Source organism: Bradyrhizobium sp. S3.3.6 (assembly GCF_040546905.1).
GTDB lineage: Bacteria > Pseudomonadota > Alphaproteobacteria > Rhizobiales > Xanthobacteraceae > Bradyrhizobium > Bradyrhizobium cytisi.
This window is the reverse complement of record NZ_JBEPOT010000015.1, coordinates 1-56,864: the sequence shown is the minus strand read 5'-3', so window position 1 is coordinate 56,864 and position 56,864 is coordinate 1. Positions and strand designations below refer to the sequence as shown.

General features: G+C 63.2%; 49 protein-coding genes, 1 tRNA gene and 2 pseudogenes (1 of these 52 running past the window's edge). 26 read left to right on the top strand and 26 right to left on the bottom strand.

The genetic code is table 11. From position 1 onward, the window contains the following. Both ABID59_RS32045 and ABID59_RS32040 read right to left on the bottom strand, forming a co-directional pair. Positions 1-781 carry the 5' portion of an ABC transporter substrate-binding protein gene (locus tag ABID59_RS32045; protein ID WP_354086017.1) on the bottom strand. Its footprint begins 224 nt before the window's first position, so only the first 781 of its 1,005 coding nucleotides appear in the window; its start codon is at positions 779-781; its stop codon lies off the left edge, out of view. Positions 782-814: 33 nt separating this feature from the next. Next, positions 815-2,179, bottom strand: coding sequence for an FAD-dependent oxidoreductase (locus ABID59_RS32040; RefSeq protein WP_148751885.1), 1,365 nt, complete (start codon positions 2,177-2,179; stop codon positions 815-817). A gap of 112 nt (positions 2,180-2,291) precedes the next feature. Here ABID59_RS32040 and ABID59_RS32035 point away from each other — a divergent pair, with 112 nt between their 5' ends. Then, on the top strand, positions 2,292-3,176 hold the full coding sequence (locus ABID59_RS32035; RefSeq protein ID WP_354086016.1) for a LysR family transcriptional regulator: 885 nt from the start codon (positions 2,292-2,294) through the stop codon (positions 3,174-3,176). A gap of 17 nt (positions 3,177-3,193) precedes the next feature. Here ABID59_RS32035 and ABID59_RS32030 read toward each other — a convergent pair whose 3' ends face one another. Continuing rightward, entirely contained in the window at positions 3,194-3,997 is an 804-nt protein-coding gene (locus ABID59_RS32030) for an enoyl-CoA hydratase-related protein (RefSeq protein ID WP_354086015.1), read from the bottom strand. Between the two features lie 171 nt (positions 3,998-4,168). On the opposite strand from ABID59_RS32030, the gene ABID59_RS32025 reads away from it, so the two are divergent. Beyond that, entirely contained in the window at positions 4,169-5,143 is a 975-nt protein-coding gene (locus ABID59_RS32025; RefSeq protein ID WP_148751888.1) for a ketopantoate reductase family protein, read from the top strand. Positions 5,144-5,146: 3 nt separating this feature from the next. Here ABID59_RS32025 and ABID59_RS32020 read toward each other — a convergent pair whose 3' ends face one another. After that, positions 5,147-5,824: an alpha/beta hydrolase family protein gene (locus tag ABID59_RS32020; RefSeq protein ID WP_354086014.1), complete on the bottom strand. Its 678-nt coding sequence runs from the start codon at positions 5,822-5,824 to the stop codon at positions 5,147-5,149. Positions 5,825-5,849: 25 nt separating this feature from the next. Further along, entirely contained in the window at positions 5,850-6,506 is a 657-nt protein-coding gene (locus ABID59_RS32015; protein ID WP_354086013.1) for a TetR/AcrR family transcriptional regulator, read from the bottom strand. A 74-nt stretch (positions 6,507-6,580) separates the two neighbouring features. Between ABID59_RS32015 and ABID59_RS32010 the strand changes: the two genes are divergently transcribed. Together ABID59_RS32010 and ABID59_RS32005 are read left to right on the top strand one after the other, a co-directional pair. Beyond that, on the top strand, positions 6,581-7,525 hold the full coding sequence (locus tag ABID59_RS32010; protein WP_354086012.1) for an SDR family NAD(P)-dependent oxidoreductase: 945 nt from the start codon (positions 6,581-6,583) through the stop codon (positions 7,523-7,525). Between the two features lie 134 nt (positions 7,526-7,659). After that, positions 7,660-8,805, top strand: a complete 1,146-nt coding sequence (locus ABID59_RS32005; RefSeq protein WP_354086011.1) for an acyl-CoA dehydrogenase family protein — start codon at positions 7,660-7,662, stop codon at positions 8,803-8,805. A gap of 121 nt (positions 8,806-8,926) precedes the next feature. Here the strand turns inward: ABID59_RS32005 and ABID59_RS32000 are convergent, their stop codons facing one another. After that, entirely contained in the window at positions 8,927-9,817 is an 891-nt protein-coding gene (locus ABID59_RS32000) for an alpha/beta hydrolase (protein ID WP_354086010.1), read from the bottom strand. Positions 9,818-10,052: 235 nt separating this feature from the next. Between ABID59_RS32000 and ABID59_RS31995 the strand changes: the two genes are divergently transcribed. The 3 genes and pseudogenes from ABID59_RS31995 (at position 10,053) to ABID59_RS31990 (ending at position 13,479) form a co-directional block, all read left to right on the top strand. After that, complete coding sequence (locus ABID59_RS31995) at positions 10,053-11,012, top strand: LysR family transcriptional regulator (protein ID WP_354086110.1); 960 nt, start codon at positions 10,053-10,055, stop codon at positions 11,010-11,012. 521 nt (positions 11,013-11,533) lie between these two features. Next, positions 11,534-11,674, top strand: a pseudogene (locus ABID59_RS37490) (alpha/beta hydrolase); the annotation flags it as partial. Positions 11,675-11,868: 194 nt separating this feature from the next. Beyond that, positions 11,869-13,479, top strand: coding sequence for an ABC transporter substrate-binding protein (locus tag ABID59_RS31990; RefSeq protein ID WP_354086009.1), 1,611 nt, complete (start codon positions 11,869-11,871; stop codon positions 13,477-13,479). Positions 13,480-13,515: 36 nt separating this feature from the next. Here ABID59_RS31990 and ABID59_RS31985 read toward each other — a convergent pair whose 3' ends face one another. Beyond that, positions 13,516-14,655, bottom strand: a complete 1,140-nt coding sequence (locus ABID59_RS31985; RefSeq protein ID WP_354086008.1) for an amidohydrolase/deacetylase family metallohydrolase — start codon at positions 14,653-14,655, stop codon at positions 13,516-13,518. A 345-nt stretch (positions 14,656-15,000) separates the two neighbouring features. Here ABID59_RS31985 and ABID59_RS31980 point away from each other — a divergent pair, with 345 nt between their 5' ends. Together ABID59_RS31980 and ABID59_RS31975 are read left to right on the top strand one after the other, a co-directional pair. Continuing rightward, positions 15,001-16,023 (top strand): alpha/beta fold hydrolase, encoded by a 1,023-nt coding sequence (locus tag ABID59_RS31980; RefSeq protein ID WP_354086007.1) that lies wholly within the window; start codon positions 15,001-15,003, stop codon positions 16,021-16,023. A gap of 16 nt (positions 16,024-16,039) precedes the next feature. Continuing rightward, positions 16,040-17,545, top strand: a complete 1,506-nt coding sequence (locus tag ABID59_RS31975; RefSeq protein WP_354086006.1) for a GMC family oxidoreductase — start codon at positions 16,040-16,042, stop codon at positions 17,543-17,545. A gap of 88 nt (positions 17,546-17,633) precedes the next feature. Here ABID59_RS31975 and ABID59_RS31970 read toward each other — a convergent pair. Continuing rightward, positions 17,634-17,710 (bottom strand) — tRNA-Arg (locus tag ABID59_RS31970). A 161-nt stretch (positions 17,711-17,871) separates the two neighbouring features. Between ABID59_RS31970 and ABID59_RS31965 the strand changes: the two genes are divergently transcribed. Then, a complete protein-coding gene (locus tag ABID59_RS31965; RefSeq protein ID WP_354036409.1) occupies positions 17,872-18,222 on the top strand; it encodes a VOC family protein in 351 nt (116 codons plus the stop codon). 127 nt (positions 18,223-18,349) lie between these two features. Here the strand turns inward: ABID59_RS31965 and ABID59_RS31960 are convergent, their stop codons facing one another. Together ABID59_RS31960 and ABID59_RS31955 are read right to left on the bottom strand one after the other, a co-directional pair. Then, positions 18,350-19,876, bottom strand: coding sequence for an AMP-binding protein (locus ABID59_RS31960; RefSeq protein ID WP_354086005.1), 1,527 nt, complete (start codon positions 19,874-19,876; stop codon positions 18,350-18,352). A gap of 126 nt (positions 19,877-20,002) precedes the next feature. Then, positions 20,003-21,031 carry an alpha/beta hydrolase gene (locus ABID59_RS31955; RefSeq protein ID WP_354086109.1) on the bottom strand — a complete coding sequence of 343 codons (1,029 nt, stop codon included), beginning with the start codon at positions 21,029-21,031 and terminating at the stop codon, positions 20,003-20,005. 209 nt (positions 21,032-21,240) lie between these two features. Here ABID59_RS31955 and ABID59_RS31950 point away from each other — a divergent pair, with 209 nt between their 5' ends. Beyond that, entirely contained in the window at positions 21,241-21,849 is a 609-nt protein-coding gene (locus ABID59_RS31950; RefSeq protein ID WP_187434923.1) for a hypothetical protein, read from the top strand. Between the two features lie 152 nt (positions 21,850-22,001). Here ABID59_RS31950 and ABID59_RS31945 read toward each other — a convergent pair whose 3' ends face one another. Both ABID59_RS31945 and ABID59_RS31940 read right to left on the bottom strand, forming a co-directional pair. Beyond that, entirely contained in the window at positions 22,002-22,217 is a 216-nt protein-coding gene (locus ABID59_RS31945; RefSeq protein ID WP_354086004.1) for a hypothetical protein, read from the bottom strand. A gap of 12 nt (positions 22,218-22,229) precedes the next feature. Continuing rightward, the gene (locus ABID59_RS31940; RefSeq protein ID WP_354086003.1) at positions 22,230-23,234 is read right to left on the bottom strand and encodes a 2-dehydropantoate 2-reductase; all 1,005 of its coding nucleotides are present in this window, start codon (positions 23,232-23,234) and stop codon (positions 22,230-22,232) included. A 143-nt stretch (positions 23,235-23,377) separates the two neighbouring features. On the opposite strand from ABID59_RS31940, the gene ABID59_RS31935 reads away from it, so the two are divergent. Further along, positions 23,378-23,986 (top strand): YidB family protein, encoded by a 609-nt coding sequence (locus tag ABID59_RS31935; RefSeq protein WP_148751906.1) that lies wholly within the window; start codon positions 23,378-23,380, stop codon positions 23,984-23,986. Positions 23,987-24,014: 28 nt separating this feature from the next. After that, a complete protein-coding gene (locus tag ABID59_RS31930) occupies positions 24,015-24,287 on the top strand; it encodes a GlsB/YeaQ/YmgE family stress response membrane protein (protein ID WP_187434924.1) in 273 nt (90 codons plus the stop codon). 131 nt (positions 24,288-24,418) lie between these two features. On the opposite strand, the gene ABID59_RS31925 is transcribed toward ABID59_RS31930, so the two are convergent. Then, entirely contained in the window at positions 24,419-25,204 is a 786-nt protein-coding gene (locus ABID59_RS31925; protein ID WP_354086002.1) for an SDR family NAD(P)-dependent oxidoreductase, read from the bottom strand. A 248-nt stretch (positions 25,205-25,452) separates the two neighbouring features. On the opposite strand from ABID59_RS31925, the gene ABID59_RS31920 reads away from it, so the two are divergent. Genes ABID59_RS31920 through ABID59_RS31910 form a run of 3 tightly spaced genes read left to right on the top strand, consistent with a single transcriptional unit; the run spans position 25,453 to position 28,530 of the window. Beyond that, a complete protein-coding gene (locus ABID59_RS31920; protein WP_354086001.1) occupies positions 25,453-26,517 on the top strand; it encodes an acyl-CoA dehydrogenase family protein in 1,065 nt (354 codons plus the stop codon). A gap of 16 nt (positions 26,518-26,533) precedes the next feature. Further along, on the top strand, positions 26,534-27,694 hold the full coding sequence (locus tag ABID59_RS31915; protein WP_354086000.1) for an acyl-CoA dehydrogenase family protein: 1,161 nt from the start codon (positions 26,534-26,536) through the stop codon (positions 27,692-27,694). 17 nt (positions 27,695-27,711) lie between these two features. Next, positions 27,712-28,530, top strand: coding sequence for an enoyl-CoA hydratase/isomerase family protein (locus ABID59_RS31910; protein WP_148751910.1), 819 nt, complete (start codon positions 27,712-27,714; stop codon positions 28,528-28,530). A 57-nt stretch (positions 28,531-28,587) separates the two neighbouring features. On the opposite strand, the gene ABID59_RS31905 is transcribed toward ABID59_RS31910, so the two are convergent. The 3 genes from ABID59_RS31905 to ABID59_RS31895 all read right to left on the bottom strand — a co-directional run bounded on the left by ABID59_RS31905 (position 28,588) and on the right by ABID59_RS31895 (position 31,472). Then, positions 28,588-29,334: a VOC family protein gene (locus ABID59_RS31905; protein ID WP_354085999.1), complete on the bottom strand. Its 747-nt coding sequence runs from the start codon at positions 29,332-29,334 to the stop codon at positions 28,588-28,590. A 2-nt stretch (positions 29,335-29,336) separates the two neighbouring features. Then, positions 29,337-30,125 (bottom strand): enoyl-CoA hydratase, encoded by a 789-nt coding sequence (locus tag ABID59_RS31900; protein ID WP_354085998.1) that lies wholly within the window; start codon positions 30,123-30,125, stop codon positions 29,337-29,339. Between the two features lie 141 nt (positions 30,126-30,266). Continuing rightward, positions 30,267-31,472: an ABC transporter substrate-binding protein gene (locus tag ABID59_RS31895; protein WP_354085997.1), complete on the bottom strand. Its 1,206-nt coding sequence runs from the start codon at positions 31,470-31,472 to the stop codon at positions 30,267-30,269. A gap of 259 nt (positions 31,473-31,731) precedes the next feature. On the opposite strand from ABID59_RS31895, the gene ABID59_RS31890 reads away from it, so the two are divergent. Both ABID59_RS31890 and ABID59_RS31885 read left to right on the top strand, forming a co-directional pair. After that, positions 31,732-32,583, top strand: a complete 852-nt coding sequence (locus ABID59_RS31890) for a thermonuclease family protein (protein WP_354086108.1) — start codon at positions 31,732-31,734, stop codon at positions 32,581-32,583. 135 nt (positions 32,584-32,718) lie between these two features. After that, positions 32,719-34,110, top strand: coding sequence for a M48 family metalloprotease (locus ABID59_RS31885; protein ID WP_354085996.1), 1,392 nt, complete (start codon positions 32,719-32,721; stop codon positions 34,108-34,110). A 133-nt stretch (positions 34,111-34,243) separates the two neighbouring features. Here the strand turns inward: ABID59_RS31885 and ABID59_RS31880 are convergent, their stop codons facing one another. Next, complete coding sequence (locus ABID59_RS31880) at positions 34,244-35,572, bottom strand: MFS transporter (protein WP_148751914.1); 1,329 nt, start codon at positions 35,570-35,572, stop codon at positions 34,244-34,246. A 181-nt stretch (positions 35,573-35,753) separates the two neighbouring features. On the opposite strand from ABID59_RS31880, the gene cyoA reads away from it, so the two are divergent. From cyoA to ABID59_RS31845, 7 genes are read left to right on the top strand one after another with little or no spacing between them, the layout of a single operon-like run. Continuing rightward, complete coding sequence (gene cyoA / locus ABID59_RS31875) at positions 35,754-36,914, top strand: ubiquinol oxidase subunit II (protein WP_354085995.1); 1,161 nt, start codon at positions 35,754-35,756, stop codon at positions 36,912-36,914. A 25-nt stretch (positions 36,915-36,939) separates the two neighbouring features. Then, entirely contained in the window at positions 36,940-38,937 is a 1,998-nt protein-coding gene (gene cyoB / locus ABID59_RS31870) for a cytochrome o ubiquinol oxidase subunit I (RefSeq protein ID WP_354085994.1), read from the top strand. Continuing rightward, positions 38,938-39,567 (top strand): cytochrome o ubiquinol oxidase subunit III, encoded by a 630-nt coding sequence (gene cyoC / locus ABID59_RS31865; RefSeq protein ID WP_354085993.1) that lies wholly within the window; start codon positions 38,938-38,940, stop codon positions 39,565-39,567. It begins immediately after the preceding gene. Then, positions 39,564-39,944 (top strand): cytochrome o ubiquinol oxidase subunit IV, encoded by a 381-nt coding sequence (cyoD, locus tag ABID59_RS31860; protein ID WP_148751918.1) that lies wholly within the window; start codon positions 39,564-39,566, stop codon positions 39,942-39,944. Before cyoC ends, cyoD begins: the two co-directional genes overlap by 4 nt. Positions 39,945-39,952: 8 nt before the next feature. Further along, a complete protein-coding gene (locus ABID59_RS31855) occupies positions 39,953-40,789 on the top strand; it encodes an SURF1 family protein (RefSeq protein ID WP_354085992.1) in 837 nt (278 codons plus the stop codon). Then, positions 40,761-42,146 (top strand): ATP-binding protein, encoded by a 1,386-nt coding sequence (locus tag ABID59_RS31850; RefSeq protein ID WP_354085991.1) that lies wholly within the window; start codon positions 40,761-40,763, stop codon positions 42,144-42,146. The genes ABID59_RS31855 and ABID59_RS31850 overlap by 29 nt, the downstream gene beginning before the upstream one ends. After that, positions 42,136-42,669 carry a response regulator transcription factor gene (locus tag ABID59_RS31845; protein ID WP_354085990.1) on the top strand — a complete coding sequence of 178 codons (534 nt, stop codon included), beginning with the start codon at positions 42,136-42,138 and terminating at the stop codon, positions 42,667-42,669. Before ABID59_RS31850 ends, ABID59_RS31845 begins: the two co-directional genes overlap by 11 nt. 119 nt (positions 42,670-42,788) lie before the next feature. Here ABID59_RS31845 and ABID59_RS31840 read toward each other — a convergent pair whose 3' ends face one another. The 5 genes and pseudogenes from ABID59_RS31840 to ABID59_RS31820 all read right to left on the bottom strand — a co-directional run bounded on the left by ABID59_RS31840 (position 42,789) and on the right by ABID59_RS31820 (position 49,532). Next, a complete protein-coding gene (locus ABID59_RS31840; protein ID WP_354037494.1) occupies positions 42,789-43,625 on the bottom strand; it encodes a CarD family transcriptional regulator in 837 nt (278 codons plus the stop codon). A 350-nt stretch (positions 43,626-43,975) separates the two neighbouring features. Then, complete coding sequence (fdxA, locus tag ABID59_RS31835) at positions 43,976-44,314, bottom strand: ferredoxin FdxA (protein ID WP_148751923.1); 339 nt, start codon at positions 44,312-44,314, stop codon at positions 43,976-43,978. A 136-nt stretch (positions 44,315-44,450) separates the two neighbouring features. Continuing rightward, a pseudogene (locus ABID59_RS31830) lies at positions 44,451-44,717 on the bottom strand (RNA-binding S4 domain-containing protein); the annotation flags it as partial. 10 nt (positions 44,718-44,727) lie between these two features. Next, positions 44,728-48,138, bottom strand: a complete 3,411-nt coding sequence (locus ABID59_RS31825; protein ID WP_354085989.1) for a helicase-related protein — start codon at positions 48,136-48,138, stop codon at positions 44,728-44,730. 584 nt (positions 48,139-48,722) lie between these two features. Continuing rightward, positions 48,723-49,532: a DUF3108 domain-containing protein gene (locus ABID59_RS31820; protein ID WP_354086107.1), complete on the bottom strand. Its 810-nt coding sequence runs from the start codon at positions 49,530-49,532 to the stop codon at positions 48,723-48,725. Between the two features lie 580 nt (positions 49,533-50,112). On the opposite strand from ABID59_RS31820, the gene rpmB reads away from it, so the two are divergent. Further along, positions 50,113-50,418 (top strand): 50S ribosomal protein L28, encoded by a 306-nt coding sequence (gene rpmB, locus ABID59_RS31815; protein ID WP_148751926.1) that lies wholly within the window; start codon positions 50,113-50,115, stop codon positions 50,416-50,418. 107 nt (positions 50,419-50,525) lie between these two features. Here the strand turns inward: rpmB and ABID59_RS31810 are convergent, their stop codons facing one another. Genes ABID59_RS31810 through ABID59_RS31795 form a run of 4 tightly spaced genes read right to left on the bottom strand, consistent with a single transcriptional unit; the run spans position 50,526 to position 56,768 of the window. Then, a complete protein-coding gene (locus tag ABID59_RS31810; RefSeq protein WP_354085988.1) occupies positions 50,526-53,828 on the bottom strand; it encodes an SNF2-related protein in 3,303 nt (1,100 codons plus the stop codon). Between the two features lie 17 nt (positions 53,829-53,845). Continuing rightward, positions 53,846-55,177 (bottom strand): EH signature domain-containing protein, encoded by a 1,332-nt coding sequence (locus ABID59_RS31805; RefSeq protein WP_354085987.1) that lies wholly within the window; start codon positions 55,175-55,177, stop codon positions 53,846-53,848. A 44-nt stretch (positions 55,178-55,221) separates the two neighbouring features. After that, entirely contained in the window at positions 55,222-56,229 is a 1,008-nt protein-coding gene (locus tag ABID59_RS31800; RefSeq protein WP_354085986.1) for an OmpA/MotB family protein, read from the bottom strand. 8 nt (positions 56,230-56,237) lie between these two features. Further along, positions 56,238-56,768 carry a hypothetical protein gene (locus ABID59_RS31795; protein ID WP_354085985.1) on the bottom strand — a complete coding sequence of 177 codons (531 nt, stop codon included), beginning with the start codon at positions 56,766-56,768 and terminating at the stop codon, positions 56,238-56,240. Between the last annotated feature and the right edge of the window lie 96 nt (positions 56,769-56,864).

Below are 56,864 nucleotides of genomic sequence, written 5' to 3'. Positions count from 1 at the left end.
CAACACCGTCCTTCATCGCGGCGAGGATCACGTCGTGATATTCGCGATCGGCCTTGGCGAGCACACCGAGAAATTTTGTCACCAGCACCTTGTTGGTCAGCGTCTTCGGCGAGGCGAACACCGCGCCCAATTGCCAGGGCGTCTCGTCGCCGACCCATCCCAGGAATTTTGCACCGCCTTCGTCCATCAGCTTTCGCGCAGTCGAGATCGGCAGCAGCGCCGCATCGACGGTCTCGCCCTTCAGCGCGGCGGCTGCGTTCGACAATGACTGTAGCGGCACGATCTTCACCTCGGCGAGCTTGAAGCCGTATTTGTCGGCGAGCAGGCCGAGCGAATAGTGGAAGGATGATCCGACCTGCGTGACCGCAATGCGCTTGCCCGCGAGATCCTTCGGCGTCTTCAGGCCGCTCGCATAGGCGTTGTTGCTGGCGAAATAGCCGATCAGGGGATAGCCGGCCTTTTCGCGGCTCATGCCGCCGATCACCTTCAGCACGCCCTTGCCGGCGAGATTGTAGAGGCCGGCGGTGAAAGCCGTGACGCCGAAATCGACGTCGCCCGAGGTGGTGGCGACCGCGATCGGCTGTGCCGCATCGAAGAATTTCAGCTCGACATCGAGGCCGGCCTCGCGGAAATAGCCCTTGTCCTGCGCGATGAAGACCGGCGCGGAGGACGACAGGCGGAGCACGCCGATCCTGGCCTTCAGTGCGTCTTCGGCCCGGGCCGTGCCCATCGCCATCATCGCCAAAAGGCCAGCTGCCGCGAGCCGCGCAATCCCGATCATCCCGCTTCCTCCAATGGTTCTTCTTGCAGTCCGTTACAGGCCCTCGGGCACCGGCTGGTCCCGCCCGATGAAGGCGCCCTGTTGTTTCAACGTTTCCTGCAATATTTCAACCGGGATTTCTCGTGGAATCCGGTTTCCGGACAGCGCCAGGGCGGCTGCGGAACCGGCTGCCTCCCCCATCACGAAGCAGGCCCCGGAAACCCGTGCCGCCGACTGCCCCTCATGGGTCATCGAGGCGCAGCGGCCGGCGACCAGGAGGTTATCGACGCCCTCCGGCACCAGCATCCGGTACGGCAGCTCGTTATAGCCGCGCGATTCCGGGATCGGCGGGAAGGTGAAGACGACGTCCCCGGGGACATGGGCCTCGATCGGCCAGCCATTGACGCCGATGGAATCCTCGAACGAGGCGCAGCCGAGCACGTCCTCGCCGCTGAGCTGGTAGCCGCCCTTGATGCGGCGGGTCTCGCGGATGCCGAGTTGCGGCGGCAGATCGACGATGTAGGATTTTTCAAACCCCGGCACAGTGCGCAGGAATTCAAAGGCTGCGAGCGCCTGCTTGCGGCCCTCGATCTCGCCGCGGGTGAGATCGTCGGGCTCGACGCCGTTGATGGCGTGGCCGTCCTCGCGCGCGATCTGGGTGAAATTCACCCGCCATTCGATGCCGGATTTTTGCGGCCGCACGATCGCACTCTTGCGTGGGAATTTGTGCGTGCCGGCGGCGGTGGCCTGTTCCATCAATTGCGGGATGGTCCGCCAGGCATCGCCGGCCTTTGCGGGGTCAATGCCGTTGAGACGAAGCATCATCGATGGGTACATCGGATGGCCGTGCTCATCGCCAATGTCGAACGGCGCGCCGGCCCAGACTGCGAGATCCCCGTCGCCGGAGCAATCGATGAAGATCTCTGAGCGCACCGCCTGCCGGCCCGCCTTGGTCTCGACCATCAGCGCGTCGATACGGCGGTCATCGCCCATCACAACACCCGCGCCGAGTGCGTGGAAGAGGATGTGGACCTTGTGGCTCACAAGCAGCTCGTCGGCTGCGATCTTGTAGGCCGCGGTGTCATAGGCCTGGGCAAACACCTTGCCGAGGATCAGATGTGGCGTGTTGAGGCCGTTCAGATGATCGATCCGCGCCAGCAGGTCAGACGCCATGCCCTGCACCAGCCGGTGGGCCTGGCCAAAGACATTGCCATGCAGACCGCAGAAATTGGTGACGCCTGCCGCGGTGCCCATGCCGCCGAGAAAGCCATAGCGCTCGATCAGCAGCGTCTTTCGTCCGGCGCGCGCTGCGGATGCCGCCGCCACAATGCCGGCCGGGCCGCCGCCGAGCACGACGACTTCGTATTCGCCGTAAAGCGGCACCTGGCGCGCTGGTTCTTCGATCGTCGTGGCCCGCATGGCGCGTCCTATCCCTGAAAATCTCTTGCTTGGCCCGACTATGAATTAACGCGAGACAGGCTACAATCCACCAATATACGCGATCAGCTTTCTCGAATCGAGAAAGGTCGACATGGATATCCTGGTAAACCTCCAAGCGTTCCTCGCCACGGCAGATGCAGCCGGATTCTCCGCGGCCGCCCGAAAACTCGGTGTCTCGACCTCTGTGGTGGCCAAGCGCGTCACGCAGCTGGAAGCGCGGATCGGCACGCCGCTGTTTCAGCGCTCGACCCGGCAAATGCGGCTGACCGACGCCGGTCAACGCTATGTGCATCGCGCGCGCGGCGTGGTCACCGACGCCACCGATTTGCTCTCGCGCATGGGCGAGAAGGGCCACGATCTCGTCGATCATCTCCGTATCAAGGCACCGACCTCGCTGACGGTGGCGCGGCTTGCGGACGCGTTCAGCGCTTTCCAGACCCAGAACCCGCGATTAAAGCTCGAGATCGTGCTGATCGATCGTCCGGTCGATCCCGTCACCGAAGGCTTTGACATCGCGATCGGCGCCTTTCCGCATTCCTTCGGCGGTGTCGTCGACGAGCCGCTGTGCGCGCTGAAGCGGCTGCTCTGCGCCTCACCGGCCTATTTGAAGAAGCACGGCACGCCAAAGCATCCGCGCGACCTCGTCGAGCATCGCTGCCTCAGCTTCCTGCCGACCGGTCCGGAATGGATCTTTGACGGACCGCGCGGCCGCATCAGCATCCAGGTCAGCCCGCTGCTTTCGTCCAACGAAGGACATGTGCTGGCGCGCAGCGCGATCGCCGGGAACGGCATCACGCTGATATCGCACTATCTCGTCGCGGATGCGTTGCGTGACGGTACGCTCAAGCCCGTGCTGCGCGACTTTCCGATTCCCGAGTTGTGGGTGAAGGCCGCCATCCCCGAGCGGCGGCGCAATGCGGCGGCCGTGCAGGCGCTGCTGGCGCTGCTCAAGACGTCGCTCGCAAGTTCGCTGTGAGGCTCACCGCGCAACCGTCACGTCTTCCCGCCGCCCCAGTTCGCCGCCCGCTTCTCGGCGAACGAAGCCAGCCCCTCCGCCGCCTCCGGGCTCTGGCGCTTGAGCGAATGCAGTTGCACGAGCCGCGCGTACGCCGCATCGTCCACGGCCTTTCCGCCGAACGAGCTCTCCAGCGCCAGCCGCTTGGTCTCGGCCACGGCCTCCGGTCCGTTGGCGAGCAGCTGCTCGACCACCTTGGCGCCGGCGGTTTCGAGATCGGCGAGCGGCACGACGTCATGGACGAGGCCGATGCGGCGGGCGTCTTCGGCGCCAAAGCGTTCGCCGGTCAACGCGTAACGGCGGACTTGCCGTACACTCACGGCATCGCAGAGCTGGGGGATGATGATCGCGGCGGTCAGACCCCAGCGCACCTCCGTGATGGAGAACAGGGCGTTGTCGGCGGCGATCACGACATCGCAGGCCGAAATCACGCCGGTGCCGCCACCAAAGCAGCCGCCCTGCACCAACGCGACGGTCGGGATCGGCAGCGTGTTGAGCCGCTGCACGGCCTCGAACGTCGCCCGGGACGCCGCCTCGTTCGCATCAGGCGATTGCGGCCGCACGCCATTGATCCATTTGAGGTCGGCGCCGGCCTGAAAGTGCTTGCCGTTGCCCCGGAGCACGACAACACGGAGGTTGGGCTTTTTGCCGAGATCGTCCATGGCCCCGAGCACACCGGCGATCAGGGCGCCGTCATAGGCGTTGTTGACCTCCGGGCGATTGAGCGTGACGGTCGCAACCCCGCGCTCGTCGAGGGTCCACAGGACAGGGCTGGCAGTCATCGGCGATCCTCCGGTCTTATTGGTTGCCGCGCACTATGGACGAGGCTGTAGACCCCGATCCATATCTTTCCGGCGTGGGGCGGCCGCGCCCATCGCATGGCGGCTTGTGTCATGCTGCGGCCGGGCGACGACCGAGAGACCAGGCAAAGCGATCAGGGACGGGACATATACATGCGCATCTGCATTTTCGGCTCGGGTGCCGTCGGAAGCCATCTCGCGGTCAGGCTCGCGCGCGCCGGCCACGAAGTCTCATGCGTGATGCGCGGCGCGCATCTCGAGGCGGTGCGCGCCAATGGCCTGAAGTTGCGCGTCGGCGATTCCGAGGTCTCGGCCAAGGTGAACGCCTCGGGCGATCCGGCCCAGCTCGGCCCGCAGGATGTGGTGATCTCGACGCTCAAGGCCACGGCGCTGACCGGACTGGTCTCCAGCATCAAGCCGCTGCTCCAGGACGACACCGCCATCGTATTCGCCCAGAACGGCATTCCCTGGTGGTACGGTATCGGCCTGCCGCCGCGACACCCGACGCCGCCGGACATTTCCTTCCTCGATCCAGGTGGACGTCTGCGCGCCTGCATCCCGAAGGAGCGGATCATCGGTGGGGTGGTGTTCTCCTCCAACGAGGTGACCGCGCCCGGCGTCGTGCAGAACCTGACGCCGGACCGCAACCGCCTCCTGATCGGCGAATGCGACGACCGCAATTGCGAACGCATCACGAAACTCCGCGGCGTCTTCAATGACGCCCGGCTGGAATCGCCGCCGGTGGCCGAAATCCGCGAGGCGATCTGGTCAAAGCTGCTGACCAACATGTCGCTGTCGGTGCTGTGCCTGCTGACCGGACAGACCGCGCGCGGCGTGCGCGACGACCCCGCCTTCGCCGAGGTCATTCCGCGCATGCTGAACGAGGCGAACGACATCGCGCAGCACTTCATCCCCGAGGTCAAGCGCGTCACACGCAGCGGCCCCGCCCCCAATCACAAGCCATCGCTGCTGCAGGATTACGAGCTCGGCCGCGCCATGGAGATCGACGTGTTGGTGAAGGCGCCCGCCGCCTTCGCGCGCACCGCGGGCCTGTCGACCCCGACGCTCGACCTGATCGCTGCACTCGCAATCCAGAAGGCGCGCGACAAGGGGCTTTATTCGGCCTGAGCCTCAGGCGAGTTGGTGGATCCAGGCCGTGAGCGTGTCGAGCACCTCTGTGAGCGCCTCATCGTTGGTGCGGCCGGACTTCTTCAGCACCGCGAAGGAGTGGTCGCCGCCTTCGACCTCATGCAGCGTCGCCTTCGCGCCGAGCGCCGCGACGACGGGCCTGAGAAGGCCGAGATCGGCGAGCCCGTCGCGCGTGCCTTGCAGGAACAGCATAGGAATCTCAACCTGGACGAGGTGCTCGGCCCGTTCCGTCGAGGGCTTCTTGTCGGCATGCAGAGGAAAGCCGAGGAAGGCGAGCCCTTTCACGCCGGGCAACGGCGTCTTCGCTTGCGCCTGCGACGTCATGCGTCCGCCGAACGATTTTCCGCCGGCAACGAGCGTCACGCCGGGGCACAGCCGCGCCGCCTCCTCGACCGCCGCGCGGATGGTGGCGTGCGCGACCGCCGGCTGGTCGGGACGGCCCTGCTTGTTTTCCATGTAGAGAAAATTGAAGCGGAACGTGGCGATGCCACGGTCCGCGAGCCCCGCCGCGACCTTCTCCATGAAGGAATGCCGCATGTCGGCGCCCGCGCCGTGTGCCAGGACGTAACAGGCGCGCGCATTGGCTGGCTGCATCAATGTCGCCGAGACCGTCCCGATCCGTTCGATGTCGAGCTTGAGCTCTGTCGCCTTGGCCGTCATGATGCGTTCACCCCTCGATCTGCATCTAGCGGCGTGCGTCGCCCGCCGGCCAGAGATAGTTCAGGACGTGATTGAGCGTCGTCATGATCTCGCGGTATCCGGTCTCGCTGCTCAGCGAGCCGAATTTCTCCTCCAGCGCAAGCTTGGCAAAACCGTGGACGGTTGACCAGGCCGCCGCGGCCGCGGTCTTCGCCTCTTTCGGCGTCCCGCCGACGAGTTCGGCGATGATGGTTTCGAACTCGCGGCCGGCCGTCCTGCTCGCCTGCCTGAGGCGCGAATCGTCCGCGACAAGGCGTTTGTTGGCAAACATCATCTGGAAACGACCGGGATGCTTCAGCGCGAATTCAACATAGGCGAGGCCCTGGGCCTGGAGCTTTTCGCGCGCGCCCTGCTTGCGAGACGCAGCATCCCGCAGCGCGCCGGCAAGCGCGTCATAGCCGCGGATCGCCACCTCCGTCAGCAGGCCCTGCGCATTGCCGAAATGATGTGACGGTGCGGCCGGAGACACGCCGGCGCGGCGGGCGGCCTCGCGAAGCGTAAAGCCTTCGGCGCCGTGCTCGGCAAGAATGGCCTCGCTCGCCGCAATCAGGGCCTCCTGAAGCTCGCCATGATGATAGCCGGCCTCAAGCTTCGGAACCCTGGGGCTCGGCTTGGCGCGCGCGGGCGCATTCGGTTTTGTCATGCCTAACTTGACACTGTTCAGATTGCGGGCTATCCATCTTAACACTGTTTAGATGGAGCGGCCGGGAGTTCGAAATGACCGAAATGCAGCATAGCACCGCAACCTCCCGCGTAAAGCGGCGTCATCTGGTCGGCGGTGCCGCACTCGGCATGCTGGCGAGTGCCATCGGCGGCCTTGCCGGCGGCATGGCGCTTGGCCAGGGCGCGACGCTGCCGCAGCAGAAGCCAAGCGGCAAGCGCCGCTTCGCCGACAAGACCATCATCGTGACCGGCGGCACCTCGGGCATCGGCCGCGCCGCTGCGTTGATGTTCGCCGCCGAAGGCGGCAGGGTCGTGTTCTGCGGACGCAATGTCGAACGCGGGGCCCGGGTCGAGGAGGAGATCAAGGCGGGCGGTGGCAATGCGTCGTTCGTCCGGGCCGACGTCCGCAACGAGGCCGAGGTCAAGGCCCTGGTCGACAAGACGATCGATCTTCATGGCCGCCTCGACGTCGCTTTCAACAATGCGGGCATCTCCATCGAAAAGCCCCTGCATCAGTACAGCGCTGCCGAGTTCGATGACGTGATCAATACCGACCTGCGCGGCGTTTTCCTGTCCATGAAGTACCAGATTCCGCACATGCTGCAGAACGGCGGATCGATCGTGGTCACCTCGTCGTCCAACGCCATCGCCACGACGGCGAACCGCTCCGCCTATTCCGCGGCCAAGCGCGGGCTTGTCGGCATGGTGCAGGCCGCTGCACTCGAATATGCCCAATACGGCATCCGCATCAACACCCTGATCCCCGGCACCACGGATACCCCGTTCATCCGCCGGCTCGCCGGCATGGAAAATCTTCCCGATGCTGCCTGGCACGTGGCCATCGCGCAATGGGCCAAAAGCCATGTTCCGGGAATGCAGCGCGTGGCGAGCGCGGAGGAGGTCGCGGCGTTCGCACTCATGCTCGCCTCGGACGATCATCCCTACGCGACCGGCGGCCAATTCATCATCGACGGCGGCAAAACCGCGCAGGCAGGATAGGCCAACGGCCGGCGCAGCCTCAAGACACAATCATGGGCGGCCGCCGCTGGCGTAGCAACGCGGCGGGCTTGCGCCCGCCGCTGGCCTTGTGGCACGGCTGGGCGAGCGCATCGCCATCAACGACCGAGGCCGCCATGTCCTACCGCTCCTCCTGGATGACCGAAGAGCTCGACGTCTTCCGCGACCAGTTCCGGAGATATCTCGCCAAGGATCTGGCGCCGCATGCCGGGAAATGGCGCGAGCAGAAGATGGTCGATCGCTTCGCCTGGCGCGGGCTTGGTGAAATGGGCGCGCTGCTGGCGAGCGTCCCGGAGGAATATGGCGGCCTGGGCGCGACCTTCGCCTATGACGCAGCCGTGCTGGACGACCTCGAAAGCACCGTGCCGGAGCTGACCACCGGCGTCTCCGTGCACAGCGCCATCGTCGCTCATTACATCCTCAACTACGGCTCGGAGGAGCAGAAGAAGCGCTGGCTGCCGAAGATGGCCTCGGGCGAGATGGTCGGCGCCGTCGCCATGACCGAGCCCGGCACCGGCTCGGACCTTCAGGCCGTCAAGACCACAGCGAAGAAGCAGGGCAATTCCTACGTCATCAACGGCCAGAAGACTTTCATCACCAACGGCCAGGCCGCCGATCTCGTCATCGTGGTCGCCCGCACCGGCGAGCTGGGTGCCAAGGGCATTTCGCTGCTCGTGGTCGAGACCGCGGGCGCGGACGGCTACAAGCGCGGGCGCAACCTCGACAAGATCGGCCTGCACGCCTCCGATACGTCGGAACTGTTCTTCGACAATGTGCAGGTAGCCCCGGAAAACCTGCTCGGCAAGGAAGAAGGCCAGGGTTTTGCGCAGCTGATGCAGCAGCTGCCGCAGGAGCGCCTTGCGCTCGCGGTCGGCGCCGTCGCCTCGATGGAGCGCGCCGTCAAGCTCACCACCGAATACACCAAGGAACGGAAGGCGTTCGGCAAGCCGTTGATGGATTTCCAGAACACCGCCTTCACGCTCGCCGAACGCAAGACGGAGGCGATGATCGCGCGCGTCTTCGTCGACTGGTGCATCGAGCGCCTGGTCGCCGGGGATCTCGACACCGTCACCGCGTCGATGGCGAAATACTGGTGCTCGGACAAGCAGGTCCAGACCGCCGACGAGTGCCTCCAGCTGTTCGGCGGCTATGGCTACATGCAGGAATACCCGATCTCGCGTATCTTCATCGATTCCCGCATCCAGAAGATCTATGGCGGCACCAACGAGATCATGAAGCTGCTCATTGCAAGGTCGCTGTAGCTCCGGGAGACGTGTAGGAAGGCGTGAGGCCGCGGGCGACCAACCGATTCATCGTGCAACCGACGTCACGCAGCGCGGGGACTTGCAGGCGCAGGCGAGCATCATGCGCACGGCGGCTACATCACTGCCGTTCGGCACGGTCAGCCCCGCCGGAGAAGAAGCGGGCAACGTGAGGCACCACCTGGTCGATGGTGATCGGGTCCTCGTAGAACTGGAGCTGGTTCTGTGACCCGAGCCAAACGAGCTTCTTGCGCGCTGCCGGTATCATCTCGAAGAGGTCTCGCGGGATCTGCGGCCCCGAGGCCGCGCGGTCGGCATGGACCATGAGGGTCGGCGTGGCGAGGCCCGCTATCACCGCGCGCACGTCGTGGCTCCAGATCGCCCCTTCGGACATAGCAGCAATCCGGTTCTCCCACAGGCCGTGGAAGTTCCAGAACGGGCCACGGTCAGCCCAGCGGATGTAGAACTGGTGAATCGGAGGCGCAGTCAGCAGCGCCGTCGGATCGGGTGGCGTCGGCTGGGCGGAGACGACGGGAATGTAGGAGACCTCGCCCGTTGCCTTGAACCGAGCCTCGGCCTCGCCCGAGCGGCGTATGCGCGCCTCGGCGGTATCGCCCACATACATCCTCGTAACATCGGGCGTCAGGTAGTGACCGGCAACGATGGCGAGTGCCTTCACGCGTGCGTCGAGGGTGGCAGCCTCGATGCCCCAGTTCACGCCTTGGCAGATAGCGAGGATGAAGATGCGATCCGAGTCCACGTCCTCGCGGGCGACCAGGAAGTCGATCGAGGCGCGCAGGTCCTCAACTTTCGCCGCCCCGCTCTCGTGCCGACGCGGCTTGCCACCGCTCTCGCCATGATGGCGTGGGTCGAACACGAGGGTGGCGTAGCCTTCGCGCACGAGGCGCGAAGCATACTGCACCGGGGACTGCTCCTTCACGAAGGCGACTGGGCCGATGATGACGACAGCCGGCTTTCGTCCGGGAATGGCTGGCGTGAACAGGTTGCCCACCACCTCCGTCCCCCCACTAGGGTATGTGACGCGCTCGACCGTGTACCGGGGATTCTCAATCCGCCCGTGCGGCCCCCAAGGTTGCGTCTCGAACGGACCAGCATTGGTGGCGGTGGCGCCTGGGCCGCCTGCGGCCGGTCCGCCTGTCTGAGCAAGAGCGGACCCACTCGCGAGTGTGGTGGCGGCGAGAGTGAGGGCGAGCAACGTAGTGTTCATAGGCGGCTCCGGATTGATTGTGGCCACCTTACCCGTGCGCTTGTATTCGGAAAATGCCGCAACTAGCATGCTGAACATGCGCGAACCGAATACACGATTCGACCAGATTGATTTGAAAACCCTGCGCATGCTCTCTGCGCTCCTCGACACCGCGAGCGTCACACGGTCCGGAGAGGTGCTGGGCTTGAGTCAGCCCGCCGCGAGCCGTGCCGTCGAGCGCCTCCGGCGAGCGCTGGACGATCCGTTGCTCGTTCGCACCAGCAAGGGATATTCACTGACCGCCCGAGCCGAAGCGCTCAAACCGCTCGTAGCCGATGCTCTCGCTGCGCTCGAGCGGATGTTCGAGAGGGACGGCTTCGATCCTGCGGCGGCGCGGCGAACCTTTCGCATCGGCGCAACAGACTATGGCTCAGTAACGGTATTGAGCAGGCTTGCCGCGCAGGTCGCGCGCGAGGCCCCGGGCGTGTGCCTCGACGTGGTGCCGTTCGGACCGAATACGTTCTCGGATCTCGAGAGCGGCGCCCTCGACTGCGCACTCGATGCCGATGCGGATCTCCCGCCAGACTTCCACTATCGCGAGTTGTTCCAGGATGACTACGCCTGCCTTGTTCGTCGAGAACATCCGTGCCTCTCGATGCAAGGAGACATTCTGGAGCGCATCGCCGTGTGGCCTCAGGCGATTATGATGTACCCCGAAGGCGGTCGCATGCTCCCCGATGAGGTTCTACGGGAGTTAGGGGTCGTGTCGGCCGGGACGACTTTGCGCACGCCCTACTTCATGTCGATGCCTTGGATAATCGCCGAGACCGATCTCGTCATATGCGTTCCTCGGCGCGTGGCCGAGAGGCTCGCAAATGTAGCGGGACTAGAAGTTCTGCTGCTGCCGAACAGCCCAAGCTTTTCTTACCGCCTGATTTGGCACGAGCGGGTACACCGAGACCCCGGTATGCGGTGGATCAGGAACCTCAGCAACATCTAACGCAGTTCGCGCAGATGTGGCCGCAAGCGTGTCGCGTTCTCCGGCGCGCGACGGACGCGGTCTGGCAGGAGGCTGCCAAGCTCGGAACGCGTCCCAGCAAAGGGAACGAAGGTGGCAGCGCGAAGGAATGGCGATCCCGGGAAGACTCGAACCGCCGGCGGCGCTGGCCAAACTGTTCGCCACTGCGCCGAGGGCCTGCGATGCCTGCCAGAGATCGACCGGCACAGCGGAACGAGTCTGCGACGTCTTGAACACTGCGGCATGGGTGAACAGGTCCGCGCAGGCCCCAATGAGCAGAACGTCGTTCAGCGACGAACGCCTTTCGGGCCAAGGCGTTAGACGAGGTGCATGATCGCCGCCGAGGGCGGCAAGGTCGTGTACGGCGGACGCAATGTCGAACGCGGGACGCGGGTCGAGGACGAGATCAAGGCGGGCGGTGGCAGTGCGTCGTTCGTCCGGGCCGACGTCCGCAACGAGGCCGATGTCAGGGCCCTGGTCGACAGGACGATCGATCTTTATGGCCGCACAGCTATGGCTGGCATCCGCGGCTCTCGGAGAAGCTCGGCCTGTTCCGCCTGGTGCAGGTGGCGGGAAGCCATGAACTGTGCTTCTCCGATCCAGCACGCCTTGCCAAGGCGATCATGGAAGCAGGACGCGACTGACGCGCGCCAGTCCAAGGCAAGACGACTTTTGGCGATTGCTGCATCGCAGGCTTCGGCGGCACAGCCCTTGCTCGGTCTACCAACGATTTTCAGATTGGTGGGAGCAAGCCTGCTTGTCGCGCCTCGCTCCCCGCCATACGCTGCCCGTCATCGGCAGCCGCCATCTGATCTCGTTTGCATCGGGAGAATTGCGAATGGTTCACGTCTCGCGACGGAAACTGCTTCAGCTTGCGGCCGTTGCCCCATCGGCACTTCCCCTGGCCTGGTCGTCGGCTGCATCGGCCGCGAGCGGAAAGAAAGTCCTGACTGCGGTGATGCAATCGGACCTTCGCATCACCGACCCCGGCTTCACGACGGCCATCATCACCCGCGACCATGGCTACATGGTCTACGATACGCTGCTCGGCATCGATTCCAGCTTCAAGGTGCAGCCGCAGATGGCCGACTGGACGGTGTCCGCGGACAGGCTGACCTACACCTTCATTCTGCGCGACGGCCTGAAGTGGCATGATGGCGCCCCGGTGACGGCGGAGGATTGCGTCGCCTCGCTGAAGCGCTGGTGCACGAGCGTCGACGGCATGGCGCGCAAGCTGGTGGACTTCACCGCGGGCATCGAAGCCGCGGACGGCAAGACGATCGTCCTCAAGCTGAAGGAGCCCTATGGCCTCGTGCTGGAGACGATCGCCAAGCCGTCGGCCGTTGTCGCCTTCATGATGCCGAAGCGGTTGGCGGAGACCCCGATCACCAAGCAGATTCCGGAGCAGATCGGCTCCGGCCCATTCAAGTTCGTCGCGAGCGAATTCCAGCCCGGCGTGAAAGCCGTTTACGAAAAGAACACCGACTATGTGCCGCGCAAGGAGCCGGCGGAATGGACATCGGGCGGCAAGGTGGTGAAGGTCGACCGCGTCGAGTGGCTGACGATGCCGGACGCACAGACCGCGCTCAACGCGCTGCAATCAGGCGATGTCGATTTCGTTGAAACGCCACCGTTCGACATGCTGCCCGCGCTCGAATCCAATCCGGACATCAACGTGTCGATCCTGAACAAGTTCGGATTCCAGTCGTTCGGCCGGATGAACTTCCTGCATCCGCCGTTCGACAATGTGAAGATCCGCCGCGCCGCGATGCTTGCGATCAACCAGAAGGACGTGCTCGACGCGCAGATCGGCAATCCCAAATACTACAAGTTCTGCGGCGCATTCTTCATCTGCGACACGCCGCTCGCCAGCGACGCCGGCGGCGAGACCCTGGTCAAGGGCAACGGCATGGCGGACGCCAAGAAGGCGTTGGCCGAGGCCGGTTATGACGGCACGCCCGTGGTGATCCTGGCGCCGACCGACCAGATCCTGCTGAAAGCGCAGCCGGTCGTGGTCGCACAGCTCCTGCGCGAGGCCGGCTTCAAGGTCGATCTTCAGGCGATGGACTGGCAGACCGTGGTCACCCGTCGCGCCAACCAGAAGTCGCCGAAGGAAGGCGGCTGGAACATGTTCTTCACCTACCAGGGCGCGGCCGACTCCTTGAACCCGCTGGTCAACGTCCCAATGGGCGGCAAGGGCACGAGTGGCGGCTGGTACGGCTGGTCCGAGGACCCCAAGCTCGAGGAGCTGCGCGACGCCTTTGCCCGCGCCATCTCACCGGAAGAGCAAAAGAAGATCGCCTTCGACATACAGAAGGAGGCCTACGATCAGGTGATCTACGTTCCGCTCGGCCAGTTCCAGGCGCCGAGTGCATGGCGCAAATCGCTCACCGGCGTGATCGACGGCCCGGCGACGCCGATGTTCTGGAATGTGGACAAGAACGAGTAGTTTCCTCTCCCCGTTCTCACGGGAAGAGGCAAAGCCCTAATTCGGATGCCACCAGCGACCGCCGATGACGACGCCTTCGGAGACGATCCTGCGATCGCCGATCAGGTGCTCGCCGACCACGTCCTCATAGTCGAACTGACCCTGCTTGACCGAGATCAGCGTGGCATCGCCGACGCTGCCCGGCTTGAGGCTGCCGAGCTCGGGCCGCCGCAACGCCATTGCGGCGTTCTCGGTCGAGGCCGCGATCACGTCCGACAGTGACATGCCCATGCAGAGGAATTTCGACATCGTCGTCACCTGGTCGAAGGCGGGGCCGTCGATGCAGAGCTGATGGATGTCGGATGAGATGGTGTCCGGATAGAAGCCGTTGGCGAGCATGGCGCGCGCGGTCTTGAACGCAAACGAGCCCTTGCCGTGGCCGATATCGAACAAGACGCCGCGCTCGCGCGCGTCCAGCACCGCCTTCTTCACCGTGCCTTGCGCGGTCGCCGGCGTGTTCGGGAACGGGCGGAATGCATGGGTCAGCACGTCGCCGGGGCGCAGGCGGGCCAGCACCTCTTCATAGGTCGGGGGCGGATGATCGATATGCGCCATCAAGGGCATGCCGACCTCGTTGGCGACCTCTAGCGCGATGTCGAGCGGCACGGTCCCCGATGTGCCCGAGGAGTGCAGTCCGACGCGCACCTTGATGCCGACGATGAGATCGCGGTTGGCATCCGCGACCTTGGCCGCATCGATCGGATTCATCAGCCGCAATTCCTCGCTCTCCCCGACCATGATCCGGTGCGAGAAGCCAAAAATGCCGGCATGGGAGACGTGGAGATAAGCGAGGATGCGGACCTGGCTCGGCTCGATCACATGCTTGCGGAAGCCCGCGAAATTACCGGGGCCGGCGCTGCCGGTGTCGACCGAGGTGGTGACGCCGGAGGCGCGGCAGAATTCCTCGGCATCGATGCCGAGCGAGGTGCCGCCCCAATAGACGTGGGTGTGGAGATCGATCAGGCCCGGCGTCACGATGAGCTGCGAGACGTCGCGGACCTCAGTCGCCGGATCCGCCTTGAGCCCGCTGCCGACGGCGGCGACCTTGCCACCCGAAAATGCGACATCCGTCACGGCATCGAGCTTCTGGGACGGGTCGACCACACGGCCGCCGCGCAGGATCAAGTCGAAAGGCATTGTCGTCTCCGGATGGGCAGTGAGGCGTGGCGGGACGTGCCGGGCCAGGCCAGGAAGGAAGCCGTTCGCTTCTAGCAATTTTTGCGCCGACGAGCCCAGCAAACCGCGACGATAGCCCATGCAAAACGCACCGTCTCGGGACCTCTTGCGGACTGCCGCTCCGACGGTTCACCGGCGAAGAACGTCAGGAGCTAAACAGCGTTTCAAGACATCGTCGATCTGGTCTGAACCGAGGAAGCTTGAGATTAGAAAGTTCATTGTTCCAACAAGCCTTGTTCCAACGCATCGGTTTGCCAGCAGCCACAAAGGCACGATCGAATGGTGATCTAGTTCATCGATCAAGCCATGCGTGAATTTGCCAACTTCCATGACGGCTCCAAGCGACCATCTCTCGGTTATCTCAGGCAGCTCGCAAGGAGAATTTCGATGGAGCCACAGACCATTCAGCGGACAACGCCGAGCGCACCTTCCGATAGGATCGGGCACCGGAAGGCAAAAGCGAACGGGCTCGATCTTCACTATCTCATCGCGGGCGAAGGGCCCGCTATTCTTCTGCTACATGGGTTCCCGCAGCATTCGCTGATGTGGCGGCGGGTGCTGGCGACGCTTGCGTCCGACCATAAGGTCATCGCGCCGGACCTTCGCGGCACCGGAGGAACGACCATCACGCCTGCAGGTTACGACAAGCGGACCATGGCCGCCGACGTGCAGCAGCTTCTAAGTCAGCTCGACCTCCAGCATATCGATGTCGTCGGCTACGACCATGGCGCCGGGGTCGCCTACCAACTCGCGGCACGCTATCCGGGTCTCGTGCAGCGGCTTTGCGTCATCGAATATGCGCTGCCAGGTTTCGGCTATGAGCAGGAAATGGCGCCGAGGCCGGATCGAAACGCGGGCAGCGCCTGGCAGCTTGGCTTCTTCACGATTCCCGAGGTGGCCGAGCACTTCATCCGAGGCCGCGAGCTGGACCTGCTGACATGGTTTTTCTGGCACGCTGCCTGCAACCCGTCCGCGGTAACTCCGGAAGACTTTGAGGAGTATGTGCGCCAGATCTCGAAGCCTGGGGCATTGCGTGCGGGCATCAACTACTACGCTGCCGTCTGGCAGGACATGGAGGACCACAAGGAAGCCTCGCGCACAAGGTTAAACATCCCCATTCTCGCGCTGGGCGGCGAGTGCAGCTATGGTGAGCATGTCTTCGACGCCTGGGAACCGCTTGCCCACGATGTGCGAGGCGGCCTCATAAGGGACGCTGGCCACTGGCCTGCGGACGAAAATCCGGCAGAGGTCGCTCGTCTAGTTCTGGATTTTTTCCAGCGTAGGGACGAACCGCCGAATCCAGAGCGAGCCCCTGGTTCGCGCCACTAAACACACGAGGAACGCGATGCGTTATGACATCGTCATCATCGGCGGCGGATCAGCAGGCTGCGTCCTTGCCAACCGGCTCAGCGAAGCTTCGGCGCGCACCGTCCTGCTTCTCGAAGCGGGCGACGCGCCGCGCGCGACCGATTATCCGCCCGCGCTGGCCGATGCGGACAGGCTGGGCGGCGGCGCAGATTACGACTGGGGCTACCGCAGCGAGCCCGGCCGTCTCGGTTGCACGATCGCCGCCCAGGCAGCACGAGTTCTCGGAGGCGGATCGGCGATCAATGCCGCGGTCGCAAAGCGGGCGCTGCCCGCGGACTTCGCCAGATGGCGGAAGCATGGTCTCCGAGACTGGGACTTCGCACAGGTCCTTGAATGCTATCGGGCGCTGGAGAATACGCCGACCGGCGCAGATGAATGGCATGGACGCTGCGGCCCATTTCCGATCCGTCAGCCCTCGCCCGCGGACGTCGCAACACCACTCCGCGCTTTCGTCGAGGCCGGCAGGGAGGCAGGCTTCTACGCCATCGACGACTTCAACGGACCAGTGCAGCATGGCGTCGGCATCGATCCGATGAACGTCGTCGATGGCGTCCGCCAGAATACGGGCATCGTCTATCTGCCAGATAACGTGCGATCCCGCGCCAACTTGACGATACGCGGCGGCGTGATGGCTGATCGCATCGAGTTTGATGGCTCGCGTGCAACCCGCCTCCGCCTCGCTGGCGGAGAAGCGGTCGAAGCCGATGTCTTCATTCTCTGCGCGGGCGTGTATGGCAGTCCGGCCATTCTCATGCGCTCCGGCATCGGCCCAGCGGGCGACCTCGAGAGACTTGGAATCGATGTGGTCGCGGACCTTCCTGTCGGGAGGAGGCTGCTCGACCATCCCTTTTACTACAATCGATATGCCCTGAAAGCCGAGGCTGGGAAGATGCATCTTGCCCGCGCCGCGACCATTTGGACGCGGTCCGCTGAGGCTGCTGACGGCGCGCTTGATCTCCAGGTCACGGCGTCAAACTTTGAGGGCCCCGAGAGTCCGACGAGTCGCGGGCTTACGCTCGCTGTGGCCGTGACGGAACCGAAATCGGCCGGCACCCTCATGCTGAGAAGCCGCGACCCGCTCACGCCGCCGGTCATCGATTACAATCTCCTGGCTGATCCGAGCGACCGTCGCCGCATTGTCGAAGGATTTGGATTAGCCCGAAGAATCGCTGGCTCAGCGCCGCTTGCCGAATTGATCGACCACGAACTTGTTCCTGGTGCCGAGATCATCGACGGTGCCGCAGCGTTACAGGCGATTGAGCGGGAGCTCGACACTTTTCATCATGGCTGCGGCACAGTAGCGATGGGGGGCAATCGCAATCCGAATGCCGTAGTCGACGGCGCAGGCCGCGTACGTCAGGTTGAGAGGCTTGGAGTGATCGATGCATCGATCTTCCCGGAGATTCCTTCGACGCCCACCAATCTCACGGTCATCATGCTGGCCGAACGTCTCGCGGCTGCCGCCGGCGATCTACTCCGATAGTGACGCGCCTTTGCCAGTCCGATGCCTCATTCAGTCGCTCGAAGCTCTCGCTCTGGGGGTTGAGGCTCGGCATCAACAAGCGACAAAATGGCGATCCCGGGAAGACTCGAACTTCCGACCTACGGTTTAGGAAACCGTCGCTCTATCCGGCTGAGCTACGGGACCGCGGAACCCGCTCGGCGGGTTCGGCCCCCTCATAGCAGAGCAGGATGCAGTTCGCCAGCCGCAAGGCGGGACCGGCAATCTGGCGCTCGGCTCATCGTAAACCTGCACTTGGCGGCTGTACAATCGGCTCCAAGCCCAAACTCTGGTTAGGAGCCGCCATCATGATCGAGGGCATCAGCGCCATCACTCTCGCCATCCACGACATGCACCGTGCTGTGCAGTTCTACCGCTCGCTCGGATTCGAGATCCTGCACGGCGGTGAGGCTGCACCATTCACGAGCTTTCGCGCCGGCACGGGGTATCTCAATCTGACTGTGCAGCCGGACAAGCGCTGGTCCTGGTGGGGGCGCGTCATCTTCTACGTCGCCGACGTCGACGCGCTCTACGAGCGAGCGCTGGCAGCGGGATGGCAGCCGAGCACCACGCCACGCGATGCCGAATGGGGCGAGCGCTACTTTCATCTCACTGACCTCGATGGTCACGAGCTCAGTTTTGCCCGGCCGTTGTCCTGACCGGATGAGGCTGCCGCAATGTCGCTCAGCCTTAGTCTCAGCGCACTCGGCAATGTCCGCACCGAAACGCTGCGCGCGTTTTCGGCAGCAGATATGACAAAAGATCATCGGCAGGATGCTCTGACGCTCAAGCCCGCGCGAGCGCACCGGCCGGCGCCTTCGCAGGCATGATACGGAAGGCACGACCCTCCTTCATCCACGTCGCGCGCTCGTCGCGCAGCAACGTGCGGCGAACCTTTCCGGAATCGTCGCGCGGCGGCGTGCTGACGATCTCGAAACTCTCGGGATGCTTGTAGCGGCTGAGCCTGTCTTTCAGGAAGTCCGCCATGCCATCCGCAATCGCCTGACCGTCCGCGTTCGCCTCCGGCTCGATGATGGCGTGCACACGCTGGCCCAATTCCGGATCTGGCAAGCCCACCACCACGCAGGACCGCACGCCGGGACATTCGGAAACGGCGGCCTCGACCTCGGCGGGATAGATGTTGGCGCCACCGCGCAGCACCATGTCGGCCAAGCGGTCGCCGAGATAGAGATAGCCTTCGGCATCCAGCCTGCCGATATCGCCGAGCGATTCCCAGCCGTCGGCGCGACGCTTCGGCTCCGCGCCGAGATAGTGGTAGGTGGCGTCCTTGCCGTCATTGTTGAGGAAGTAGATCTCGCCGGTCTCCCCCGGCGCGACGTCGTTGCCGTCCTCGCCGATGATGCGGAGCTTCGCCGTCTCGCCGATCCTGCCGACCGAGCCCTTGTGCGCCAGCCACTCCGTGCCGGAGATGATGCAGGCGCCCTGCCGCTCGGTGCCGCCATAGAGCTCCCACACCCGCTCGGGCCCGAGCCAGGCGATCCAGTTCTCCTTGAGCCAGGGCGGCATCGGCGCCGCCATGTGGAACACGGTCTGCAGGCTCGACACATCGTAAGAATTGCGGACGTTCTCCGGCAGCGCCCAGATCCGATGCATCATGGTCGGAACGAAATTGACCCACTGCACGCGCTCGCGCTCGATCTGCCGCAGCGTCTCCTCGGCGTCGAACTTGACGAGGCCGGTGAGCTTGCCGCCGCCGAACAGCGCGTGGTGCGACACGATGAACGGCGCATTGTGGTAGAGCGGGCCCGGATTGAGCAGCGAGGCGCCGAAAGGCATGTTGAGCGGCGGCGGTGTAACCGTGTCGACGACCGCGGGATTGTGGTCGAGGATCACCTTGGGACGGCCGGTCGAGCCGCCGCTGGTCATGGCCTTCCAGTAGCGCGCCACCGGCGGGTCGATCTGCTCGTCGGAAAAACCTTCCGGCACGAAATCCGCAGGCAGCCGGTTCGGCGCATTCCAGTCGACCTCGCCGCCGACCACCAGCGCGGGCTTGAGAATCTCAAGCACGGCCGCGGCTTCGCCGCGTGGCAGCCGCCATGACAGCGAGGTCGGCGTCGCGCCGCATTTCCAGACCGCGAACGTGGTCTCGAAGAACGCATTGCCGTTGGGCAATCCGATCGCGACGAAATCGCCGGGCTTGACGCCCTTTGCCGCAAATGCCCGCGCGCGCCGGTTGGCGCCACGCTCGAGCTGGTCCCAGGTCAGCCGATCCTGCCCATGCTGAACGGCGACGGTGCCTTCGGGTTTGCGTTGAGCGTACCAGCGCGGCACATCGGACAGGGGCAGCAGCATCAGGCGTTTCCACTTCGTCTTCTTGGCGTCGCCTCAGGATGAGGTGCCCGCGCGACGAAGTGTAACAGCAGCAGCTGGACCTTCAAGGCGCAAGCCTTCAAAGCACAAGCATTCAAAGCGCTCGCATCAGCGCTCCGCGCCACAGCCTGGAATATCGAACAGCGCCGCAAGCCCGCATTTCGAGGTCAGCATCTTGTCGCCGTCATGGCCGACGCCGGCGACATCCCACACGCGATGATTGGGCGTGCCGTGATCGCGCTTGGCTATCGCGTCCACATAGGCGTGGCCGCGGGCGTAGCGATAGGGACCCTGCGCCTTGGCCATGCAGCTCTTGTCCAGCGCAGGATGCTCCGGATTGGTGTCCAGGGTGCCGAGCAGGTAGATCACCTCACGGTCGACATAGCGCTGCTCAAGCGCGGCCGGCGTCGCATCGGCAAGGTAGGGCGGACGCTCGTCCATGCCGTATTTCCAATTATTGTAGCCCGAGCAGGATGCGGCGATGGCAGGCACCGGCCGCTCCGCGCTGAAATACGCATAGGACGAGGGGTTGGCGACGACGTAGCGGACGTCGATGTGCTGACGCGACAGCATCGCCTCGCCCTTGCCGGCAATGGCATAACGCTGCGCGACCTGGCCGCCGCCGGAATGACCGGCGACCACGACCTGCTTCAGGTTCGGGAAGATGCGCCGGTCGGAGAGCTTTGCCAGGATCGCGTCGAGCACCTCGAAGGAGGACACCGGGTTCGGAGCAAGCGCGCCATCGCCGCCTTCCCAACCTTCCAATGACCAGCGCAGCGTATCCGCGGGCAGCTTGTGCGCCTCGATATCGATCTCAGCCAAAAACTGCGGGACGATCATCAGCGCGCTCTTGCCATCGTCCCCTGCCGCGACCTGCGCGGTATGCGCTGACATATAATATTCGTCGGCATTACGCAGGCGTCCGTGCAGCACGATGATTGCGCGCGAGATCGCCGGCAGCGGTATCGACCAGTCGCTGGAGAGATAGAGCGGTAACATCCCCTGGCCGCCGACCGCCAGCCGCGCATCGGCAACAACCTTCACGGGCTTGCGGTTCGGTGCATCCTCGTCGGCGGCGAGCGCGCGGCCACAAGCCAGCGACAATGCGATTGCGGCGAAACAGCTCAGCGCTCTCATGATGAACATTTCCCTTCCAGCTCGAACCGATAAAACTCTAAGCGCATCATGTGCCGCTCGGCTGTGACTCCCGCGCCACGTCAAGCAAAAAATGTCAGCAACCCAGCCGTGAATTTCCCGGGTTCCACGGGTGACAAGGCGGCGATAATGGAGCAAAAATCAGGCCCGACTCAGTTTGGGTTGAGTTTTACAGGGAACGCTCTCGTAGAATGTCGGACCTAGTTGCATCGCGTCGTGCGGCGCTGTTTGTCGTTGCCGCAGCAGGATTTTTCCTGCTGATCGCGTCGCATGCCCACGCGCAATGGTGGAAGCGCGCGCCGGTTGACTTCGAGGAATGCGCCGACGCTGCCGAAAAATCCGCGACCAAGGCCGAGAAGACCGCAGCGCTTGCCGACTGCAACGCAAAATTCGCCGGCCGGCGCAAGGCGGGCGGCGGCTACACCTATTACGACTTCCTCCAGGACCGCACCTTCGACATCGCCGGGCCGAACCCGACGCCGGAGGAGCAGAAGAAGATCGACGAATCCTACACCGCCTATCTCGCCAATCAGCGCCGCAGCAATGAAGCGGCCCAGGCCACGGCACGGCAGCAGCGCGAGCAGCAGGAACAACAGGTGCAGCAGCTTCAGCAGGTCGCACTGCGAACCGAGGCCGAGCGCGTGCCCGTGCCCGTGGAACGGCCGAAGGTGCTGCGACAGAAGGGCGCGCCCTGCACCAAGGGATCGTTCTCCTGCGAATGGCCGCGGCTGTCGGAAAGCCTGAGCGATCTGAAGAGGCTGTTCAGCCCGACGCCGAGCAAGCCGGCGAAGAAGGGCTGAGGCACAGCCGTCATTGCGAGCGGAGCGAAGCAATCCAGAGTCTTTCCGCGGAGGCAGCCTGGATTGCTTCGCTGCGCTCGCAACGACGACGTTGATACAGTCGCGAGCTATCCTGGCACCGTTATCCCGGTTAAGGCTGAGGATGCCGTTCCTTAATTCGTATGCTTCTTCCTGCTATGCTTGGGTGACGTAACCGGAGGAATCCCCGGAGCCTGTACTGTCGGCGGATTGTCCAACGCCGACCGGCTCTCCTTCAAGCGCGCGTCATAGCCCGGGGAATTCGTGACGGTCGGCGGCCGGGCCTCAGCAAATGTGACGGCACCGCATAGCGCGATCAGCGCGAGCCCCAACATCAGCACATACTTCATCGCGCTCCTCCATCAACCGGCACGTATCTGCTGCGGTGAGAGTCCCGGCGGGCCCTTGCCGGCGGTTTCGGCCTGCTTGATCAGCGCAACAATGCGGCGCATCAGCGGCGTATCGACATTATTCTGCTCGGCCAGGGCAATGACCGCCCCCTGGAGATAGTCAATCTCGGTCTTGCGGCCCTGCTTCAGATCCTGCCACATCGAGGAGCGCGCCTCGGGATCGATCTTCATTGTCCGCCCCAGGATCGCGTTGAAGACCATGTCGGGCAATCTCAGCAAGCTCGGCGTCCAGTTCGGCGGGATTGGCGTTGCCGAGGCCGGCGTGATGCCGGCGGCCTTTAGCGCGGCCAGACCTTCCGCCATCTGGTCGGCGAACAATCTTCGCCAGTCGCGGTTCGCCAATTGCGCAGCGAGCGGCATGTCGGACAGGGCGCTAAGCGCGTTGTTCAAGTTGATGATCAGCTTGCCCCATTGCACGCCGGCGATGTCGCGGCTTGGGCGCAAATTAAGCCCCGGCACAGACATCGCCGCCGCCGTGTTGTCCGCATCTTCACCGACATGGATGTCGCCGGAGCTCGAGCGATGGAAACGTCCTTCCCCCATTGCCACCACATTGAACGGCACCATGCCGGCAAGCACGCGCCGGCCACCGAGCCGCTCTTGCAGCACGGCGACATTGCCGACACCGTTCTGCAACGACACGATGACGGCATCCTGAGGCGCGTGCTGCGCGATCTGGTCCGCGACCTCTGCCGTGTCGGCGCTCTTGACCGTGACCAGCACGATGCCGGCGCTGTGGAAGATTGCGGGATCTTCCGACAGCGCGAGCCGGCCCGCATCCAGCTTCTTCTCAGCACCGTCGAAATCCGTCAGCCGCAGGCCGAACCGCTCGATCTCGGTCTTCACCCGCGGCCGCACCAGCATTGCGACCCGACGGTCGGCAGCCGCCAGCTGGCCTCCGACAAAACAGCCGATGGCGCCCGCCCCGGCCACCACGATCGATCGATCCGTAACCACCTGGCCTGCTCCCTGAATGACCGGCCCTCGATAGCAGAGCTGACGCCGGCTGCCCATCGCCCGGTTGCGGCGCAATCGCCTTGTAACCGTCATGAGAGCCTCATATGTTTTGGAAAGGGGCTTGTTACCGGCAGGAGAACGCCATGGGTTTACTCGACGTCCTCAACGGCATGCAGAATGGCCCGCGCGGCCCAAGCGCGCCGAGTTCACAATCCTCATCCAGCGGCGGCATGTCGCCCATGACCATGGCGATCCTTGGTCTGCTCGCCTGGAAGACTTTCAAGCATTTGACGGCGGGCCAGCCAGGCGCAGCGCCGCAGACGGCGCCGGCCTCTATGCCACCGGTGAATGCGGGCCCGGGCGGAGGCCTGGGTGGCGCGCTTGGTGGTGCTCTTGGCGGAGGCGGCGGCCTCGGTGACGTGCTCAAGGGTGGCCTCGGCGGCCTGCTCGCGGGCGGCGCGGCCGGCAGCGTGCTGAGCGGCGGGCTTGGCGATCTCCTCAACCAGCTCCAGCAGGGCGGCCACGGCGAGACCGCGAACACCTGGGTCGGCAAGGGCGAGAACAAGCCGATTGCACCCGGCGATCTCGCCAACGCACTCGGCGCCGACCAGATCCAAAGCCTCTCCGCCCAAAGCGGCCTGTCGCGCGACGAGCTGCTCTCCGGCCTCAGCCAGTATCTGCCGCAGGTGATCGACCACCTGACGCCGGACGGACGGTTGCCGACCGAGAACGAGATCTCAGACAGAGTCTGATTTTAGTCAAACCGAGGGGAGCACTGACATGAGCATGGGCGGCATCTTGTGGATCATCGTCGTCGGCTTCATCGCCGGCCTCATCGCGCGCTGGCTGGCGCCGGGGCCGAACAACCCGTCAGGCTTCATCCTGACCACCATCCTCGGCATCGTCGGTGCGTTTCTGGCGACCTTCGTCGGCCAGGCCATCGGCCATTACAGCCCGGATCAAGGCGCCGGATTCATCATGGCCACGATCGGTGCCGTGGTGGTGCTATTCATCTGGCACCGGCTGGTGGCGAGCGGCGTGATCAAGGGGTGACGGCCTAGGCGTCAGATAGACCCACGCTGCCGGCTCATACTCTGTCATTGCGAGGAGCCCTTGCGACGAAGCAATCCAGACTGTCCCCGCGGAGACGATCTGGATTGCTTCGCTTCGCTCGCAATGACGAGTCAGGTAATCAAATGCATCCCCGCATCCATGCGCACGACCTCGCCGGTCATGTTGCTCGAGGCCGGCATCGCCAGGAAGCAGACGAGCTGCGCGATGTCCTCGGCGGATGAGGCGACCTTGAGCGGCACCTTCGCCACCACGCTGTCGCGCACCTGCTTGGCGCCGGCTTCGCCGCGGCCCTTGGTGAACCAGGGCGTGTCGATATAACCGGGGCACACCGTGTTGACGCGGATCAGCGGCGCGAGTGCGCGCGACAGCGACAGCGTCATGGTGTTGAGCGCGCCCTTGCTCGCGGCATAGGCGATCGACGAGCCGACGCCGCTGATGCCGGCGACCGACGACACGTTGACCACGGCGGACGAGCGTCCCGACGCTTTCGACCCGGCTTCCAGCAAGCTACGCGCCGCCCGCACCATCTGGAACGGGCCGATCGTGTTGACACCGTAGAGACGCTGGAAATCTTCGGCCGACAATCCGTCGAGATCGGCATGGGCGACGTGCTTGGTGGTGCCGGCATTGTTGACGAGGATGTCGAGCCGGCCCCAACCGCTCGCGGCCGCAACGATCTTGCGGCAATCATCATCCTTCGAGACGTCGCCCTGCGCGACCAGAACTTCCGCGGCGCCGGCCTTGCGGCAGAGCTCTGCCGTGGCCTCGGCTTCCTTCTGGCTCGACGAATAGTTGATGACGAGCCGCGCCCCGCTCCGCGCGAGAATTTCCGCGGTCGCAGCACCGAGACCGGATGCGGATCCCGTCACGACTGCGCACAAACCGTCCTTGGCCATCCGGTATTTCCTTCCCTCTGTAAATTGCTGGAGCCCTGTTTAACGAGTTTGCCGCGCCCTGCAAATCAAGCAAACTCCGCTAAGCGGAATTAGCCCAGATTGGTTCTTGCCCCCATGCTAGCGCCGCAGATAGGCCTGCGATCAACGCTTGTCAGGGCCATGGCTTTTTCGGATCATCGGGCGCAAGAAGAGACCGCGCGCCGCACTGACCGGGCAGGACGCGCCAATGGCAAAACACGGGGAACGCTGTGGCGGAGAGTGACAATATCGTCGTCGAGACCGCGGAGAAGATCTTCGCCGATCTCGCCGATCCGCAGACCATTAACAACGACAAGAAGGATACGTGGCAGGCGCCGCTGTGGCAGGCGCTGAGCGAAGCCGGCTTGCCGTTGTCCTGGGTGCCCGACGATCTCGGCGGCTCCGGCGCGAGCCTTGCCGATGGTTTTGCCTTGCTGAATGCCGCCGGCCGTTTCGCGGTCGCGGTTCCGCTGGCCGAGACGATGCTCGCGGGCTGGCTGCTGGCGCAGGCGAAGATCGCTTCGCCCGAAGGCGAGATGACGGTGCTGCCAGCCTCGCCGAAGGATCGGATCACGATGGATGCCGACGGCGCACTCTCCGGCCGCTGCCGCGGCGTGCCGTTTGCCAAAGCGGCAAAATATCTTGCGGTGCTCGCGCATGGCAAGGACGGCGTCTCGATTGCGCTGGTCGATGCAAGCAAGGGCCGGATCGAATCCGGGCTCAATGTCGGCTACGACCATAGCGATACCGTGACGTTCGACAAGGTCCAGCCCATCACCATCAAGCCCGCGCCAAAGCGTTTTGACCAAACCACACTGATGCTGGTGGGCGGTGTCGCGCGCAGCCTTCAGATCGCCGGCGCGCTGGAAGCGATGCTTGACATCTCCGTGCGCTACTCCAACGAGCGCGTCGCCTTCGAGAAGAAGATCTCGAAATTCCAGGCGGTACAGCACAATCTCGCCCGCCTCGCCGGCGAATCCGCCGCGGCACTTGCGGCGGCGACTTCGGCCGCCGATGCGATCGCGAACGCAAAGTCGTTCGACGACGAGGTCTATCTCGAAGCCGCCTCTGCAAAGATCCGCTGCGCCGAGGCAGCAGAGAAAGGCGGCGGCATCGCGCATCAGGTGCACGGCGCGATCGGCTTCACCAACGAGCACATCCTGCACCGGTACTCGTTGCGGGCACTGGCCTGGCGCGACGATTTCGGTTCGGAGAGCCACTGGGCCGTCGAGCTCGGCAAGCTCGTCGCCAAACGCGGCGCCGATGAATTGTGGCCGCTCGTGGCGTCGCGCTGATCGGGAGACGAAACACATGACCGCTGCTCTTCGTTTCGATCCGATCCGCCTGCCCGAGAAGTGCGAGCAACTGCGCAAGGAAGTACGCGCCTTCCTCGCCGAGGAGATCGCCGCCGGCACCTTCGATCCGCACAAGCCCAACCGCGAAGACACCGATGCGCCGGAATTCTCCCGCCGGGTCGGCGCCAAGGGCTGGCTCGGCATGACCTGGCCGAAGAAATATGGCGGCCAGGAGCGCTCCTTCCTCGAGCGTTACGTGGTGACCGAGGAGATGCGCGTCGCCAACGCCCCGACACGACGCTTCTTCGTCGCCGACCGCCAGAGCGGGCCGGTGCTGCTGAAATACGCGCCTGAAAACATCAAGATGGATATCCTGCCGCGCATTTGCCGTGGCGAGATCTGCTTTGCGATCGGCATGAGCGAGCCGAACTCCGGCTCCGACCTGTTCGCGGCGAAGACGCGCGCGACCAGGACCGATGGCGGCTATCTCATCAACGGCACCAAGATCTGGACCTCGTCGGCGCATATCGCCGACTACATGATCGCGATCTTCCGGACCTCGCCGCCGACCAAGGAAAACCGCCGTCACGGCCTGACGCAGTTCCTGGTCAAGATGAAGCAGCCGGGCATCAAGGTGAACCCGATCGGCCAGATCACCGGCCAGTACGAGTTCAACGAGGTCGTCTTCACCGACTTCTTCGTGCCCGAGGATCACGTGCTCGGCGAGGTCGACGGCGCCTGGAAACAGGCGACTTCAGAGCTCGCCTATGAGCGTTCAGGCCCCGAGCGCTTCCTCGAGACCTATTACGTGCTGACCGAGCTGGTCCGGGCGATCGGTCCCAATCCTGACACGCGCAGCGCCGAAGGCATCGGACGCCTCGTCGCGCAGCTCCACACCATGCGGCGCATGTCGGTGTCGGTCGCCGGCATGTTGCAGGCCGGCAAGGAGCCGGTGGTGGAAGCCTCCATCGTCAAGGACATCGGTACGGTCTGGGAGCAACAGCTTCCGCACCGCGTGCGCGACCTTGCCGCATTCGTCGAGGAGACCGCGACCAACCGCGAGACGCTGGAGCGGCAGCTCGACTTCGCGATCAAGACCGCGCCGAAACTCACCATCCAGGGCGGCACCACGGAAGTGCTGCGCGGCATCATCGCCCGCGGGCTTGGTTTGCGCTAATTCAATCGAGGATCATCATGAGCACCTATAAAGATATCGGCGTCGAAAGGGTCGGGCATGTCGGCACCATCGAGATCCGCCGCCCGCCGCTCAACTTCTTTGACATCTCCCTGATCAACCAGATCGCGGATGCGCTCGACGAGTTCGATCGCGACATCGAGATCCGCGCCTCCGTTCTCTCGGCGCAAGGCAAGGCGTTCTGCGCCGGCGCGAATTTCCAGGACCCGGCGCGGCAGGCGCAGGAAGCGCGCGAAGCCGATAAGGCTGCCAAGGGCGATCCGGCCGACAGCCTCGGAGCAATCAATCATCTCTACATCCAGGCCGTGCGCATCTTCCGCGCCAAGAAGCCGATCGTCGCCGCCGTGCAGGGCGCAGCCATCGGCGGCGGCCTCGGTCTTGCGGTGTCGGCCGACTTCCGGGTCACCTGCCCCGAAGCGCGTTTCTCCGCGAATTTCACCAAGCTGGGTTTCCATCCCGGCTTCGGCCTGACGACGACGCTGCCCGAGCTGATCGGCAAGAACAACGCCGAGCTGATGTTCTACACCAGCCGCCGCGTCACCGGCGAAGAAGCCGTCAAATGGGGCCTCGCCAATGTGCTGGTGCCGCAGGACCAGGTGAAGGCGGAGGCGATGAAGCTCGCCGGCGAGATCGCCGAATGCTCCCCGCTCGGCCTGCTCTCTACCCGCGCCACGATGCGCGCCGGATTGGCCGATCGCGTCATGGCTGCGACCAATCACGAGCTCACCGAACAGACCCGCCTGCGCGCGACGGAAGATTTCAAGGAAGGCGTGAAGGCCACGGAAGAGCGGCGTGTGGCGAATTTCAGGGGGCGGTGATTGCAGCTCCGCGCTGCATCCCCGTCGTCCTGAGAGCTTGTGACGGACTACTTCGGGTCAACTGACGCGGAAGATCACGCCGCCCAACAGAAACTCGTTCCCGGCCACTGCAAGCCCCTTTGACCTCGCGACATGGAGCACGTGCGCGGCATCGGCCACCCGAAACTCGAGCGCACTCATGATCTCGCTGGCGCCCTTGACGAAGCGGAAGGTTGCGTTGGGCAGCTTCAGCTCAGAGCCATCAGCTGCCACGCCGATAATCTTGCTCCAATGCTGCGCCAGCCCGTGTGGATCCGGGCTCTGCATCTCCACTGCCGTCAGCGCCTGCGTCACTTCCTTGCGGACGAACTTCTGCCAGTCCGGGCCTGCGGGCGGATACGTTCCAAAAATATCGTCGCTGCCTGCAGTGTGGTTGAACTCGATGAAGGCGGCGCGGCAGTCGCGGGGGTGGAGCTGGACGCCGTGATAGGGCGCGTGGTCGATGACGTTGGCGGTGCGGACGCCAAGCGCATTGGCGTTGCGGCCTCGCTCGTCCGGGTCGTTGCAGCAGAAGATCGCCATGTAGCCGCCGCGACCGCCGCTCTTCTCGATAAAGCGGCCGGCCGTGGTGCCGTCCTTGAAGGGTGCGACGACCTCGAGCATGATCGTGTCGACCGGGAGCAGTGCATTCTCCAGGCCGTATTTGGCGACATTGCCGTCGCGGTAGCAGACGGCGAGGCTCATGATCTCAGTGATATCAGAGATGACAGGCGCGAGCTGCGGCGCGACCAGACAAATCTGCCGCAGCCGCATATAGGGCGCCATCGTCATGCGCCCCTGAAGGCCGGCTTGCGCTTCTCGACGAAAGCCTTCGCGGCCTCCTTGTGATCCTCGGTGTCGCTGCAGCGGGTGTGATGGATGGCTTCACCGTCGAAGCAATCCTCCATCGGCAGATGCTCGGCATTGTTGATGTTGCGCTTGATGTAGCCGAGCGCGATCGATGGCCCCTGCGCCAGCGACAGCGCCAGCTCATGCGCGGCAGCATCAATCTCTGCATCGGGCACGACCTTGGTCACCATGCCGATCGCATGCGCTTCCTTCGCCGTCAGCACGGGCGAGGTCAGATAGAGTTCGCGTGCCCGCGCGCTGCCGAGCAGCTGGGTGAGAAAATAGGTGCCGCCGTAATCACCGGAGAAGCCGACCTTGGCGAAGGCCGTGGTGATCTTGCAGGATTCGGAGGCAACGCGGAGATCGCACGACAGCGCCATCGAAAGACCGGCGCCGGCTGCCGCGCCATCGAGCTGCGCCACCACCGGCTTCGGCATCTGATGCAGGATGCGCGAAACCTCCATGCCGCGACGCAGATTCGCCATCTTCACTTCGAACGGCAGCGGCGCGCGGCCGGCCGCCATCGACTTGACGTCGCCGCCGACGCAGAACGAGCCCCCGGCGCCCTTGAACAGCACCGCGCGCACCTCCGGATCGTCGGCGGCGCGCCGCGCCGCCTCGACCAGGCCGGCGACCATCTCGGGATTGAGCGCGTTCTTCCGCTCGGGACGATTCATGGTGATAGTGAGCAGTCCGCCTTCGAGCTTTTGCAGGACCATGTCGTTCATGGGACGTCTCCCTTGTTGTTGTTGTTAGGTTCTGTCATTCCGGGGCGCGCCACTCGGCGCGAGCCCGGAATCCATCGATCAACCGTCACTGCGGCCAGATGGATCCCGGGTTCGCTTCGCGCCCCGGGATGACGCTTCGCGTCATTTCTTCACCAGCGGGCAGCGCGATTGCTCCAGCGACTGGAACGCCTCGTTGCCGGGCACGGTGGCGACCAGCTTGTAGTCGTCCCAGCGGCCGTTGGACTCCGACGGCTTCTTCACCTCGAACAGGTACATGTCATGGATCATGCGGCCGTCCTCACGGATCTTACCGTTCTTGGCGAAGAAGTCGTTGATCGGCGTGTCCTTCATCACCTTGATGACCGCAGCCGCATCGGTCGTACCGGCCGCCTTCACCGCCTTCAGATAATGCATGACGGAGGAATAGACGCCGGCTTGCGCCGAGGTCGGCATCCGCTTGGTGCGCTCCATGAAGCGTTTCGACCACACGCGGGTCTCATCGTTGAGATCCCAGTAGAAGGCTTCGGCCAGCAGCAGGCCCTGCGCGGTCTCGAGACCGATCGAGTCGATGTCGGAGACGAAAGCGAGCAGCGGTGAGACCTTCTGGCCGCCCTTGGTGATGCCGAACTCGGCGGCCTGCTTGATGGCGTTGACGGTGTCGCCGCCGGCGTTCGCGAGCCCGATCACCTTGGCTTTCGAGGCCTGCGCCTGCAGCAGGAACGACGAAAAGTCCGACGTGTTGAGCGGATGGCGCACGCTGCCGAGCACCTTGCCGCCGGTCTTGGTCACGACCGCGCTAGTGTCCTTCTCCAGGTCCTGGCCGAAGGCATAGTCGGCGGTGAGGAAGAACCAGGTGTCGAGGCCCGACTTCACGGCCGCAAGGCCGGTCACGTTGGCCTGGCCGTAGGTGTCGAATACATAGTGGATGGTGTAGGGACCGCAGGCCTCGTTGGTGAGACGGATCGAGCCCGGGCCGTTGAACATGATGATCTTGTTGCGCGCCTTCGCGATCTCGCCGGCGGCAAGTGCGGTCGCAGACGCCGCGACGTCGTAGATCATTTCGACGCCCTGATTATCGAGCATGTCGCGGGCGAGGTTGGCGGACAGGTCGGCCTTGTTGAGATGGTCGGCCGCGATCACCTGGACTTTGCGCCCCAGCACCTCGCCGCCGAAATCTTCCACCGCCATCTTGGCTGCGGTCTCGCTGCCGGGACCGGTGATGTCGGCATAGAGGCTCGACATGTCGAGGATGCCGCCGATCTTCAAGGGTGGCTTGTCCTGGGCCTGCGCAACAGTCGCGCTGAGAGCCAAGGCGGCGGCAAAAATGCCGGACAAAATATGCTTCATTGAAAAGGACCTCCCTTGATCGCCTGACTCTTGAATGGCGGCTTGATTATTGCTGTTGGCAAACGCTGTTGCCGCAATCATGCCGCACGCGCAAGAGCGCAGCAAGCAGAAGCGCGATGCGGGTCTTTCGACGGGCCTCATGTTTTCCGCAAAGCGGAATGGTGACATATGGATAAATATCTCCACGTCATTGCGAGCGCAGCGAAGCAATCCAGAATCCCTCCGTGGAAAGACTCTGGATTGCTTCGCAGCGCTCGCAATGACAGAGTCTGAGGAAGCCTCTTCGCGCCTCTCTCCGCTTGGGTTAATACTGAAGCACAACGCAACCTCTCCGGGTCTCGTGACGCAACGGCTTCGCCTCATCGTCGCATTTGTTCTCGCCGCAGGTCACACTGCGTTCGCGGCGCCGTGCCAATTCGAAACACAGGGCGAAGGCCGCGTCGTTGGAATCGTCGATGCGCGCAGTGTGCGTTTCGACGACGGCCGTGAGGTGCGCCTCACCGGGATCGAGCCCACTGCGTCGACCAGGCAAGCGCTGACCTCGTTGCTCGCCGGCCGCGACGTGACGCTGCGCGGCACGGACGACACACCCGACCGCTACGGTCGCCAGGGCGCGCTGCTGTTCATCGGCGAAAGCGACACCTCGGTACAGGCGATGCTGCTCGCCCAAGGCGACGCCCTCGTCTCGGCCGAGATCGCGGACAAGGAGTGCGCCACCGCGCTGATGTCGTCAGAGACCGAGGCGAGGCGCCAAAAAAAGGGCAACTGGGCTGACCCGTCGGCCATAAAAAACGCGGAAAGTCCGGACGATATTTTGGCCGGGAAAGGGCGCTTTGTGGTGGTCGAGGGCAAAGTCCTGTCGGTCCGGCAAGCTGGGGCAATGACCTACCTCAACTTCGGACGGAACTGGACACACGGCTTTGCCGCGACTATTTCAAAGCGCATGGTGCCGGCGTTCGAAAGCGCTGGAACGACGCTTAAGTCCCTGGAAAATAGGTACATTCGCGTCAGGGGCTGGATTGAGGGGACTACGGGGCCGCGTATCGACGTGCTCCGGGTGGGACAGGTCGAGTTGCTGGGCGCAAGCGAGCCGATTGGGGTAAGGCCCTGACCAGGGGCCAGGCACGGGTTAAGCGACGTGAATGGGGTGCTAGAACAGCACAAAAAGGGCGAAGGACGCCGCCTTCGGGCCGCGCCGGCCGCGCTTTGCCTAGTTCTGGGCACGGCTCTCGCCGGCTGCGGCGATATGGGCCGGTTCCAGACCGCAGCGGCGCCGGCGACCATCGCGTTGCCCAAGCCGAAGCCGGCTGTCGCCCAGACCCCCGCCACCGAGAAAGAGCACGAGCGCATCCTGGCGAGCTATGGCGGGGCCTATGACGACCCCAGGCTCGAATCATTGGTTAGCAAGACCGTCGACCGGCTCGTCGCGGCATCCGACCGCCCTGACCAGGGCTACAAGGTCACCATCCTCAATTCCGGCGCGGTGAACGCTTTCGCGCTGCCGAACGGCCAACTCTATGTCACCCGCGGGCTGCTCGCGCTGGCCAGTGACACCTCCGAATTGTCCTCCGTGCTCAGCCACGAGATGGCGCATGTGCTGTCGAAGCACGCCGCGATGCGCGAGGACCAGGCGCGCCAGGCCGCCATCGTCACCCGCGTCGTCACCGACATGAGCACCGATCCCGATCTCACCGCGCTCGCGCTCGCCAAGACCAAGCTCACCATGGCGAGCTTTTCGCGCAATCAGGAATTCGAGGCCGACGGCATCGGCGTCGGCATTTCCGCCAAGGCACATTTTGACCCGTATGGTGCCGCACGCTTCCTCTCCGCGATGGAGCGCAATGCCGAGCTGAAGGCCGGCAAGAGCTCGCTCGATCCGCGCGCGCAGGATTTCACCTCATCGCATCCGGCCACGCCCGAGCGGGTGCAGAATGCGCAGACCATTGCTCGCCAATATGTCGCCCCAGAAGGTGGCGAGCGCGACCGCGAGAGCTATCTCGCCGCGATCGACAACCTCGTCTATGGCGAGGACCCCAGCGAAGGCTTTGTCCGCGGCCGGCGTTTCCTGCATCCAAAACTCGGCTTCACCTTCCAGGCGCCGGACAATTTCACGCTCGACAACACTGCGCAGGCCGTGATTGGCGTACGCGAGGGCGGCTCGCAGGCGATGCGCTTCGACGTCGTGCGTGTGCCGGCCGAGCAGTCACTGGGCGACTACCTCAATTCCGGCTGGATGGAGGGCGTCGAGAAGGCGTCCACCGAAGACATCACCATCAACGGTTTTCCGGCCGCGTCTGCCACCGCCAAGGGCGACCAGTGGCAGTTCAAGGTCTATGCGCTGCGCTTCGGCAGCGACGTCTACCGCTTCATCTTCGCCACGCGGCAGAAATCGACCGAGAGCGATCGCAATGCGCGCGAGACCGTCAATTCGTTCCGCCGCCTGACCCTCGAGGAGATCCAGGCCGCCCGTCCGCTGCGCATCAAGGTCATCACCGTGCAGCCCGGCGACACCGCGGAATCGCTGTCTCACCGCATGGCCGGCGTCGATCACCCGGCCGAACGATTTCGTGTGCTGAACGGCCTCGATCGCACCGCGCAGGTGAAGGTGCGTGACCGCGTGAAGATCGTGACGGATTGAGGCGCGCCGAGCTGCCGTAGGTGGGCAAAGCGAAGCGTGCCCACCACTTCTGCGCCAGTGGAGGAGGGATGGTGGGCACGGCGCAAGGGCGCCTTTGCCCACCTACAAAAGCTCTTGTAGCTGCTGTTTGTACTTAGCCGCCCGCGTCCATGTCACCCACCTCGCGCTGGCCGCTGAGCCAGAGCGCGAGCAGGGTCCAGAACGCGCCGGAGAGCAGATAGGCACCCGAGGCGATGACGCCGAAATTGGTGGCGAGCAGCAGCGCGACCAGCGGAGCGAATCCGGCGCCGAACAGCCAGGCCATGTCCGAGGTCAGCGCGGACGCCGTGTAGCGGTACATCTGCTTGAAGTTCGAGGCTATCGCGCCCGACGACTGACCGAAGGAGAGGCCGAGCAGGATGAAGCCGATCACCATGTAGATGGTCTCGCCGAACGCGCCGGCGTCGAGCAGCTGCGGGGCGAAGCCACTGTAGATCGCGATCGCGATCGCCGATCCCATCAGCAGCGACTTGCGGCCGACCCGGTCGGCGATGACGCCGGAGGCCACGATCGCGGCAACGCCGAACACGGCTGCGACGATCTCGATGATTAGAAATCGCACCGGGCTTTCGCGGGTGAACAGGAACACCCAGGACAGCGGAAACACCGTGACCATGTGGAACAGTGCGAAGCTCGCGAGCGGCGCGAACGCACCGAGCATGATGTTGTGGCCTTCGCGGGCAACCGTGTCGGAGATGCGCGAGGGCTGCAATTCGCGGGTTTCGAACAAAGATGCGTATTCCTCGGTCGTCACCATGCGCAGGCGCGCGAACAGCGCCACGACGTTGATGGCGAAGGCGACGAAGAACGGATAGCGCCAGCCCCAGTCGAAGAAATCGTCGGCCGAGAGGTTACCTGCGAAATAGGCGAACAGCGCGCTCGCCACGATCAGCCCGAGCGGTGCGCCGAGTTGCGGCACCATCGCGTACCAGCCGCGCTTGGAGGCCGGCGCGTTCAGCGCCAGCAGCGAGGCCATACCGTCCCAGGCGCCGCCCCAGGCCAGACCCTGCGCGATACGCGCCAGTGCTAGCAGCCAGATCGCGGCGACGCCGATGTCGTGATAGCCAGGCAGGAACGCGAGCGCCACGGTGGCGGTGCCGAGCAGAAACAGCGCCGAGACCAGCTTGGCCGTCTTGCCGTACTCCCGGTCGACCGTCATGAAAATGACGGTTCCGACCGGCCGGGCGATGAAGGCCAGCGCGAAAATCATGAAGGAATAGAGGGTGCCGGTCAGCTCGCTCGTGAACGGGAACACCAGGCGCGGAAACACGATCACCGAGGCGATCGCGTAGACGAAGAAGTCAAAGAATTCCGAGGTGCGGCCGATGATGACGCCGATGGCGATCTCGCCAGGACTGGCCAGGTCGTGGCCGTGCTCGCCCGAGTGGAGGTCTGCCATTGCGGGGGTCTGTGCCGTCGCCATGCGTGCGCCCTTAACGTCCTGAAAACCAAAGCCGACCGCCCGGCGGAACGCCAGCCAATCTTGCCTTGTTTGGCCCAACATCCCGCACTGCAACATTGGACAAATTGTCCAATGTCCGGATTGCTGCGCCGCAGCTACCCATTGGCCCCGCAAAGGAAACTCATTCTCAAAGGCTCGGCCCGTGTCCCGTTTCAAGATCCTGGCGCTGCTACCCCTGGCAGTTGCGCTCAGCGGCTGCAACTACGTCGTGCTAGCGCCAGCCGGCGATATCGCGGCGCAACAGCGCGACCTCGTCATCATCTCCACCGTCCTGATGCTCCTGATCGTCGTCCCCGTGATGGCGCTGACGGTGCTGTTCGCCTGGCGCTACCGCCAGTCCAACAGCTCGGCCCGCTACGAGCCGGATTGGGACCACTCGACCAAGCTCGAGCTGGTGATCTGGTCGGCGCCGCTGTTGATCATCGTCTGCTTGGGCGCGCTGACCTGGATGGGCACGCATCTGCTCGACCCCTACCGCAACATCGGGCGCATCCATGCAGAACGCGCACTGGATCAGTCCAAGGCTCCGCTCGAAGTCGATGTCGTCGCGCTCGACTGGAAGTGGCTCTTTATCTACCCCGATTACGGCATCGCCACCGTCAACGATCTGGCCGCGCCGGTGGATCGCCCGATCAACTTCCACATCACCGCGTCTTCGGTGATGAACTCGTTCTACATTCCGGCACTCGCCGGCCAGATCTACGCGATGCCGGGCATGGAGACGTCGCTCCACGCCGTGATCAACCATGCCGGTACCTACAAAGGTTTCTCGGCGAACTATAGCGGCGCTGGCTTCTCCGGCATGCACTTCAACTTCCACGGCCTCGACGACAAAGGCTTTGACGCCTGGATCGCCCAGGCCAAATCGGCCGGCGGCTCGCTCGGCCGCGCCGAATATCTCCAGCTCGAGAAACCGAGCGAGAACGAGCCGGTGCGCCGCTACGGCACGGTCGATGCCGATCTCTACCGCCTGATCCTCAACATGTGCGTCGAGACCGGCAAGATGTGCCAGAGCGAAATGATGGCGATCGATGCCAAGGGCGGTCTCGGCCATGAAGGCGTGAACAACACCCTGCCGCTGGCCTACGACAAGTACGCCCGCCGCGGCACTGTGCTCGGGCCCGAGCCGACCTTCGTCGCCGGCACCTGCACGCCGGATGCGCCGCAAGGCCAGACCACGGCCGCGATCAAGGCGCCGCTGGATACCGCGCCGCTCTTAGGTGCCGGCCTGAAGCGACCGACCTTCGCGCCGCTGAAGTCCTCGTCCTTCTTCCTCGGACAACGTCCCAAGTCAGACTCCTGACGTCAGACTCCTAAAGAGAGCTCGCATGTCTCCTGATCTTCTCAAGCTTATCTTCGGCCGTCTCGGCCTCGATTCGCTACCGCTGCACGAGCCGATCCTGGTCGCTACCTTCGTGATGGTCGCGCTTGGCGGCGGCGCGCTGTTCGCCGGCGTCACCTATTTCCGCCTCTGGGGCTATCTGTGGCGCGAGTGGTTCACCACTGTCGACCACAAGCGCATCGGCATCATGTACATGATCCTCGGCATCGTGATGCTGCTGCGTGGCTTCGCCGACGCGCTGATGATGCGCGCCCAGCAGGCGCTCGCGTTCGGCGGCTCCGATGGCTTCCTCCCCGCCCATCACTACGATCAGGTCTTCACCGCCCACGGCGTGATCATGATCTTCTTCGTGGCGATGCCGCTGGTGACGGGCCTGATGAACTACGTCGTGCCGCTGCAGATCGGCGCGCGCGACGTGTCGTTCCCGTTCCTCAACAATTTCAGCTTCTGGATGACGGTCGGCGGCGCGGTGCTGGTGATGGCTTCGCTGTTCATCGGCGAATTCGCCCGCACCGGCTGGCTCGCCTATCCGCCGCTGTCGAACATCGGCTACAGTCCTGATGTCGGCGTCGATTATTACATCTGGGCGCTGCAGGTGGCCGGCGTCGGGACGACATTATCGGGCATCAACCTGATCTGCACCATCGTCAAGCTGCGCTGCCCCGGCATGACCATGATGAAGATGCCGGTGTTCACCTGGACTGCGCTCTGCACCAACATCCTGATCGTCGCCTCCTTCCCCGTCCTGACCGTCGTGCTCGCGCTGCTCTCGCTCGATCGCTACGTCGGCACCAACTTCTTCACGAACGATTTCGGCGGCAGCCCGATGATGTACGTGAACCTGATCTGGATCTGGGGCCATCCCGAGGTCTACATCCTGGTTCTCCCCGCCTTCGGCATCTTCTCGGAAGTGACCTCGACCTTCTCCGGCAAGCGGCTGTTCGGCTACACCTCGATGGTCTACGCCACGGTCGTCATCACCATCCTGTCCTACCTGGTCTGGCTGCACCACTTCTTCACGATGGGGTCGGGCGCCAGCGTGAACTCGTTCTTCGGCATCACCACGATGATCATCTCGATCCCGACGGGCGCGAAGATGTTCAACTGGCTGTTCACGATGTATCGCGGCCGCATCCGCTTCGAGCTGCCGATGCTGTGGACGATCGCCTTCATGCTGACCTTCGTGCTCGGCGGCATGACTGGCGTTCTGCTCGCAGTCCCCCCGGCCGACTTCGTCCTGCACAACAGCCTGTTCCTGATCGCGCATTTCCACAACGTGATCATCGGCGGCGTGGTGTTCGGCGCATTCGCCGGCATCAACTACTGGTTCCCGAAGGCGTTCGGCTTCAAGCTCGATCCGTTCTGGGGCAAGCTGTCGTTCTGGTTCTGGGTCACCGGCTTCTACATGGCCTTCATGCCGCTCTATGTGCTCGGCCTGATGGGCGTGACCCGCCGCCTGCGCGTGTTCGACGATCCCTCGCTCCAGATCTGGTTCGTCATCGCCGCGATCGGCGCCGGCCTTGTCTTCCTCGGTATCCTCAGCATGCTGATGCAGTTCGCGGTCTCCTTCCTCAGGCGGGAGCAGCTCAAAGACGTCACCGGCGATCCCTGGGACGCCCGCACGCTGGAATGGGCGACCTCCTCGCCCCCGCCGGACTACAACTTCGCCTTCACCCCCGTCGTTCACGACAACGACGCCTGGTGGGACATGAAGAGGCGCGGCTACCAGCGTCCGCTCACCGGGTTCAAGCCGATCCACATGCCCAGCAGCACCGGCACCGGAATCATCCTCGCCGGCCTCGCCACCGCGATGGGATTCGGCCTGATCTGGTACATCTGGTGGCTGGCGGCTGCGAGCTTCATCGCGATGCTCGCCGTCGGGATCGGCCACACCTTCAACTATCACCGCGACTTCGACATTCCGGCTGACGACGTCATCCGGGCCGAGGACGCGCGTACCAAACTGCTCGCCGGAGCCAAATAAATGACTGTCGCTGTCAATCCCTCGCAAACCGGCGAGCCGGTCTTCTACCTCGCCGACGAACATCCGCATCCGGAAGGCTACAGCACCTCGCTCGGCTTCTGGATCTACCTGATGAGCGACTGCCTCATCTTCGCGATGCTGTTCGCCGCCTTCGGCGTGCTCGGCGCCAACTACGCCGCCGGGCCTGCGCCGAAGGACCTGTTCGACCTCAACCTGGTCGCGGTGAACACCTCGATGCTGCTGCTGTCGTCGATCACCTATGGTTTTGCGATGCTGACGATGCAGCAGAACAAGATCGCCCAGACGCAGATGTGGCTCCTGATCACCGGCCTGTTCGGCGTCGCCTTCATCAGCATCGAGCTCACCGAGTTCGCTCACATGATCCATGAAGGCGCCACGCCGCAGCGCAGCGCCTTCCTGTCCTCCTTCTTCACCCTGGTCGGCACCCACGGCCTCCACGTCTCCTGCGGCCTGATCTGGCTGGTGACCCTGATGGTGCAGGTCTGGCGTTTCGGCCTGATCGAGGCCAACCGCCGTCGCCTGATGTGCCTGTCGATGTTCTGGCACTTCCTCGACGTGGTCTGGATCGGCGTCTTCACCTTCGTCTATCTCCTGGGAGTTCTGCGATGAACACCGACACCCACGCCGCCCACGCGCACGACCATCACCACGACGACGGCCACGCCCATGGCACGTTCTCGACCTACATGCTCGGCTTCGTGCTCTCGGTGGTGCTCACCGCGATCCCGTTCTGGCTGGTGATGAGCGGGACGCTGCCGAGCAAGCAGATCACCGCACTGGTCATCATGGCCTTTGCGGTCGTCCAGATCGTCGTGCACATGATCTACTTCCTGCACATGAGCCCCAAGTCCGAGAACGGCTGGAGCATGATGGCACTGATATTCACCATCGTGATGGTGGTGATCGCGCTGTCCGGCTCGCTGTGGGTGATGAACCACCTCAACAGCAACATGATGCCGATGCACGAGATGACGGGAATGAAGTGAGCGATCCCGTGAGACCCGAGGATAACGAACCGCGCAGCGCCGCGGGGGCTGCGCGTCCGTCCCTATGGCTCACGATTCCCTCGCTCTCCGCCTTCGTTGTTCTGATCGCCCTTGGCGTCTGGCAGGTCGAGCGCCGTGCCTGGAAGCTCGCGCTGATCGACCGCGTCGAGCAGCGCGTTCATGCCGCGGCTCAGCCGATCCCCGCGCGCGCAGCCTGGCTGGCGATCACCGCCGCAGGCGACGAATACCGGCACGTCAACCTCTCCGGCCGCTTCCTGCACGACCGCGAGACCCTGGTTCAGGCCGTCACCGAGGACGGCCCTGGCTATTGGGTGCTGACGCCGCTCCAGCGCAGCGACGGCACGCTTGTGCTGATCAACCGCGGCTTCGTGCCATCCGAGCGGCGCGACGCATCGACGCGCCAGGGCGGCAATCCGGACGGCCAGGTCGAAATCACCGGTCTCTTGCGCATCACGGAGCCGAAAGGCGGTTTTCTCAGGGACAACGTGCCCCAGCACAACCGCTGGTACTCGCGGGATGTCGCCGCGATTGCGGCCGCGCGCGACCTCCAGAACGTTGCGCCGTTCTTCGTCGATGCCGACGCCGGATCACAATCCGGCAGCGGTCCAATCGGCGGATTGACCGTGGTCCGCTTTCCCAATAACCACCTGATCTACGCGCTGACGTGGTTTGCCCTGGCTTTCATGCTGGCCGGTAGACTTCTCGTCACATTCGGCGGCGGGCTGTTCCGCCGCAAACGCTTCGTCCACGAAACGGCCGGCGGGTCGGATGCCTCCGCCCGCAGGACGGGATCAGATGCTGGAACGATCGTCGAACCGACCTGACGACGGGAACACTTACGGCGAGCTGGCGGTCACGCTGCAATCGCAGGCGGACGCGCGCAGCGAGCTGATCGGCGCGGCCCCCACTGACGACGAGACCAACCGCAAGAACATGGCGCTGCTGATCCAGCTGCGCTGGACCGCGGTGGTCGGCCAGATCGTCACCATCGGCGGCGTGCATTTCTGGCTCGGCATTCCGCTGCCCCTCACCCGCATGGGCGCGGTGATCGGCGCGCTGGTGCTGCTCAATGTCTCGAGCCTGGTCTGGGTGCGCCATCGCGCCGCGATCACCAACAACGAGCTCTTGGTCGCGCTGATGCTGGATGTCGCCGCGCTGACCGCGCAGCTTTACCTGAGCGGCGGCGCCACCAATCCCTTCACCTCGCTGTTCCTGCTCCAGGTCACGCTCGGCGCGGTGCTGCTCGATGCCCGCTCGACCTGGTCGCTGGTGGCGCTGAGCTGCGCGAGCTTCGTGTGGCTGACGATGGCCTACCGGCCGCTCGACCTGCCGCCGAATCCGCTGAGCGAGACCTACACGCTCACCGTCACCGGTATGCTGCTGGGCTTCATCCTCAACGCCGTGCTGCTGGTCGTGTTCGTCACCCGCATCAACAGGAATTTGCGCGAGCGCGACGCGCATCTGGCGGCGCTGCGCCAGCACGCGGCCGAGCAGGATCACATCGTCCGTATGGGCCTGCTCGCCTCCGGTGCAGCGCATGAGCTCGGCACGCCGCTCGCCTCGCTCTCGGTCATCCTCAGCGACTGGCGCCGCATGCCGGATCTCGCCGCCGATCAGGAGCTCGCCGAGGACCTCACGGAGATGGAAACCTCGCTGCAACGCTGCAAGACGATCGTGACGGGCATTCTCGTGTCGGCCGGCGAAGCCCGCGGCGAGGGATCCTCGCCGACGACGGTGACCGCCTTCGTCACCGCACTGGTCGAAGAATGGCGCGACGCCCGCTCGGCGCGCACACTGTATTTCGTCAATACCTTTGGCGAGGACGTCGCGATCGTCTCGGACATCGCGCTGAAGCAGGTGATCTTCAACGTCCTCGACAACGCCTATGAAATCTCGCGCGGGTGGGTGGAGCTGCTCGCCGAACGCGAGGGCGACAATCTGGTGCTCTCGATCAGCGACCGCGGCCCGGGCTTCGCGCCTGAAATGCTGGCACAGCTCGGAAAGCCCTACCAGTCGAGCAAGGGCCGCGCCGGCGGCGGGCTCGGCCTGTTCCTGGTGGTCAACGTGGTGCGCAAGCTGGGTGGCAGCGTGACCGCCGAGAACCACCGGAAGCGCGGCGCCACCGTGCGCCTGACGCTGCCGCTCACCACGCTCGCGATCGGAGGCAGCTTTGACGCCTGACCGTTCGCTCATCGTCGTCGAGGACGACGATGGTTTTGCGCGCACGCTGAAACGCTCATTCGAGCGCCGCGGCTACGAGGTCGTGCTCGCCGCCTCGATCGAGGAGGTCCGGAAAGTTCTGGAGGACCGATCCTTCGGCTATGCCGTGGTCGACCTCAAGCTCGGCGGCGCCTCCGGCCTTGCCTGTGTCGATCTGCTGCATACCCACGACGAGGAGATGCTGATCGTGGTGCTGACGGGCTTCGCGAGCATCTCGACCGCCGTCGAGGCCATCAAGCTCGGCGCTTGCCACTACCTCGCAAAACCCTCCAACACCGACGACATCGAGGCCGCCTTCAACAAGGCCGCAGGTAACGCCGACGTCGCGCTGGACGTGCGGCCGACCTCGATCAAGACGCTCGAATGGGAGCGCATCCACCAGACGCTGATCGAGACGGACTTCAATATCTCGGAGGCCGCGAGAAGGCTGGGCATGCACCGGCGCACGCTGGCACGAAAGCTCGAGAAGCGGCCGGTGAAATGAGCCGACGCCTCACTTCGCAGGGTGGGTTAGCGAGGCTAACCACCCTACGAAGCTACAAATCCAAAAACAAAAGCCCGGCCGAACGGCCGGGCTTTTGAACTGTTAGAAGCGAGAGCGGCTTATGCGGCCTCGTCGGCGACGGTGGTGTCGTCGCCGTCGGTATCGCCCTCGGCATCCGCCTCGCCTTCGCCCTCGGCGGCTTCCGCCTTGGCGTTGCGGCGCGGGCTCTTGGCGAGCTGGGCCTCGATCTCCTTGACCGCTTCGGTCTCGGTCGAGTGCTGCACCACCGCGATCTCGCGGGAGAGACGATCGAGCGCCGCTTCGTAGAGCTGACGTTCAGAGTAGGACTGCTCCGGCTGCGACTCCGAGCGATAGAGATCGCGCACGACTTCCGCAATCGCGACGATGTCGCCCGAGTTGATCTTCGCTTCGTATTCCTGGGCGCGGCGCGACCACATGGTGCGCTTGACGCGGGCGCGGCCCTTGAGCGTCTCCAGCGCCTTCTTCACCAGCGCGGGCTCGGACAGCTTGCGCATGCCGACGTTGGCCACCTTGGCGGTCGGAACGCGCAACGTCATCTTGTCCTTGATGAAGTTGATGACGAACAGCTCGAGCTTCGCGCCGGCAATCTCCTGCTCCTCGATGGCCAGGATCTGGCCGACGCCGTGAGCGGGATAGACGACGAATTCATTGGCCCTGAAGCCCTGACGCTGGGTCACGACCTTCTTTTCCTCGACCTTCGGCGCGGGTGCAGCGGCCTTCACGGCCGGCTTGGCAGCAGCAACGGGAGCCTTGGCAGGGGCGGCAGCAACAGGAGCCTTCGGAGCAACAGGCTTGGCAGCAGGAGTCTTGGCAGCAACAGGCTTCGTAGCGGGAGCCTTGGCAGCGGGAGCCTTGGCGGCAGCAGGCTTGGCAACGGTCGCTTTCGCGGCCGGTTTGGCAGTCTTGTGAGGCATTGCGCTTCTTTTGTTCTTCGAGGACTTTGCAGCCGGCGGCGCCTTGGCAGCGGCCCGACCCTTGGATGCGCTACGGCTGGCCGCGGCGACTTTTTTGGCCTCCTTATGGGAAGCCCTCGCTGAAGTACTCTTTTTACGCGTTTTCTGTGACACAGCCTGCGCGCGGAAACTGCCACGCCCCTGTTCGACATCTGGTTTCACGGGAACCCGGCGGAGCCAACAGGGCTGACGAGGGGTTCGGGTTAATGTGCCCAATATAGCACATTTCCCGCAAAAATCAATGATTTAGGGGTCGTGAGGGCTGGTTTTCGACGCTGACGAAGGTATTAGGGTTAAGTTTGCGCCGGAATTTAGTCTCCGGAGCCGGGGTTCGGAGAAAAATATTTCTCGAACTTCCCTTCCATCCCGTCGAATTCCTTCGCGTCGTCGGGTGATTCTTTCTTCTGGGTGATGTTCGGCCAGCTCTTGGCGTAGTCGGCGTTGACCTGGAGCCACTTTTCCAGGCCCGGTTCCGTGTCCGGCTTGATGGCGTCGGCTGGGCATTCCGGCTCGCACACGCCGCAGTCGATACACTCATCCGGGTGGATGACGAGCATGTTCTCGCCCTCGTAGAAACAGTCGACCGGGCAGACCTCTACGCAGTCGGTGTACTTGCACTTGATGCAGGCTTCAGTGACGACGTAAGTCATCCAACGCTCCGAAAAGCTCTTTTAAAAGTCGCGGCTTGCGTAGCGCGGATGGCCCGGCGCTGCAAGGTCGGGAAGCCCCGATCATGCGGGCTTTGTGTGGTTGATCGACCAAGAAATGAACCGAAAACGCAATTAATTACTCTTTGCGTTCACTGAGCTCCTCGTAGAGCACGCGCGCCGAGGCTGCATCGCCGCGGCGCGCATTGAAGCCGGTCACCTTCAACACACGTACGGCGCGATCGAGCGCGACGGTGATGACGTCGCCGACCTTGACCGCGTGGCCCGGCGATTTCTCGCGTGTGCCGTTGACGCGGACGTGACCGGACTCGACGAGCTCAGCCGCGGAGGTGCGCGCCTTTACCACCCGCGCGTGCCACAGCCATTTGTCGAGGCGCTGCCGCTCGGTCGTGGGATCACTCCTTGCGACCGGACAGCTGCTCCTTCAGCGCAGCGAGCTTGGCGAAGGGCGAGTTCGGATCGACGGGGCGATCGCGCTCGCGCGGGTTCGCGCTCGAGGCGTAGGGACGCAGCGACGGACCACCCTGACGGTCGCGGCCCTTGTCGCGGTCGCGGCCACGATTGTCGCGGCCCTTGTCGCGATCACCGCCGAACTTCTTGTTGTCGCGGTTGCGATCCTTGTTGTCGCGGTCCTTGCCCTGGAAGCTGCGATTCCTGTCGTCGCGCCCTTCCTGACGCGGCGCACCTTCGGCACCACCTTCGCGCGGCTTGCGGAAGTCCTTAGCCCCGTCTCTGCGATGACCGCCGTGGCGATGACGCTGCTCGCGCTTCTCGCCATCGGCCGCCTGCGCGGCTTCGCCTTCCGCGGGCGCGGCGCCAGCTTCAGCACCGGCCTGCGGACGCTGGTTGTTGTGGCGCTGATGACGATGGCGCTCGTGGCGCGGCTTGCGATCCTCGTGACGGCCACCGGGACGCCAGACTTCGACGAGTTCCGGCTCGGCAGGCGCCGCAGCAGCCTCGGGCGCCGCCGCAGCCTCAGGTGCAGCAGCATCGGGCGATGCGGCAGCTTCGGTTGCAGCGATCTCGGCAGGAGCGGCTTCAGTGGCAGCCTCCGCAGGCGCAGCAGCCTCTTCCGCCGGCGGCGCGATGCCGGGGGCATCTTCGGGCGTGACGGGTGCTTCGGGCGACGCTTCGAGCGCCGGCTCTTCGTGCGCTCCCTCGTCATGCGGCTCCAGGCCGGGCGCGTCTTCGACGGTGACGGCTTCGATCGCGGCATCTGCGGGCGCTGCGGCATCTGCGGGCGCCGCGGCCTCCTCGGTCGCGGGCGTTTCTGCGGAAGCTTCGGCAGCAAGCGTCTCGGCAGCAGGCGCGACCGGCTTGGGCGGCAGTGGCGCACGCTTCTCCATGCGATAGCCAAGCGCGCGCAGCACCGAGGCAAAATCCTCGCCGGCAGAGCCGGTCAGCGAGGTCATCGCCTGCGTCACCACGAAGCCGCGGCCGTCGAGCGCGCCGGCGGGCTTTTCGCCGGGCGCGTTGTCGCGCCAGGCCAGCGCCGGACGGATCAGGTCGGCCAGGCGCTCCAGGATGTCGACGCGCACGGCGCGCTCGCCGGCCTGCTTGTAGCCGAGCACGCGATAGGCATCGCGCGGCAGCTGCTTGTCGACCGGGAACGAGGTGCGGCCCGACGATGCCAGATGCTGCGCACCTGAAAGCGCCGAAAGATCAACATTGTCCTGCTTCAGCGCCCACAGCAGCGCGGCCAGCGCACGCGCGGCAGGCTTCAGGATGCCGGGGAAATAGATGTGATAGGCGCCGAAGCGGACGCCGTATTTGCGCAAGGTCGCGCGCGAGGGCTGGTCGAGATCCTTCAGCTCGTTGGCGATCTTGGGACGCTCCAGCACGCCGAGCGCCTCGACGAGCTGGTAGGCGATGCCGCGGGCAATGCCGGTGACGTCTTCGGCCTTCGACAGTTCGAACATCGGCCCGAGCAGCTTTTCGATGTGCGTCTTGAGCCAGAGGTCGAGCCGGGCCTGCACCTTCTCGCGGGGGCTACCTGTCAGCCGCTCGTCCGAGATGATGCGGATGCGCGGGTGCAGCGCCTCCTCTGCGGCGGTCAGCCGCGCCACTGCGTCGCCGGTCCAGCGGATGGTGCCGTCCGAGGTCAGCACGAACTGATCGTCCGGCGCATTGCCGAGCTTTTCGGCGCGCGTGTTGATCTCGCCGGCGAGCACCGCTTGCGCAGCAGCCTGCAAGGCTTTCGCATCGGAGCCGGCTTCCGCCGCATCCGGTGCAAAGGTGAAGCCATCGAGGCGGCCGATGACATGGCCTTCGACGATGACTTCGCCGGTCTTGCCGATTTCCGTATTCAAGCTCGTGTTCTCCCGCAGGCGGCGCATCAATACACTGGTCCGGCGATCAACGAAACGCTCAGTCAAGCGTTCATGGAGCGCATCCGATAATTTATTTTCGACTTCCCGCGCGATCCCCTGCCAGCGTTCGGGGTCCTTCAGCCAGTCCGGGCGGTTGGCGACGAAGGTCCAGGTGCGAATCTGCGCGATCCGGGCCGAGAGCGTGTCGATGTCGCCGTCGACGCGGTCGGCCTGGTCGACCTGGGCGGCAAACCAGGAATCGGGGATGCAGCCCTTCTGCATCAGGAAGCCGTAGAGCGTGGTGACGAGCTCGGCATGGGCGGCCGGCGACAGCTTTCGGTAGTCCGGGACCTGGCAGGCCTCCCACAGACGTTCCACGGCGGCCTTGCCATGCGCGACATCGCGCACATCGGCGTCGCGGGCGGCGTGGTCGAGCACGCGCATGTCCTCGGCAATGGGTGCCCGCGTCAGCACCTCATGGCCGGGGCCGAGGTTCAGCGAGACCTGGAGCGCGCCGAGCGAGGAGAAATCCAGCTTCGCGTTGCGCCATTGCAGCATCTTCACGGGGTCGAAGATGTGGTTCTGGAGCGCATTCACCAGCTCGGGCTCGAACGGGCCGCAGCGTCCCGTCGTCCCAAAGGTGCCGTTGCGCGTGGCGCGGCCGGCGCGGCCGGCGACCTGCGCGAACTCGGCCGGCGTCAGGCGGCGGAACTGGTAGCCGTCGAACTTGCGGTCGGAGGCAAAGGCGACGTGGTCGACGTCGAGATTGAGGCCCATGCCGACGGCGTCGGTGGCGACGAGATAATCGACGTCGCCGTTCTGGAACATCTCGACTTGCGCGTTCCTGGTGCGTGGGCTGAGCGATCCCAGCACCACGGCGGCGCCGCCATGCTGGCGCCTGATCAGCTCGGCGATGGCGTAGACCTCGTCGGCCGAGAAGGCGACGATCGCGGTGCGGCGCGGCTGGCGCGTGATCTTGCGATCGCCGGCGAATTCCAGCTGCGACAGCCTGGGACGGGTGATCATGGAAACGCCGGGCAGCAGCCGCTCGATGATCGGGCGCATCGTCGCAGCACCCAAGAGCAGCGTCTCGTCGCGGCCGCGGCGGTTGAGGATGCGGTCGGTGAAGACGTGGCCGCGTTCCAGATCCGACGCAATCTGGATCTCGTCGACGGCGAGGAAGGAGACGTCGAGGTCGCGCGGCATCGCCTCGACCGTCGACACCCAGTAACGCGGGTTCTTCGGCTTGATCTTCTCCTCGCCGGTGATCAGCGCGACGGCCTCGGGGCCGACGCGGCCGACGATCTTGTTATAGACCTCGCGCGCGAGCAGCCGCAGCGGCAGGCCGATCATGCCCGAGGAATGCGCGAGCATCCGTTCGATGGCGAGATGGGTCTTGCCGGTGTTGGTCGGCCCGAGCACCGCAGTGACGCCGGCGCCAGGCACGCGATCGGAAAGCGCGCGCTCGGAGGCGAAGGGGGAAGAGGAAAAGGCCATGTCTGAATGATTAGGTAGTGGCGATTGGGGCGAATGTCAGTGCTGTTTGGGGCGGCGAGGTGCTGTCAGCCATGTCTCCGAACGCGGCCAAATTCTCCGCTGCCATGCCCCGGCTTGACCGGGGCATCCAGTACGCCGCGGCCTGTCCGCTCCACCACAACCGCCTCGGCGTACTGGATCGCCCGGTCAAGCCGGGCGATGACACCGATCGTGTGGGAGCAGCTTCCCCAAATCCCGCGCAACTGTCTCACTTTGCGACGCTTTTCCCTGTGGCCTTAAGCTTCGGAACGACTCCAGAACGAATCGCGGCCGAATCGCTGACTCCCCGGTGAGTCCTGTTCCGTTCACGCAACATGTCGCGGGACGCTTGTTTCCATCGCACTAGATGGAGTTTTGGGCTGTCGCACAAGCGACGATGTGGTGGCGGATTTCGTTAAGTTGGGGATGGCGCGGAGTCGAATCAGAATCGGGGAGGAGTCAAATGGATTCCCGAAAACGATGACCCCCACCCCATTTTCGCGAAAACAACCCCATGCACAGTAGCTAAGTCATTGTTATGATTAGGGGGAGCGTCGCAGCGGCGGCTACTGCGTCTTCGCCACCCTTGGCGGCTGGGCGGTAGTGATGAAGCTGGTCGCTTCCAGCATCGCCGGGCCCAGCGGCGTCGGGACTTTCAGCCAGAACGGGACCAGGATCCGCGTGCCCGCCACCGGCGCGAAGGCGATCTCGATGTTGCGCTGGGCGGCGAGGTATTTGATCACGGGGCGGTCGGGGATGTAGCCGGCGACAGGCACGAAGTAGAGCGCGCAGACCACGACCGGGCCGCGATAGCCCTTCTCGGCTTTCACGGTCTCCATGCGCTTGAAATCGAGCTTCAGCTCGTAGCGCATGCGGCCGTCGAACACGGGCGCACTGCCGTGGCAGGCTTCGGGCGACACGGGATCGCCGGTACCTGATACGCGCACCAGCGAGGCTGTCATCGGATCGAACACGCCGCGGCGATGCGCGTCGGTGACGACGATGCGGTCGGCATCGACAGGCGGCTCCGGAATGATGCCGAAATCCTTCACATTGCCCTTGTCGAGGGTGATGTGGATCTCTTCGGTCTTCTTCGAGGTCGTGGTGGAGGCCTGGTAGGCCGATGCGACCAGCGCGCCGTTGACGACGCGCCCCTGCGAGGCGCCGGTGCCGGACCCGCCCGCGAACGACTTCAGGATGCCGGTGGTGCCGCCGGAGGCCGCCGCGGAAAACACGTCGTCCTGGATATCGATGTTCCAGGCGCCGCGTCCGACCGGGATGCCCGACAGCGTCGCCTCGTACTGCGCCTCGAGCTTGCCTTGCGCTGCCGCCGGCTCCGCCGCCCACACCAGCACCAGCCCGCCCATAGCGGCCAGCGCCAGCCGGGCGACAAAAGCCAGCCTGCCGGCCGACTGCAGCCGGGGCAGAAAGAGGGGCGAGGTGTGCACGAGACGATCCAATCGGGACGCGAGTGGGTGTTACTTAAGCCTGTTACGGCCGCAAGCAATGTATCCGGGCACGATAAGCCGGGAACTCACCGGAGTCTTTCGGCGGTGAATACGCCCTTTATGTGATGGTAAGGCATTTCAAACATTGCCGTTTTGGTGATTGAGGATGCGTCAGGGGCGCACACCTCGCCCTGCGCACTCGGCTGTCATGCCCCGGCTCGACCGGGGCATCCAGTACGCCGCGGCCTCTCTGTTCCAGCCGCGCCGCCGGTGGAATACTGGATCGCCCGCCTTCGCGGGCGATGACACCTGAATATGCCGATCGAGATCCCGGGTTCGGGCTCCCGCCCGCCCCGGGACGACGGGCCCAAAACGGCCCGTCGCCTTGACTACCCGCCCCTTCCCCCCTATACGTCCGCCGCTCCCTGCAAGGACAGAGAATTTGCCCCCGTGGCGCCCCGGATGGCGGCCGCAACTCGTTGGGGGCTCGAAACTGAGGATTAGTGACATGTCTCGCCGCTGCGAACTGACGGCCAAGGGCCCCCTCGTCGGCCACAAGGTCAGCCACTCCAACATCAAGACCAAGCGCCGCTTCCTGCCGAACCTGGTCAACGTGACCTTCATCAGCGAAGCGCTGGAGCGCAACGTGCGCCTGCGCGTCTCCACCAACGCGGTGAAGAGCGTCGACCACAATGGCGGCTTAGATGCCTTCCTGCTCAAGGCCAAGGCCGACGTCCTGTCGCCGCGCGCCCTCGAGCTGAAGCGCGCCATCCAGAAGAAGGTCGGCGACGCGCCGGTCAAGAAGGCCAGCTAAGCGAATTTTTGAGTTGGGCGGCGGCTAAATTGCGTCGCGTGGCGTAGGCTTAGCCAAGTAAGAGTTTTGCGTTGCGGCCGGATCGAAAGATCCGGCCGTTTTTGTTTTCAGGAGAGCAATTGTGATGGCCAGCTCGAAACCTCTTCGCGCGCGATCAATTCAATCTTATGCCGCTCTGCCCTGTCCATTGCAGTTCGAGAAAAAGCTCTTGCATTAGTGATCGCGAACAAGCGCGCTTCGGGTGAGTAGTGCGTGCGCGCCCTTAAGAGGTCATTTATCGCGGCGTCGTCACAAAGCGACTCGCTCGACTGCGTATGTTTGCATTGAACTATCAAACACGTGCTGGTCGCTCGATGAATCAGGACCCCGTCCGCCCCTCCATCCCGCGAGCTCGGCGTCCGCGAAACCTCCCAGCCGAGACGCCCACATTGAGCGAGTACCCATCTTTCAAACTCCAATGGCTCCATTCGATCGATCTCATCGATTGATGTCGCGCTTGACGAAGGGCTTGCCCGCCCCAAACCATCAGCAAACCAACTCTGGTCCGCCTTTAAATTCACTTGAGGCATCAACATCCGCTCAGACAACTTGCGCTTGCGAGTGAGCAGTGCGTTTAGCAGTTCATCGAAACTGCCACTTCCATATAGAGGATGAACCGCCATCGGATAGTACACGTTGACGGGCTTCACTTGCCCGATCCTATAAACTCTGTCCGTGCACTGATCCTCCACGGCGGGATTCCACCACCTAGAAAGATGGATCACGTGATTTGCTGCTGTAAGCGTCAATCCGACGCCGCCAGCGCGTGGAGAAAGAATCATCACGTCAAACGTGCCGCGCTCCTCCTGGAATTTGTCCACCAACTTCTGCCGGTTTTCACCAGCGACGTCTCCATTGATTTGCATTGGCCGATGCTTCAGGCCGTACTTGCGCTTGATCATCAATGCAAGATGCGCCTGCAGATCGAGACTCTCCAAGAAAATCAGGACCTTTTCCCGTCTCGCAGCTATCTCATCGAGGATGTCGAAAGTTTCTGATAATCTCGCCGACTGTTCGATGAAAGACCGTTCATCCGCAATCTCGCCCGCAGGCGGCCAGATCGGGTGCAACGATATGCCCCGGAGCATGTGCAGCGTTTCGAGCATCGGCCCAGCGTCGGGCTGCTTTGCTCGCGCCACTGTCTGCGCATAGATCTGCGCTTGGTCTGCCGGCATCTGCCTGCGCCGAATGTGAATCATCTTTTGTGGAAGACCATCGAGCTCGTCTGCCTTCATGCGACGAAGCATCGGCGGGGGCGCGCCGGCAGAATTTGGCGTAAGCATTCGAGCATGAAGTTGCTCCAGGGCAGCCTCATCCTCATGACGGTATTTTTCGCAAAAGGTCTTTAGATCGCCAAGGCTCCCTGGACTGACTATGTCCATGATGCACCAGAGGTCGACCAACTGGTTTTCGATCGGCGTGCCTGTAAGTCCCAGCGTGTAATCGGCGTTAACAGATTTCGCCGCCCGAGTGATAAGCGAAGTGGGCGACTTAACCTTCTGCATTTCATCAAAGACGACGCAGTTAAATCGAATTGCTCCGAAGCTGAGATGATAGTCGCGCAGAGTTTCGTAGGTTGTTAGAATCAGATCGGCTTCTTGAATGCGGCGATTGTCGAGCTCCGGAAATCCTTGATCGTTCGAGACTTTCAAAAGACGTAAGTGACGTCCATATGCCCTACAGATTTCTCCTAAACCCGGCCTATGGAGGTGAATTTCCTGCTCTTTCTCCCAGTTCGCGAGCAGCCCGGTCGGCGACACAATCAACAACGGCCGTCTCGGCGCTCCGAATGAACGAGATGACAACTCGTTTTCGCGGATCCAAGCCAAGAAGCTAAGCGCCTGAAGGGTCTTTCCGAGTCCCATGTCATCTGCAAGAAGGGCACCCGGATATCCATCTCGCCAGCTTGTCTGAAGCCACCTTAAACCAGTGACTTGATGCTTCTTAAGCGTAGATCGAACAGCCGTAGGAACACCTGCTTCACCGCTTTGCCTTGGCTTCGCGGCTCGCTCAAATCCCAAACTTTCGAAATTCTCTTCGACGATCAAAACACGCCGCTCGTCTCGCTGTGCGGGCTCGCCAAAACCAGGAGTTTGGTCCGGCGAAATATTGGGACGCACAATGCCGAGCAGTTCCGCTATTGATTGTTCGGCCTCCTTAGTCGCCGGGATCTGAACCTGATCGGAACCAAAATTGACAAATGTCTTGCCACCATCAATTGCCTCACGAATGCTCTCACGAAGCGGAGCCAAATCGTCGACCGTCAACGAAATGTACTGATCGCCGATACGAAGTCCAAACTTCTCAGGTAGCCAGTCGTTGGGCTCCTTTTTGATCCAAGGAATTATGGGCGGCACCCAGATGCCCACATCAACTACTCGCGCCGAGTACTGCTCAGTTTCAATGAACAGTGCGTCTATCTCATCTTCAGTTATCGATTCCGACAACCCTTCCTTCAGGTAAAGCTGCGGCGACTGAACGAACCTCTTTCGAGTTGCTGCGTCCGCTCGCTGCACGTTACGAACGATGGCTACCGCCTCTTGAAGCGGCTTATCCAAATATACGTAAACTCCGCTCTCAATAAGATACGACGCCCTTGCGCTCTGAGAAGACCGGAAGCGATCGCGCGCGAATATCTCCTGCTGATGTCCGGTAAGCAATCCTTCAGTTTCGCTTATGGGTTCATCCTTTGCTTGGCTCGCTTGTGCGCGGCGCCCAAAGAGCACGGGGTCGAAGTCAAATTCTCGACCATCGGTCCTCAAACTGAGGGAGAATGCCGTCGCGTGCAAAACACGAAAGCTGGAGAAATATCTGTCGACAGATAGTTGAGCTTGTGCCTCTTCCGGGATCAGAGCCTGCAGGCGCGCGAGTGCGGCCATGCGCAGCGGCTGATCCGCAGGCGGCGTCCTACCAAATTCGTCTATTGCATTCACCATACTGTACAGCGGCTCAGACAAGCGGTAGGTCCCCCCATCGACGATGAGGCGGCACCCCATTCGATCCACCCTGAGAGGGCGGTTTCCCGGGCCAATCCATCGATAGAGAATTCGAAAATCTGCCTCTGTAATTAGGCCCCTTGTCTCAATTTGCAGCGGAGCCTTGGTTGTCGGCGGCAGCCCTAACCCAAGCGCTTGCGGCTCCGTCATCGACGCGGCTACGTCATGGCCGAGAATGACAGCGTCATCGGTCTGAGAAATGAGATTCGCATCGGCAAGTGCGAGAACGTGAGAAACACTGACGAAAGCTTGGCCATGAGTGTGTGCCGCCCAATCTTCGACAGGCACAATTTTTGCCCGTCCGATTATCGGCTTCTGCACCAAACGCAGCTTCAAGCCTTCGATGTCGAACTCGTGCTGAAAATGAATACTCATGATTTCGATTTACATTGCTAACGGGGTAAGAACTCTGACTCGCTCAATCGAATACCGGTGTGTCTGCGAATGTATGCTTCCGCGCGGCTCTGCCATCCGCCTGGGGGGAGATGTGGCGTTTCGAAGTCTGGCCCCACTCGCAATTGGTTTGCGACATAAGAGGGCAGGCCAAACTGCGGTGCGGATCGATCTCCACTACGCCAAACACGAAGTTTCCCATTGTGGCTCCAATCCGCAACCACGAGGTCGCCAATACTCAGCAGTAGCACTGCATGGTCGGAACTCGCTTCCCTGAGAGAGGCAAATCTACGCATCAGCGTATCCGATGTGCTTTCCGAAATCTGTCGGGCCACCCGGGCACCATCAACTCCAAAGGCAACCCACGCGTTTGAGACTACTTGTTTTTCGACGTAAGCTCCCCAAAACGCACGCCGATCGTCCCACTGGTGTCTAGGCGCAACACGGTCCACTACCCTTAGGAATTGCTCCAATGTCGCTTGCGCCAACCAACGGATCAACACGGCTCGCGCCGTTTCGTCCGTAGTCACCCAAGAACTACGATCGATTCGCGGATCGCCCAAATCGTCTAATAGAAAGTTTTGTATCTTTAGCCGAAGCAGTTGATCAGGCTCGACATCGATGAACGGCAGAAGCAACGCGTTCGCGACCGCTCCACGATACTTGAAGAAGGGCGTTTCTATCCCACCCAATCGCCCCCAGGCGATAGCACGGTCGACATCTTCCAAGCTGGGAATGCGGGATAGTCGCGCCTGAATCACTTCCAACGCGCTTAAAAGCACGTACGCGGACAACCCTTCGACGGCCAAAGGACCAGTCAGCCCGAATTCACCTAATTTTTCGCGAGGAGACGAGGTCGCGAAAGTATGCTCGGCGATCTCCCTGGGTGCTCTTTTCGGAGAGAATATGCCAACGAGGCGCTGACGCTCGGACCACAATCGGTGGGTTCCAGCTTTTGAGACCTCCTCTTCCAAAAATTGTCCGAGACGGGCAATCCTTGAATCGACTGGATCGAAATAGCGACAGTAGTTGTAGATCAAACGCCTGATTGCCATTCTGTTTCGGAGCAGACGCAACGCACCTAGATATTGCTCGATGAACTCTCTGTCCTGAGCCATCGAATATCGAGGATCGAACAGGCAATTCGCGGCATAACGCAGGTCACGGGGCGACAGCCCTGCCACCGTCCTCGACAGAGTAGCCGACCTTAGCCTCGCAACAAGCGCATCGTAATCAACCTCGTTGACCGATCGAGATTCTTTGTACTTTTCGCTGGCTCGATCGTAAGCACCATCGATATGGAGTTTTGTCGGCGCCTTTGGCAGCCGCAAGATTCGGCGCGCCCCCCTCAGTTGGCCCAACCGCTCTCGAAGCCTCACTGCGACTTTCCCTGCTGGATGTCACGTTGCATTTGCCGGGCCTCATCCGACTTCAGTGTAGCCATTAGTATCCGGAGATCGACCCTTCGATTTCTCTGCTTGTACTGCTCATTCGTCTCGCCGGCTTCTCGCTCCAGTGGCCGTGTATCGCCGTACCCCGACACACTCAGGACGGGCGTTCCCGTAGGGCTTCTAAATCGCATGAGATCCTGCTGAATCTTGAGCAACTCGCGAAAGGTACTCGTTGCCCGGAGGGCCGAGAGATCTAGATTGTCGCGAGGCGGGACGTTGCTACGAGTTTGGACAATTGAGGGAGATGGCGCCGGCGCGCCGGAGGGACTTGATGAAGGAAGAAACGATGAACGAACGCCAGCTTGTTGCGACGGAGATTGGGCCGCTGTTGCGCGATTGGGCGGCGCCACGCGCAACTGATTAGTAACAGTGGCGACAGGATTGGGCAGCGAGCGAAATGGATCTGCATCAGCATGGCCTTCGATGAAGATCGCTTCGATTTTTGCTTTGGTACTGGGACAATTACCTTGCGGCGATTGCACCGTCGAAGTGTAGCACGGCAAGACATGATCGAGTGCTTTTGCAAGAGACCTTAGGGCCCCAAGGCCCCGTGTCTTAACTTCCCAGCTCGACCTTTCGAATAGAACGTCTTCCGGCAGACGGAGTATTCCATCATTTCTGACTACAAAGACAGTAATCCCATCCTTTTTCAGTTCTCCTTCAAGTTCGTCGAGAATTGCGCGACGAGCCAGTTCACTGTCCTTCAACTCATCAATGAGCGCATCTTGTCGCTTCGTGGTCGAGACAAGGTTTTCAGTTGCTTCGCTCTGCTTCTTACTTTCCTCAACCTGAGTCTGCGTCGCTTGCTGAAACCGCGTAGCAAAGAACATCAACATAATAATGAAAATGAAGAGAAGACCGATGATCACATCCGTCATAGATGCGAAGTAGCTTTCCTCGTCCTCTGGCACCACGTTGTTGCGCGAGACCATTGCAAGACCTAGCCAGTTATAGACTCAGCTGCGGCGTTCACTCTAAATCTCGCGGTCGCATGTTCTATCGTTTGAGCAAACTCAAGAAGTTCATCGATACCGCCGCCCAGCCGATCGACCGATCCTGACAGCTTCTCGTCGATCCGCTCGACAAACGTATTAAGCAAATCGATTGCATCCTGCACCGATTTGACAATTTGTTCGATCACCGAGCTAAGGCTTTCATCGACATTGGCAAATCTGCTTTCGTAGTCCTCCCATTGCTTGGCTGTCGCCGCCAAAGAAGACTGCAACATATCCGCGACTTGACGCATCTCGCCGTGGGTACGAGCAGCGCTCTCATCCATCGCCTTCGCTGCGATACTCAAGCGATCCGATGCAGAAGCGATCTGGCGAGAAGTCTCAGCAAGGGGCTCGCTGGCATCCTTGACAGAGTTTGCAGTGGAAGCGATCGAAGAGAGTATTTGCTGCAGCTCTGCACCGGATTGCGCGACATGGTGCGCCAAGCCCGAGCCGCTGCTTGTCAATTGTGAATTCATTTGCTCTAGAGCGTTAGCCCATCTGACTGAATCGTTGGGGATTCACAAATCAGCGTTTTGGTGATTCAAGCTACCCGCCGGGACGGGAGGCCGGCG

What these genes read in the sequence shown, in the direction of transcription:
- ABID59_RS32040 (WP_148751885.1), bottom strand. Translation starts at nt 2,179, where the DNA reads ATGCGGGCCACGACGATCGAAGAACCAGCGCGCCAGGTGCCGCTTTAC.
- ABID59_RS32035 (WP_354086016.1), top strand. Translation starts at nt 2,292, where the DNA reads ATGGATATCCTGGTAAACCTCCAAGCGTTCCTCGCCACGGCAGATGCA.
- ABID59_RS32030 (WP_354086015.1), bottom strand. Translation starts at nt 3,997, where the DNA reads ATGACTGCCAGCCCTGTCCTGTGGACCCTCGACGAGCGCGGGGTTGCG.
- ABID59_RS32025 (WP_148751888.1), top strand. Translation starts at nt 4,169, where the DNA reads ATGCGCATCTGCATTTTCGGCTCGGGTGCCGTCGGAAGCCATCTCGCG.
- ABID59_RS32020 (WP_354086014.1), bottom strand. Translation starts at nt 5,824, where the DNA reads ATGACGGCCAAGGCGACAGAGCTCAAGCTCGACATCGAACGGATCGGG.
- ABID59_RS32015 (WP_354086013.1), bottom strand. Translation starts at nt 6,506, where the DNA reads ATGACAAAACCGAATGCGCCCGCGCGCGCCAAGCCGAGCCCCAGGGTT.
- ABID59_RS32010 (WP_354086012.1), top strand. Translation starts at nt 6,581, where the DNA reads ATGACCGAAATGCAGCATAGCACCGCAACCTCCCGCGTAAAGCGGCGT.
- ABID59_RS32005 (WP_354086011.1), top strand. Translation starts at nt 7,660, where the DNA reads ATGTCCTACCGCTCCTCCTGGATGACCGAAGAGCTCGACGTCTTCCGC.
- ABID59_RS31990 (WP_354086009.1), top strand. Translation starts at nt 11,869, where the DNA reads ATGGTTCACGTCTCGCGACGGAAACTGCTTCAGCTTGCGGCCGTTGCC.
- ABID59_RS31985 (WP_354086008.1), bottom strand. Translation starts at nt 14,655, where the DNA reads ATGCCTTTCGACTTGATCCTGCGCGGCGGCCGTGTGGTCGACCCGTCC.
- ABID59_RS31980 (WP_354086007.1), top strand. Translation starts at nt 15,001, where the DNA reads ATGCGTGAATTTGCCAACTTCCATGACGGCTCCAAGCGACCATCTCTC.
- ABID59_RS31975 (WP_354086006.1), top strand. Translation starts at nt 16,040, where the DNA reads ATGCGTTATGACATCGTCATCATCGGCGGCGGATCAGCAGGCTGCGTC.
- ABID59_RS31965 (WP_354036409.1), top strand. Translation starts at nt 17,872, where the DNA reads ATGATCGAGGGCATCAGCGCCATCACTCTCGCCATCCACGACATGCAC.
- ABID59_RS31960 (WP_354086005.1), bottom strand. Translation starts at nt 19,876, where the DNA reads ATGCTGCTGCCCCTGTCCGATGTGCCGCGCTGGTACGCTCAACGCAAA.
- ABID59_RS31955 (WP_354086109.1), bottom strand. Translation starts at nt 21,031, where the DNA reads ATGAGAGCGCTGAGCTGTTTCGCCGCAATCGCATTGTCGCTGGCTTGT.
- ABID59_RS31950 (WP_187434923.1), top strand. Translation starts at nt 21,241, where the DNA reads ATGTCGGACCTAGTTGCATCGCGTCGTGCGGCGCTGTTTGTCGTTGCC.
- ABID59_RS31945 (WP_354086004.1), bottom strand. Translation starts at nt 22,217, where the DNA reads ATGAAGTATGTGCTGATGTTGGGGCTCGCGCTGATCGCGCTATGCGGT.
- ABID59_RS31935 (WP_148751906.1), top strand. Translation starts at nt 23,378, where the DNA reads ATGGGTTTACTCGACGTCCTCAACGGCATGCAGAATGGCCCGCGCGGC.
- ABID59_RS31930 (WP_187434924.1), top strand. Translation starts at nt 24,015, where the DNA reads ATGAGCATGGGCGGCATCTTGTGGATCATCGTCGTCGGCTTCATCGCC.
- ABID59_RS31925 (WP_354086002.1), bottom strand. Translation starts at nt 25,204, where the DNA reads ATGGCCAAGGACGGTTTGTGCGCAGTCGTGACGGGATCCGCATCCGGT.
- ABID59_RS31915 (WP_354086000.1), top strand. Translation starts at nt 26,534, where the DNA reads ATGACCGCTGCTCTTCGTTTCGATCCGATCCGCCTGCCCGAGAAGTGC.
- ABID59_RS31910 (WP_148751910.1), top strand. Translation starts at nt 27,712, where the DNA reads ATGAGCACCTATAAAGATATCGGCGTCGAAAGGGTCGGGCATGTCGGC.
- ABID59_RS31905 (WP_354085999.1), bottom strand. Translation starts at nt 29,334, where the DNA reads ATGGCGCCCTATATGCGGCTGCGGCAGATTTGTCTGGTCGCGCCGCAG.
- ABID59_RS31900 (WP_354085998.1), bottom strand. Translation starts at nt 30,125, where the DNA reads ATGAACGACATGGTCCTGCAAAAGCTCGAAGGCGGACTGCTCACTATC.
- ABID59_RS31895 (WP_354085997.1), bottom strand. Translation starts at nt 31,472, where the DNA reads ATGAAGCATATTTTGTCCGGCATTTTTGCCGCCGCCTTGGCTCTCAGC.
- ABID59_RS31890 (WP_354086108.1), top strand. Translation starts at nt 31,732, where the DNA reads ATGACAGAGTCTGAGGAAGCCTCTTCGCGCCTCTCTCCGCTTGGGTTA.
- ABID59_RS31885 (WP_354085996.1), top strand. Translation starts at nt 32,719, where the DNA reads ATGGGCCGGTTCCAGACCGCAGCGGCGCCGGCGACCATCGCGTTGCCC.
- ABID59_RS31880 (WP_148751914.1), bottom strand. Translation starts at nt 35,572, where the DNA reads ATGGCGACGGCACAGACCCCCGCAATGGCAGACCTCCACTCGGGCGAG.
- cyoB (WP_354085994.1), top strand. Translation starts at nt 36,940, where the DNA reads ATGTCTCCTGATCTTCTCAAGCTTATCTTCGGCCGTCTCGGCCTCGAT.
- cyoC (WP_354085993.1), top strand. Translation starts at nt 38,938, where the DNA reads ATGACTGTCGCTGTCAATCCCTCGCAAACCGGCGAGCCGGTCTTCTAC.
- cyoD (WP_148751918.1), top strand. Translation starts at nt 39,564, where the DNA reads ATGAACACCGACACCCACGCCGCCCACGCGCACGACCATCACCACGAC.
- ABID59_RS31850 (WP_354085991.1), top strand. Translation starts at nt 40,761, where the DNA reads ATGCTGGAACGATCGTCGAACCGACCTGACGACGGGAACACTTACGGC.
- ABID59_RS31840 (WP_354037494.1), bottom strand. Translation starts at nt 43,625, where the DNA reads ATGCCTCACAAGACTGCCAAACCGGCCGCGAAAGCGACCGTTGCCAAG.
- fdxA (WP_148751923.1), bottom strand. Translation starts at nt 44,314, where the DNA reads ATGACTTACGTCGTCACTGAAGCCTGCATCAAGTGCAAGTACACCGAC.
- ABID59_RS31825 (WP_354085989.1), bottom strand. Translation starts at nt 48,138, where the DNA reads ATGGCCTTTTCCTCTTCCCCCTTCGCCTCCGAGCGCGCGCTTTCCGAT.
- rpmB (WP_148751926.1), top strand. Translation starts at nt 50,113, where the DNA reads ATGTCTCGCCGCTGCGAACTGACGGCCAAGGGCCCCCTCGTCGGCCAC.
- ABID59_RS31810 (WP_354085988.1), bottom strand. Translation starts at nt 53,828, where the DNA reads ATGAGTATTCATTTTCAGCACGAGTTCGACATCGAAGGCTTGAAGCTG.
- ABID59_RS31800 (WP_354085986.1), bottom strand. Translation starts at nt 56,229, where the DNA reads ATGGTCTCGCGCAACAACGTGGTGCCAGAGGACGAGGAAAGCTACTTC.
- ABID59_RS31795 (WP_354085985.1), bottom strand. Translation starts at nt 56,768, where the DNA reads ATGAATTCACAATTGACAAGCAGCGGCTCGGGCTTGGCGCACCATGTC.